We start from the raw sequence: 56,806 nt of genomic DNA on the forward strand, positions 1-56,806 counted from the left end.
GGCGAAGCGGTCGATGAAGCGCTGCGTCGGCGCCTTGGACGCCTGGGCGTCGCGGACGGTGGCGATGATGCGCGCCAGCACCGAGCCGGACGCCAGGGCCGTCGTCTCGATCTCGATCACGCCGCTGCCGTTGATGCTGCCGGCGAACACCGCGTCCTTGGGCCCCTTGTCCACCGGCAGGCTCTCGCCGGTGATGCTGGCCTCGTTGAAGCTGCTGTGGCCGTCGACGATGCCGCCGTCCAGCGGCACCCGCTCGCCGGGGCGCACCCGCACCCGGCTGCCCACCGCCACGTCGGCGGCTTGCGTCTCGCGCCAGCCGGCGCCGTCGGCCACCCAGGCGGTCTCCGGCGCCAGCGCCATCAGCGCGCGCACCGCCTCGCCGGCACGGGCCAGCGACATCGCCTCCAGCCGCTCGGCGATGGCGAACAGGAACAGCACCATCGCCGCCTCCGGCCACTGGCCGATCAGCATCGCGCCCATCACCGCCACCGACATCAGGAAATGAATGTTCAGCGTGCGGCTGGACAGCGCGATCCAGCCTTTTCTCAACGTGGGCACGCCGGCCAACAGAATCGAGCCCAGCGCCAGCGCCGCCACCGCGGGCTTGCCGTCGCCCAGGCTCCAGGCGGCCGCCTCGGCCGCCGCCGCGGTCAGTCCGGACGCGGCCAGCAACAGATTGGCGCGGCGGCTCGGCGCCTGCGGCGCGGCGGCGGACTCGCCGTCGTCCAGTTCCACCGCCCGCATGCCGACCTTGGCGATGGCGCTTTTGACGTCGTCCAGCTGCGGCAGGTCGTGGCGCAGCAGCAACACCCGCTCGATGAAGTTGAATTCCAGCGCCACGATGCCGTCGATGCCGGCCAGCGCCTTCTCGATCAGCCTGGCCTCGGTCGGACAGTCCATCGCCTGGATCTGCAGCCGCGACTGCCTGGCGCCCTCGCCGTCCCCCAGTTTCACCGCGGTCGGCGCGGCATGCTCGTGATCATGCGCGTGGCCGCAGGCCCCGCCATGCCGGTGGTCATGCTGATGATCATGATGCCCGTGGTCGTCGGCATGCCGATGCGTCCGCGGCTCGGTGCCGTCCAGGGCCAGCGCCGCCTCGGCCTTGGCCGAACAGCAGTCGCCGCCGTGGGCATGTTGCGGGCTCTGTTGCGGCAGTGCGGCCTTGCGATAACGCGTCGCGCTTGACATATGCGCCTCCATTGGTAGTCTGGGCACATTAGAAACCCTGTAGTGACTACAGGGTCAAGCGATATCGATCGGAGGCATAGCATGTTGATCGGAGAATTGGCGCGGCAAACCGGCTGCGACGTCGAAACCATACGCTATTACGAGCGCGAGGGCCTGCTGTCGGCGCCGCAGCGCTCGGCTTCCGGCTATCGCCGCTACACCGCAGAACAGCTGGGCGAGCTGAATTTCATCCTGCACTGCCGCTCGCTGGGCATGTCGCTGGCCGACATCCGCAATCTGGCGGCGTTCAAGGCCGACCACGAGCACGACTGCGAGGACATCAATCTGCTGATAGACCAGCAGATCGCCAAGGTGCACCAGCAGGTGGAGGCGCTGCGGCTGCTGGAACGCCAGTTACTGGCCTTGCGCGACAAATGCCACGAGCACCACGCGGCGGCCGACTGCGGCATCCTGCAGACGCTGGTCGAGGCGGCCGAGGGCGCGCCCTGCGTCTGCCACACGCCGTTCGGCCAGGACAATCACGGCCACAGCCACGACTACGACCACGCGGCCAAAAAAAATGGCCGATCCAACAAGGATCGGCCTTAAATCAACGCTCGTTTGGGAAGAGGAGAAACCCTCTGACCACCATCCCACCGGCGGTCAGGTCACAACAAAATCTTCAGATCCAGCTGCTGATCAGCGGCGCGGCGAACACCGTCGCCACACCGGCCAGCATCATCGTCAAACTGGCCACCACGCCTTCCTCGGCGCCGATCTCGGCGGCCTTGGCCGTGCCCGCCGCGTGGGCGGCGGCGCCGAACAAGGCGCCCCTGGCCAGCGCCGAGCGTATCGGCAGCAAGGCCAGCATCAATTGGCCCAGCATCATTCCGCAGACGCCGGTCACGACGACGAACAGCGCGGTCAGGTCGGCCGAGCCGCCCAGCGTGTGCGAGGCGGCCAGCGCGAACGGGGTGCTGATCGACCGCGGCGCCAGGCTCTTCTGCATCAGCTCCGGCAGATCCAGCCAGCGCGCCAGCGCCACCGAGCTGACCACCGCCGCCGGGATCGCCGCCAGCACGCCGCAGCTCAAGGCCAGCCAGTGCTTGCGGATCAGCGCGCGCTGCTCGTAGATCGGCACCGCGAACGCCACCGTCGCCGGCCCCAGTAACCAGGTCAGCCAACGCGTGTCGGCGAAGTAGGTCTGGTACGGCACCCGCGCCAGCACCACCAGGCCGATGATCAGCAGCGGCACCGCCAGTATCGGCGTGCTCCACCAGCTGCGCGTCTTCAGGTAATACTTCTTGACCGCCCAGTACAGCACCACGGTGAGTACGAAGGAGATCAAGGCGATTTCATGCTCCATGGACTTTCGCCCCCATCGCGGCCTTGCGCTTGCCGCCGCGGCGACGCATCCTGATTTCCAGGCGGTAGCACGCGTCGACGACCAGCGCGGTCACCGCCATCACCAGCGCGGTGGAAACGACGATCACCAGCAGCAGCCTGGCGCCGGCGGAAGCGATCACCTGCGGATACTGCACCACCGCCACCACCGCCGGGATGAAGAACAACAGCATCTCGGCCAGCAGCCAGCGCGCGCCGTGACGGAACCAGGCCACCGGCAGCAGGCCCGACCACAGGCCGGCCAGCACCAGCAGCATGCCCAGCACGCCTGCCGGCAAGGCCGGCAGCCAATGCTGGCTCAGCTGGCTGGCCGCCAGCCACACCAGGCTCAGCAGCACAACCTGTGAAACGGTTTGCAGCGGCTGCGACAGGCGGTGAAACAGGCGGGCCATGCTCGGCTTCCATCAACTTAGGAGTTGAAGCGAGTATAGCCAGCCGGAATTTATTCTAAAAATGAATTAAAATTATCAATACGATTCCAATCAGGAATGCATATGGACATACGCGCGCTGCGTTATTTCGTCGAGCTGGTCAAATGCCAGAGCTTCACCCGCGCCGCCGACGCGCTGTTCGTCACCCAGCCGACGATCAGCAAGATGGTGAAGCAGCTGGAGGAGGAGCTGGCCATGCCGCTGATTCTGCGCGAGGGCCGCAGTTTCCGGCTGACCGACGCCGGCCGCGTCACCTACGAGCGCGGACTGGATGTGCTGTCGGCGATGAACCAGTTGAAGCACGAGCTGGCCGACCTCGCCTCGCTGAGCCGCGGCGAACTGGTGGTCGGCCTGCCGCCTATGGTCGGCGTCGCCTTCTTCGCGCCGGTGGTCAGCCATTATCGCCGCCGCTACCCGCAGATCGAATTGAAGATGGTGGAGGACGGCGCGCTGGGCATAGAAAGCCGCATCCGCGGCGGCGAGCTGGAAATCGGCGTGGCGGTGCTGCCGGTGGACAGCCAGGAATTCGACCACTACTCGGTGGTGCGCGATCCCTTGTGCCTGGTGGCGCCGGCCGGCTCGCGCTGGCACGGCAAGTCGCTGGTGCAGCTGGCCGACATCGCCGATCAGCCGCTGGTGCTGTACCCGGACGATTTCACGCTGAGCCGCCGCATCGGCGACGCCTTCCGCGAGCTGGGCAAGACGCCCAATATCGTCGGCCGCAGCGCGCACTGGGACTTCATCGTCGAGCTGGTGGCGGCCAATCTGGGCATCACGATGCTGCCGCGCTGCATCGTCGCCCGGCTGAGTCCGGAGCAGTACGACGTGATTCCGCTGTACGACAACAAGCTGTACTGGCACCTGGCGCTGATCTGGCAGCGCGGCGCCTATCTGTCGCACGCGGCGCGCGCCTGGCTGGCGCTGACGCGGGAGACGCTGGGCGGCCAGGATTGAAAAAGGCCGCGTCGGCGGCCTGCGATTCGATGGAAAACGCGCTCAGCCCGGCGCCTTCAGCACCCGCTGGCGGCGGCTCTCCGACAGCACCATGCCGGACGACACCGACACGTTCAGGCTCTCGACGCTGCCGAACATCGGAATGGACACCAGCACGTCGCAATGCTCGCGCGTCAGCCGGCGCATGCCCTCGCCCTCGGCGCCCATCACCCAGGCCAGCGGGCCGGAGGCGTCGAAGTGGTAAAGGTCGGTGTCGGCCTCCATCGTCGTGCCGGCCAGCCACACGCCGGCGTCCTTCAGATCGCGCAGCGTGCGCGCCAGATTGGTGACGGTGATATAGGGCACCACCTCGGCGGCGCCGCAGGCCACCTTGGACACCGTCGCGTTCAGCGTGGCCGAGCGATCCTTCGGCGCGATCACCGCGTGCGCGCCCATCGCGTCGGCGACGCGCAGGCAGGCGCCCAGATTGTGCGGATCGGTGACGCCGTCCAGGATCAGCAGCAGCGGCGGCTCGGACAGGTTTTCCAGCACGTCGTCGAGGTCCACGTAGTTCATGCTGGCGTCTATCATCGCCACCACGCCCTGGTGGCGCGCGTTGCCGCTCATGCTGTCCAGCCGTTCCTTGTCGACGATGTGCAGCTTGACCTTCTCCTCGCCGGCCTTGTCCAGCACCGCCTTGGCGCGGGCGTCGTGGCGGCCGCCGGCCAGCCAGATCTCCAGCAGGCTCTTCGGGTTCTGCCACAGGCGGGCGTTGATGGCGTGGAAGCCGTGTATCAGGCGTTTGTTGCTCATGGCGGGGATGTCTCGAATGCTCAATTCCCGCCATTGTAGCCGCAAGCCGCCCGCCGGCCCAGCGCGGCGCCCGCCCGGAATCCGTTCAGGCAGGCTCCGCGGCCCGTCGCCAGTCCTCCGCCAGCGCGAAGAAGGCCGCCGCCGGCAGCGGCCGGCTGAAATGGTAGCCCTGCAGCGTGTGGCAGCCCTTGCTCTGCAGGAAGGCCGCCTGCGCCTCGTTCTCCACCCCCTCGGCCACCACGTGGAACTTCAGCTTCCTGGCCATCGCCAGGATGGCCTCGGCGATCGCCGCGTTGTCCTCGTCGTCCGGCAGACCGTCGACGAAGGACTGGTCTATCTTCAGCGTGTCCAGCGGGAAGCGCTTCAGGTGCGACAGCGACGAGTAGCCGGTGCCGAAGTCGTCGATGGACAGCCAGACGCCCAGCGCCTTCAATTCCGACAGCAGGCTCACCGCCTCGGTCGGGCTCTGCATGATCATGCTTTCGGTGATCTCCAGCTCCAGCCGCGCGGCGGCGAGGCCGGCCGCCTGCAGCGCGCCGGCCACCTTGGCCGGCAGCGACGGCTGGCCGAACTGGCGCGGCGACAGATTGACCGCCAGCCTCGGCACCGCCAACCCGGCGGCGTCCCAGGCGGCCAGCTGGCGGCAGGCTTCGCGCAGCACCCAGTCGCCTATCGGCTTGATCAGGCCGGTTTCCTCGGCCAGCGCGATGAAACGCACCGGCGGCACCAGGCCCAGCTGCGGATGGCGCCAGCGCAGCAGCGCCTCGGCCCCCTCCAGCGCCCGCGTGGTCGCGTTCAGCTGCGGCTGGTAATGCAGCTCGAACTCGCCGCGCTCCAGCGCCTGGCGCAGGCCGTTTTCCAGCAGCAGCCGTTCGAAGGTCTGGGTGTTCATGCCGACATCGAAGAACTGGTAGGTGTTCTTGCCGGCATCCTTGGCGCGGTACATCGCCACATCGGCGTTCTTCAGCAGCGTGCGCGCGTCGCGGCCGTCGTGCGGGAACACGCTGATGCCTATGCTGCCGGTGATGAAGACCTCGTGCGCCTCCAGCGTCAGCGGCCGGCCCAGCTCGGCCAGGATGTCGGACGCCATGCCGGCCAGTTGCGGGTGGCCGTCGAAACCGCTCATCAGCAGCGTGAACTCGTCGCCGCCGAGCCGCGCCAGCATGCCGCGCTCGCCGACCACCCTGTCCAGCCGGCGCGCGATCTCGCACAGCAGCTGGTCGCCGGCCTGGTGGCCGAAGGAGTCGTTGATCAGCTTGAAACGATCCAGATCGATGAACATCACCGCCAGCCGGCCGCCTTCGCCGGCCATGCGCCCCAATTCGCCATCCAGTTCGGCGGTCAGGCGGCTGCGGTTGGGCAGGCCGGTCAGCGGGTCGTGATTGGCCAGGAACTGCAGCCGCGCCTCGGCCTCCTTGCGCTGGGTGATGTCGGAGAACACCGCCACGTAGTTGCAGATCTGCTCGTCCTCGTCGCGCAGCGCCGAAATCGCCAGCTCGGCCGGATACCACTCGCCGTTCTTGCGCCGGTCGCGCATCTCGCCGTGCCAGTGCCCGCTGCCGGCCAGCGCCTGCTGCATCGCCTGCCGCTCGCTCTGGTCCGGGCTGAATATCCGCGACAGCTTGCCCAGCGTCTCCTCCTCGCCGTAGCCGGTGATGCGGGAGAACGCGTCGTTGACGGCGATGATGCGGGCGCCGGCGTCCAGGATCAGGATGCCCTCGGCCGAGTTCTCGAACACCTTGGCGGCCAGCCGCAGATTGGTGTCGGCCAGCAGCCGCTCGGAAATGTCCATCACCACGCCTATCACCGCCTTGCGCCCCTCCAGCTCGAACAGCCGGCTGTGCACCTCCATGTCCACCACCACGCCGTCCCTGCGCAGGCCCCGGGTGGAGTAGTGCATCACCGAGATATTGTCGCGGAAGCGGCGCAGCAGCTGCTGGCGCAGCCGGTTGGCCTCGCCCGGCACCAGCACCTGGCCCATCGTCATGCCGGCCATCTCCTCCGGCGGGTAGCCCATGATGTCGGCCAGCTTCGGATTGACGTAGACCAGCCGCTCGTCCTGCAGGATGTAGATGCCGACCAGCGACTGCTCGACCAGCGCCAGATAGCGCTCCTCGGCCTCGCGCTTGGCCTTCTGCTCGCGCCGGCTGGCGGTGATGTCGGTGTCGACGCTGCCGACGCCGGCCGGACGGCCTTCGGCGTCGAACAGCGGGAACTTGGACGCCAGCAGATAGGTTTCGACGCCGTTGAGGCTGAAATGCTCGTCGAACTGGCGCGGCGCCAGCATATTCAGCACTTGCTGGTCCTGCTCGCGGATCTGCGCGGCGTCGGCGGCGTCGAACACGTCCTCCGGCCGCTGCCCCGGCAGCGTGTGGACCGGCACGCCGACCCGCCGCGCGTAGGCGGCGTTGACCAGCAGGTAGCGGCCGTCCATGTCCTTCAGCGACATCATCGTCGGGCTGTTGTTGACCAGCGATTCGATGCGCGCCTGGAAGGTGCGCAGCGCCGCCTCGTCGACGCGGTGGCCGTCCATCAGTATCGCCACCAGCAGGCCGGACACGTTCAGCGCCAGCGCCAGCAGCAGATCGGTGGAGGCATTGCCGACGCCGGCATGCGGCGGCGCGGCCAACGACAAGGCCAGCGACACCATGCCGGCCGTCAGCGCGGCGCCGTCGAGCCCGGTGCGGCAGGCCGCCCACAGGATGAACGGAAACAGCAAGAGCTGGCTGGGAATGTTCAGCGGCGCGGCGCTGGACAGCAGCAAGGCCGCCGCGCCGGCCACCAGCGCCAGGATCAACGCCAGCTCCAGCCGCGTCGCCAGCGCCGGCTTCCGCGGCCAGGCCAGCGGCGCGCACAGGAACAACGCCGAGCTCGCCGCCGCCCAGCACTGCCACGCCCACGACCACGGCGTGATCGCGTGGTAGCCGGCCAGCCAGGCGTAACCACCCAGCAAGGCGCCGGCCGGCAGCGCCGGATAGGCGATCAGCGCCAGCAGCAGGCGGCGCAACTCCCCCGGCGTGGACGGGCGCAGCCGCGCGCCCAACAGGCCGCTCAAATGCAGGCCGGGCAACAGCAGGTACAGGGAGGCGCCCAGCAATAAGGCCCATAGCGGCGGCGCGACGGCGGCCGCCGCGGCGGTCGCCGCCAGCGGCCACCACCAGCCGCGCCGCGCGCCGTGCGCCAGCCATTGCCTGCACAGCAGGCCGTGCGACGCGAAACTGGCAAGCGACAATGCCGCCTGCGGCTGACGCGGCCACAGGGCCACGCCGGCGATAAACGCCAGGAAACCCAGCCACTCCTCCACCCTAGGTGTGGTTTTCACGCTCCATCCCTCTTGCTGCGTCCGGTGGTCCGGATCTTGGCCAAGCGGCTCGACCATATGCCATTGAAAACACCCAAAGCATCAGCCGAACGGTTTCACATTATTTTTTCTGATATCTTGATGGCATCAAGCGGCTTTTTACTTCATGCTGAAATAAGCCTAACTTGAGCCAAACGCATACGATAGCCGGGAATCCGGCCGGCGGCTAGAGCCGTCTGCCGGCACATGACCGGCGCGCTGTTATAATCGCGACAAGCACAACTCCGCACAGAAGCCCGATCAAGTTGGATACGCTCCCGCCCCTGCCGCCCGCCGGCCAGAAAACCCGCTGCGACCGCCTGCCAGATGGCCTGGACAGCCACGCCATCGCCGCGCTGGCCAAGCAGCGCCGTCCGCTGCTCATCCTCACCGCCGACGCCCAGGCCGCCCAGCGGCTGAAGGCCGAATTGCCGTTCTTCGCGCCCGACTTGTCGATCGCGCTGTTTCCCGACTGGGAAACGCTGCCGTACGACCACTTTTCGCCGCACGGCGACCTGGTCAGCGAACGGCTGGCCACCTTGTGGCAGATCCGCCAGCGCGAGTGCCAGGTGGTGATCGCCCCGGTGGCCACCGCGCTGAGCAGACTGGCGCCGGTGGGCTACCTGCTGGGCCGCACCTTCTTCCTGAAGGCCGGCCAGCAGCTGGATGTCGAGAAGCTGCGCGGCGACATGGTCACCGCCGGCTATCAGCACGTCACCCAGGTGATGGCGCCGGGCGAGTTCTCGGTGCGCGGCAGCCTGATCGACCTCTTCCCGATGGGCTCGCCGCTGCCGTACCGGATCGACCTGTTCGACGCCGAAATCGACAGCCTGAAGACCTTCGACCCAGACACTCAGCGCACGCTGTACCCGGTGCCGGAAGTGCGGCTGCTGCCGGCGCGCGAGTATCCGGCCGACGAGAGCGGCGTCACCGCCTTCCGCCAGCATTACCGGGAAAAGATCGAAGGCGACCCGAGCAGGAGCCGCGTCTACAAGGACGTGTCGCAAGGCCTGTGGCCGGCCGGCATCGAGTACTACCTGCCGCTGTTCTTCGACGAGACGGCGACGCTGTTCGACTATGTCGGCGACGACGCGCTGCTGGTGCAGCACCACGACGTGCAGGCGGCGGCGGAAACCTTCTGGCGCGACGCGCAAAGCCGCTACGACATGGCGCGCGGCGACACCGAGCGCCCGGTGCTGCCGCCGGCCGACATCTTCCTGCGCCCCGACGAATTGATGGCCAGGCTCAAGCCTTACGCCCGCATCGAATTCTCCGGCGACGGCGACGCCGGCGCCGCGCTGCCGGAACTGGCGGTGGACCGCCGCGCCGACGCGCCGCTGCACAAGCTGCAAGGCTTCATCGCCTCCGGCGGCAAACGCGTGCTGCTGGCCGCGGAAAGCCTGGGCCGGCGCGAAACCATGCTGGCCTTCCTGGCCGAGAACGGCATCAAGCCGACGCCGGTGGACAGCTGGGCCGATTTCTCCGACGGCAAGATCGCGCTGGCGCTGACCGTCGCCCCGCTCTACTCCGGTTTCGCGCTGGCCGAAGCGGCCATCGCCGTGGTGACCGAGAGCGAGCTGTACCAGCACGTCGCCCGCAGCCACACCCGCCGCAAGGCCAGCCGCGCCGGCTCCGACGCGATGCTGCGCGACCTGGCCGAGGTCAAGGCCGGCGATCCGGTGGTGCACGAGGCGCACGGCATAGGCCGCTACGTCGGCCTGGTGACGATGGACCTCGGCGAGGGCCAAACCGAGCTGATGCAGCTGGAGTACGCCGACGGCGCGACGCTGTACGTGCCGGTGTCGCAGCTGCAGCTGATCTCGCGCTACGCCGGCGGCGCCACCGACGATATCCAGCTGCACAAGCTGGGCAACCCTGCCTGGGAAAAAGCCAAGAAGCGGGCCGCCGAAAAGGCGCGCGACACCGCGGCCGAGCTGCTGAACCTGTACGCGCAGCGCGCCGCGCGCGAGGGCCACAGCTTCCAGCTGTCCCATGCCGACTACAGCGCCTTCGCCGCCGGCTTCGGCTTCGAGGAGACGCCGGATCAGGCCACCGCCATCGAGGCGGTGATCCAGGACATGTGCTCCGGCAAGCCTATGGACCGGCTGGTCTGCGGCGACGTCGGCTTCGGCAAGACCGAGGTCGCGCTCAGGGCCGCCTTCGTCGCGGTGATGGGCGGCAAGCAAGTGGCGGTGCTGGTGCCGACGACGCTGCTGGCCGAGCAGCATTTCCAGAACTTCTCCGACCGCCTCGCCGACTGGCCGGTGCGCATCGCCGAACTGTCCCGTTTCAGGAGCGGCAAGGAAACCAAGCAGGCGCTCGCCGGCCTCGCCGACGGCGGCGTCGACATCGTCATCGGCACCCACAAGCTGGTGCAGCCGGACATCGAATTCAAGAACCTCGGCCTGGTCATCATCGACGAGGAACACCGCTTCGGCGTGCGGCAGAAGGAGCAGCTGAAACGGCTGCGCGCCAATGTCGACGTGCTGACGCTGACCGCGACGCCGATTCCGCGCACGCTGTCGATGGCGCTGGAAGGCCTGCGCGACTTCTCCGCCATCGCCACCGCCCCCAGCCGCCGGCTGGCGGTCAAGACCTTCGTCAGCCCGCTGTCCAACGGCGTGATCCGCGAGGCGGTGCTGCGCGAGCTGAAGCGCGGCGGCCAGGTCTTCTTCCTGCACAACGAGGTCGACACGATAGAAAACATGCGGGAAAAGCTGACCGAGCTGATCCCGGAGGCGCGCATAGGCGTCGCCCACGGCCAGCTGCGCGAGCGCGAGCTGGAGCAGGTGATGCGCGACTTCCTGCAGCAGCGCTTCAATCTGCTGTTGTGCTCCACCATCATCGAAACCGGCATCGACATCCCCAACGCCAACACGATACTGATCAACCGCGCCGACAAGTTCGGCCTGGCCCAACTGCACCAGTTGCGCGGCCGCGTCGGCCGCTCGCACCACCAGGCCTACGCCTATCTGCTGACGCCGGACGGCATGACCCGCGACGCGCAGAAGCGGCTGGAAGCGATACAGCTGTCCGGCGAACTGGGCGCCGGCTTCTACCTGGCGATGCACGACCTGGAAATCCGCGGCGCCGGCGAAGTGCTCGGCGAAGGCCAGTCCGGCGAAATGCAGGAAGTGGGCTTTTCCCTGTTCACCGAGATGCTGAAGCAGGCGGTGCGCGACCTCAAAAAAGGCCGCGCGCCGGATCTGGACGCGCCCCTGGGCGTCACCACCGAGATCAATCTGCACAGTCCGGCGCTGCTGCCGGACGGCTACTGCCCGGATGTGCACGAGCGGCTGCTGATTTACAAGCGGCTGGCCAGCTGCGAGACCGAGGCCGAGATCGACGCCATACACGAAGAGCTGATCGACCGCTTCGGCCTGCCGCCGCAAAGCGTGAAGACGCTGATCGAAAGCCACCGCCTGCGCCTGGTCGCCAAGGAGCTGGGCGTGCAGAAGCTGGACGCCAGCGAGGTGGCGGTGCAGATCACCTTCATCAAGAATCCGCCGATAGACCCGGTGAAGATCATCATGCTGATCCAGAGCAAGAAGCATTACCGGCTGGCCGGGCAGGACAAGCTGCGCGTCGAGCAAGCGCTGCCGGAGGTGGCGCAGCGCATCGTCAAGGTGAAGGAGGTGTTGAAGGAGTTGAGCGCCTAAGCTCGATTTCCTTCTCAAAGACACTCAGTAAAAAGCCAACTCTTTGGGTTGGCTTTTTTCTTTGACTAAATCTTTCCATAGCCTATTGATGATGATTTTCATGGCGGGGCTGCCCGCCGGGCGGAACCGGCATGAAAACTATCATCCGCAAAGCGGATTCCTAAACGATTCGTCGACGTAAACAGGCAAGAGCGAAGCCAAGCCAATGCGAAAATCCGGCCAGAAGCCGGTTTGTCTTGCCGGATCGCTGGTCGATAATCAGGACATAGCGACCCGGGTCCGTCTTGATGAGCGATTTCCGTAAAATGGCCTGCGCCGCGCTGTTCGCCTGCAGCGCGGCGGCGCGCGGCATGACAGACGCGAGCGCGGATGGGCTCGCGCTGGTGACCGGCGAGTTTCCGCCCTATGTCGGCGAGAAACTGCCGCAGGGCGGCATCAGCGCCGTGATCGTCCGCGAAGCCTTCGCCGCCGCCGGGATGCCGGCCCCCAGAATCGTCTTCCTGCCCTGGAAACGGGCGTACTCGGAAACCGGGCAAGGCCGTTTCGCCGCCAGCTTCCCCTATGCCCGCGACGCCAGCCGCGAAAAGGATTTCCTGTATTCAGAGCCGCTGCATCTGGACCATTTCTCCTATTTCGTCCGCCAAGGCGACAAAGACGCCGAACAAGGCCGCTGGCAGGGCAAGCGGCTGTGCCTGCCCCTGGGCTGGACCACCGCCTACACCGAAGCCGACATCCGCAAATACCAGCTGCGGCTGGAGCGTCCGCCCACGCTGGACAGCTGTCTGAAAATGCTGGATCGCAACACCGTGGACATGGTGTCGTGCAACGACTTCGTCGCCTCCTTCGCCATCCGCCAACTGTACGGCGAACGCTCCCCCTTCGTCGTCGCCGGCATCGACGGGCAGCAGACCAGCGCGCTATACCTGATCGTCAGCCGCCGCCGGCCGGATGCCGAGCGGCTGATCCGCCAATTCAACCAGGGCCTGGCCTCGCTGCGCAAAAGCGGCCGCTACCAGCAGCTGGTCCAGCAATCGCGCGACGCCTCGCCCAGCCGATGAAAGCGCGTGTCCAAATCGCCGCCGCCCGCGGCTGGGCGGCCATCCTGCTCGGCGGCCTGCTGGCCTGTCTGTCGGCGCGGGCGTCGGGCCGCGAGCTGCTGGTGGTTTTTTCCTCCGGACGGCCGCCCTTTTCCTTTCACGACGACAAGTCGGGCGACACCGGCATAGAAGTGGACCTGATGCGCGCGGCGCTGCAACGGCTGGGCTATTCGATGAAGACCGCGATCGCCCCCAACTCGCGGCTGCTGCTGGCCGTTGCCGGCGGCCAGGCCGACATCGCCTCGGCGGTGCACGAACACGGCACCGACGGCAAGGGCGTGTATTACTCGGACGGCTTCATCGAATATCACAATATCGCGATCGGCAAACGGGAGCGGCGGCTGGACATCCGCTCGCAGCGGGATCTGGACGGGCACAGCTTCGCCATCTGGCAGCATGGCTGGCAAGACCTCGGCCCCGCCTTCCAGGCCGCCTACCAGCCCGACCCGTCCGGCCGCTTCCGCGGCAATTATCACGAGACGGCCAGCCAGGAAAACCAGTGCCGGATGTTCTGGGCCGACCGGGTGGAACTGTTGATCATAGACCGCACGGTATTCAGCTGGTTTCGCGACAAGCTGGCCGCCAGCCTGCCCACCGGCGCGGCCGTCAGCTACTACGACATCTTTCCGCAAAGCACCGTCTTTCCCGCGGCCTTCCGCGACAAGGCGCTGCGCGACCGCTTCAACCAGGCGCTGCGGCAGCTCCGCCGGAACGGCGACTATCAGCGCATTCTGGCGCGCTACCGGCTGGGAGGCTGAATCCGGCGCAATGCCGACGGCATTGATAGCCGCCGCACTTGTCAGTATGCTTGCCTCATCGTCCGAACAAAGCCGCTCGACAATGCCTTTACGCGATATCCGCATGCTGGCCCGCTACAGCGCCTGGGCCAACCACCGTCTGTTCGACACGCTGGCCGCGCTGCCGGAAGAGGAACTGCTGAAGCCCCGCGCCACCGTGTTCGGCAACATCCTGTCGACGCTGAACCACAATCTGGTGATCGACCGCATCTGGCAGGCCCACCTGCAGGCCCGGCCGCACGGCTACAGCGGCCGCAACACCGCGGACACGCCGGCCCTGGCCGAGCTGGTCCGGGCGCAATCGGAGCTGGACCGCTGGTATGTCGATTACGCCGACGGCCTGGACCCGGCCTCCCACGAAGAGCTCGTGGATTTCGCCTTCGTCGACGGCGGCGCCGGCAGCATGCGGCGCGGCGACATGCTGCTACATATCGTCAACCACAAGAACTATCACCGCGGCTTCGTCGCCGACATGCTGTACCAAGTGCCCGCCAAGCCCCCGGCGACCGATCTGCCGGTCTATCTGCGGGACGCCCACCGGGAAGAAAACGACGCGCCTTAATGCTGGGCCGCCATCTCCAGCTCGCGCTCTATTTCCACCCGGTTTCTCCCCTTGCGCTTGGCCTGGTACAGCAGCAGATCGGCCTCCAGGAACAGGCTGGCCAGACTGTCGTGCTCTAACCGTCTCAGGCAGGCCACGCCTATGCTGGCGCTGATCGACAACTGCAATTCGCCCACCTTCGGCTGCAGGTTGGCGATGGCTAGGCGCAGACGATCCGCCACGTTGCAGGCCTCCACCCGGTTGGCAAGGGGCAGCATCACCACGAACTCCTCGCCGCCATGGCGTCCCAGCAGATCGCCTTGACGCGACTCCGCGCGCAGGCAGTCGGCCAGCTGACGCAACACCGCGTCTCCCGCCTGGTGGCCGTAGCGGTCGTTGACCTCCTTGAAGTGATCCAGGTCGATCAGCAACAAAGCCAGCGCCTCTGCGCGCTGGTTCGCCCGCGCGAACAGGGCCGTGGCCTGCTCGTGGAAGGTGCGGTGGTTGTACAACTGGGTCAGACCATCCTGCTGCGCTTGCTGGCGGACCTGCTCCAGCAACTGCTCATAGCTGATCAGCAGCACGCAAAGGCTGAAGCTGTACCCGAGCCAGAACAGCATCTGGGATGCCAGCGCGTTGAAAAGGACGCCATCCTGATCGTAACGCCCGCCAACATGCCAGCCGTACCACAGCCTGGAGATCGACACCAGGCACTGCAGCAGCGCGAACGCCCCCGCCATCCAGTGCCCTATGCCCCGATAGGCATGCCTGAACCGCCAGAACTCCCTAATCGACAACATCCAGAACAGCATCGCGAAGCCGGCCACCACCTGCACCCGTGCCGGAAAATCGTCCGGCCCCGCCCAGTAACGGTAAGCCAGCAACTCCAGCAAGCAGAGCGCGAAGCAGCCCTGCCAGCCGCTGGGCAAGCCATGCAACTGACGCGTGCAGATCACGGCCAGCGGGCAGAACACCACCAGCAGGTAATTGGTCAGCTGCAACTGCTGCCAGCCCGACAGGCCCAGCGGCAGGGCATTGACCAGGAAGCCAAGATCGCCCAGCAGACCGGCGATGCCCAGCGTGAGCAACGCGCGTTCACGCCGGCCGCTGAACCAGGACAACAGCAGCACCGCGGTCAGCACCAGCGAATAACCGGTATTGCTGATCAGCGTGGCTTTAAAGTCGAGAATGCTGGGCGTATGCAAAGGTACACTGGACATGGCGGGCTGCTTGCGGTATCGATTGCGCGGACCGTTCAGCGGACATCGCCGACGCTTCGCGGGCAAAACGCCGACACCATACCAGAACTGCGCGCTGCCAGTACGATCGCGTCATGCCTTTCGCATCATCGTAGCCGCGCCCCGGGCCACCCGCAACGATCAATCAGTCCACATGATTGTCGATACAGACATGGTTAGATAGAATACTCTATCTTTCAGAAAAGGCACTTCGCCCGCTCTGTGTCCGCAGCCACGCGTTCCCGTCCGATCGCGCCAGCCACCGCTCCACGCAATATCGGGCCTCTCGGCCCCTTCCTCAGGTATCAAGATGCGCTTACGCTTTTTCCTGCTGCCATTGACGCTATCCCAGGCGCCGGCCGCAGCCCCGCTTCCCTCCTATGCTTTCGCCCTGCAGTCGGAAAGCGTAAAAGCCCGTCCGGACATGAGCTTGCCGCGCCGCCCCCTGCAAGCGGAGCCCAAGTTGCAGCTGCCGGATTTCGATGTCCCGCCGCCGCCCAGCTGGGCGCTGGAGGAAAAAAGACGAAAACGGCCAAGCCATTTTCAACCACCACAAGCGCGCGCGCCGGAATGGGACCCCAAGGCCATCGAGCTCATGCAGCAGCGCGGAAAATAGTAAGGACGCTCAAGCGCGGCCTCCCCGCTTGATCGCTACTACGCCATTTAGATAGAATACTCTATCCTTTCAGAGCGTCAGAGACGCGACGCTTCTGTCCAAGCCAGCCACGCGTCTCCGTCTCGGAACGCGCCAGCCACGCCATACCCGCCGCTTCGCGCGGCTCATCCACGCAGGAGTCAAGATGCGCCGATACGCCGTCCTGCTGCCATTGGCGCTATGCAGCGCGCCGCTGGCGGCCTCGCCCCTCCCCTCTTACGACTTCGCGCTGAAGCCGGCGATCGCGCCGACGCCGCGCATCACGCCGGCCCCGGGAGACGAGAAACCCAAGCCACTGGGCGTCCAGCCCAGGGTGCGGCTGGGCGATCTCGACAATCCGCCGCTGGAAGTCGCGCCGTCCACCGTCGTTTCCGGCGCGCGCGGCGCGCCGACTCAGCCGGACAGCTTCTCGATCGGCCATTCCTTCAACCCGTCCGGGCCGGTCCAATTGCAGCCCGCCTCTCCCGGGCAGCCATTTCGGCCCGGCACGACGATAGACCCGCAAACCGGGCAGCAACGCGCGATACCGATGCACATGCTGCCCCCGCTGCCGCCGTACCAGCAGCGCTGAGCGCTCAGCGGTTGACCATGGTCATCATGTCGGCGGCGTAGCGCAGGCCGCTGACCTGGCCGCCGGCGAACACCGCGTCCAGCGCGGCCAGATCGGCGGCGTTCAATTCGACGGCCAGGGCCCCCAGGTTGTCGCGCAGATTCGCCTGTTTGCGCGCGCCGGGTATCGCGACGATGTCGCCGCCCTGCGCCAGCAGCCAGGCCAGCGCCAGCTGGGCCGGACTGCTGCCCCTGGCCGCGGCCAGTTCCCTCACCCGGTCCACCAGTTGCAGATTGCGCTGGAAATTCTCGCCCTGGAAACGCGGATTGCCGCGGCGGAAATCGTCGGCGGCGAAATCGTCCGGACTCTTGATCGCGCCGGTCAGGAAACCGCGCCCCAGCGGACTGTAGGCGACGAAACCGACGCCCAACTCGCGGCAGGCGGCCAACGCGCCGTCTTCCGGATCGCGCGTCCACAACGAATACTCGCTCTGCAGGGCATGGATGGCGTGGACGGCCGCCGCGCGGCGCAGCGTCGCCGGCGAAGCCTCGGACAGGCCCAGGTAGCGCACCTTGCCGGCCTTGACCAGGTCCGCCATCGCGCCGACGGTTTCCTCTATCGGCACGGCCGGATCGATGCGGTGCTGGTAGTACAGATCGATGTGGTCGACGCCGAGCCGCTTCAGGCTGCCCTCGCAGCTGGCGCGCACATATTCCGGGCGGCCGTTGACGCCCCGCTTGGCCGGATCGGCCGGGTCCATCACGATGCCGAACTTCGTCGCCAGCACCACCTCGCCGCGGCGCCGGGCCAGCAGCTTGGCCAGCAAGCGCTCGTTGGTATGCGGGCCGTACATGTCGGCGGTGTCCAGGAAGTTGACGCCCAGATCGAGCGCGGCGTCCAGCGTCGCCAGCGATTCGGCGTCGTCGTGCGGGCCGTAGGCGACGCTCATGCCCATGCAGCCGAGGCCCAGCGCCGAAACCTGCGGGCCGTCCCGGCCCAGTGTGCGTTTTTGCATCGCATGACTCCTGTGGTGAATTGACCCAGCATAGGAGATGGCGGCAAGCCGATAAATGGCCCAAAATGACAAACATTATTTAGTCAGGCTTCACAATGTCGCGAATTCCGCATGACGCGCTGCAGGCCTTCTGCGCGATCGCCCGCCACCGCAGCTTCACCCGCGCCGGCGCCGAACTGGGCGTCAGTGCCTCGGCCTTGAGCCAGAGCCTGCGCCATCTGGAAGAGGCGCTGGGCGTGCCGCTGCTGACCCGCACCACGCGGCAGGTGACGCCGACCGAGGCCGGCGAGGCGCTGCTGGCGCGGCTCTCACCGGCGCTGGACGAGATAGGCGCCCTGCTGGAGGAAACCCGACAGAGCCGCGGCCAGCCGGCCGGCCTGCTGCGCGTCACCTTGCCCCATACCGCCGCCCAACTGTTGTTCTATCCGGCGCTGGCCGACTTCACCACCCGCCATCCGAAGCTGCGGCTGGAACTGGACGTCAACAACAGCCTGGTCGACATCGTCGCCCAGCGCTTCGACGCCGGCATCCGCTTCGGCGAGGCGCTGCAGGCCGGCATGCAGGCGCTGCCGGTCAGCCGGCCGCTGCGCTTCGTCGTCGTCGCCGCACCCGACTATCTACGCCGCCGCGGCGCGCCGCGGCAGCCACAGAACCTGCTCGAGCACGACTGCCTCGGCTACCGCCTCGGCGGCGGCGGACAATACCGCTGGCAGTTCGCCGCCGATGGCCAGCCGCTGCAACTGGCCGTCGACGGTCCGCTGATCGCCAACGACAATATGGCGCTGCTGCATGCCGCGCTGGACGGCGTCGGCCTGGCCTATCTGGCCGAGCCGCTGGTCGCGCCCTGGATAGCCGACGGGCGGCTGGCCGTGGTGCTGGACGATCACATGCTGCCGGCCGAGGCGCTGTATCTGTACTACCCGCACCGACCGCGGCAAGCGGCCAAGCTCAGGGCGTTGATCGCCTTCCTGCGCGAGCGCGCCGGCCTGTCGCAGGCGTGAAAAACCCGCCGGACGGCGGGTCGGACGACACCAGCGGCGCGGACTCAGCGCGACTGCTGCGCCAGGCGCCAGGCGGCGTCCTGCTTGTGGTAGCCCAGCAGGTAGTAGGCGATGATCAGAAACACCAGCCAGCCGGGGCCGACGATCAGCGCAACGCGGGTGTCCGGAAAATAGGCCATCAGGCCGATCACCAGCGCCAGAAAACCCAGCGTCAGATAGGAACCGTACGGCCACAGCGGCATCCGGTGGCTGATGCCGGCCAATTCCTCGGCCGACAGCGAGCGGCGGAAGCGCAGCTGCGCCAACAGGATGATCAGCCAGGTCCACACCGCGCCGAAGGTGGAGATCGCCGTCAGCCAGGTGAACACCTCCTTCGGCGCCAGATAATTCAGCAGCACGCCGAACAGCAGCGCGGCGATGGACAGCAGCAGCGCCGGAACCGGCACACCGCTTTTCGATACCTTGGCGAACAGCGGCAGCGCCTGCTTCTGCTCGGCCAGATTGAACAGCATGCGGCCGGTGCTGTAGATGCCGCTATTGCACGAGGACAGCGCCGCGGTCAGCACGACGAAATTGATGATGCCGGCGGCGGCCGGAATGCCCAGGCTGTCGAAAGTCATCACGAAGGGGCTGCCGCGGGTGCCCAGCTCGTTCCACGGATAGATGGCCAGAATCACGAACAGCGCGCCGACGTAGAAGATCAGGATGCGCCAGAACACCGAGTCCACCGCGCGCGCCAGCGCCTTCTTCGGATTCTTCGCCTCGCCGGCGGTCAGGCCCAGCATTTCCACACCCAGATAGGCGAACATCACCATCTGCAGCGACATCAGGACGCCGGAGAAGCCGTTGGGCATGAAGCCGCCGTGCGCCCACAGATTGGAGATGCCGGTGGCGACGCCGTGATTGCCGAAGCCGAAGACTATCATCGCCAGGCCGCCGGCTATCATCAGCACGATGGTGACGATCTTGATCAGCGCGAACCAGAACTCGAACTCGCCGTAGGCCTTGACCGCGATCAGATTGACTCCGCCCATCGCCAGCATCGCCGCCAGCACCCAGTACCAGGACGGCACGTCGGGAAACCAGATGCCCATGTAGACGCCGACGGCGGTGATTTCCGCCATGCAGGTCACCAGCCACAGAAACCAGTAGTTCCAGCCGGTCAGATAGCCGGCCAGCGGCCCGAGGTAGTCTTGCGCGTAGCGGCTGAACGAGCCGGCCACCGGATTGTGTATCGCCATCTCGCCCAGCGCGCGCATGATCATGAAAATGGCGAGGCCGCCAAGGCCGTAGGCCAGCATGATGGCCGGACCGGCCATCTTGATCGCGGTGGCCGAGCCGAGGAACAGGCCGACGCCTATGGTCGCGCCCAGCGCCATCAGATTGATGTGCCTCTCCTCCAGCCCGCGGTGCAGCGTTTGCGGTTCTGCCTGCATGCCTTGCTCCTTTGTCTATTCGTTGGATGTCCGACTATTGCTTGTGCTTATGCGCCGGAACGACAAAGCATTTTACATAGGACGATAACGATATGACTATGGGAGCAATTTAATACCAATTAATTGTCAAATCCCAAGCAGGAAACTGCCAGGCGCGCGCGGGCAGACACGCCGCGAGATTCAGAACAGCTCGATATCGCCGCTGGGCATCTCGGCGTCCACCCGTCCGGCCACCGCCAGCCGCTGGTAGCCGCCGACCTGATTGCGGCCGTGGGACTTGACGAAGTACAGCGCACGATCGGCCCGGTCCAGCAGCTGCACCGGCAGCAACAGCGGATCGATCATCGTGTAGCCTATGCTGACCGTCACCGGCTCGCCATGGCTGAAGCCATGCTCGCACACCCTCAGCCGCAGCGCCTGCAGCCAGGCCTGCGCCGCCACCTCGGCGGTGCCCGGCAGCAATAGCGCGAACTCCTCGCCGCCGAAACGGTACAGCCCGTCCTGGGGCCTCAGACTCTGCCGCATCAATTGCGCCAGCTGACGCAGCACCGCGTCGCCGATCGCATGGCCGTGGCGATCGTTGATGGTCTTGAAGAAGTCGATGTCGAGCAAGGCCAGCACGCTGGGAACCGGATCGAGGCGCGACCGCTCCAGCAGCTGATAGATGCCCAGATCGAATTTGCGACGGTTATGGAGACCGGTCAGCCGGTCGCAGTCGGCCTCGGCCAGCAGGCCCAGATAGTTTTCATGGATGCGCGCCAGCGCGCGAAACTCGTCCAGCAACGGCGGCGTCGGCTCGGCTGCGGCGACGAACAGCAAGCCGGCGAGCTGCCCGCCGCAACACAGCGTCCGATACAGGCCGCCATCGGTATGCAGCACGCCGACGGCGCCCTGCCGCAGCCAGCCGGCCATCGCGCCTTCGGCCGGCCGCCAGCAAGCGTCCGTCGCTTCGACCACGCCGCCGTCGTCGTCGCGCCAGTGCAGCAGCAGCTCGAAGCCGTCGGCGCCGTGCCGGCAGTCATGCAGCTCGGCGCGGCCGAAAGCCGGGTTTTCCATCAATAGCTCGATCAGCCCGCGCGCCAGCTCGCGCTGCTCGCGCTGCGAGGTCAGCTCCACCACCCCCGACAGCCAGCGCAGCCGCTCCGGTTCCGCGCCGGCATCGACCGAGGCCGGCGCGCCGGACCGGTTGCCGGACGGCATCGCGGACACTGCTGGGCTGGGCATGCGGCGTCTCCGTGGCGTATGCGGATGTGCTGAGTATAGACAGCCGCCGGCCGCCGGGCCTCCGGCAAAACCCTGCCCGGCCCAAAGCGGCCGGCGCCGGGTTCGACGGTTCCTCAAGCCTGTTTGAGCTTCCTCACCTTGGCCGGCTTGGCCGCTTCCGCCTCCGGCTCGCGCTCCCAGGCCTCCCGGTACGGCCGGCCGTAGTAGCTGTCGAGCAGCAGCTGCTTCAATTCGCTGATCAGCGGGTAGCGCGGATTGGCGCCGGTGCACTGATCATCGAAGGCCGCCTCGGCCACTTCGTCCAGCTTGGCCAGGAAATCGGCCTCGACGACGCCGGCCGCCTGGATCGACGCCGGAATGCCCAGCGTCTTCTTCAGCTCGTCCACCCACTCGATCAGCTTCTCGACGCGTTGATGGTCGCGGCTGGCCTCCAGGCCCAGATGGCGGGCGATCTCGGCGTAGCGCGCCACGCTCTTCGGCCTGTCGTACTGGCTGAACGCGGTCTGCTTGGTCGGCACGTCGGCGGCGTTGTAGCGGATCACATTGCTGATCAGCAAGGCGTTGGCCAGGCCATGCGCCAGATCGAACTCGGCGCCTATCTTGTGCGCCATCGAGTGGCAGACGCCGAGGAAGGCGTTGGCGAAAGCGACGCCGGCGATGGTGGCCGCGTTATGCACCTGCTCGCGCGCCTTCGGGTCCTTGGCGCCGTTCAGATACGAGGACGGCAGGTATTCCTTCAGCAGCTTCAAGGCCTGCAGCGCCTGCGGATCGGAGTACTCGTTGGCCATCACCGACACATAGGCCTCCAGCGCGTGGGTGACGGCGTCGATGCCGCCGAAGGCGGTCAGCGACTTCGGCATGTCCATCACCAGATTGGCGTCGACGATGGCCATGTCCGGCGTCAGCTCGTAATCGGCGATCGGGTATTTGACGCCGGTCGCCTCGTCGGTCACCACGGCGAACGGCGTCACTTCGGAGCCGGTGCCGGAGGTGGTCGGCACCGCCACCATCATCGCCTTCTGCCCCAGCTTGGGGAAACGGTAGATGCGCTTGCGTATGTCCATGAAGCGCAGCGCCAGGTCGGCGAAATGCACTTCCGGATGTTCGTACATCACCCACATGATCTTGGCCGCGTCCATCGGCGAGCCGCCGCCTATCGCCATGATCACGTCCGGCTTGAAGGCGTGGGCCAGATCGGTGCCCTTGCGCACCACCGCCAGCGTCGGATCGGCCGGCACCTCGAAGAAGGTTTCCACCTCCAGGCCCATCTTCTTCAGCAGACGGATCGGCTCGTCGACGAAACCGTTGTCGAACAGATACTGGCCGGTGACGATCAGGCAGCGCTTCTTGCCGGCCAGGTCCTCCAGCGCCACCGGCAGGCAGCCGCGGCGGAAGTAAATGGACTTCGGCAGCTTGTGCCACAGCATGTTCTCTGCCCTCTTGGCGACGGTTTTCTTGTTGATCAGATGTTTGGGGCCGACGTTCTCGGAAATGGAGTTGCCGCCCCAGGAACCGCAGCCCAGCGTCAGCGACGGCGCCAGGCTGAAGTTGTACAGATCGCCGATGCCGCCCTGCGACGACGGCGTGTTGATCAGGATGCGGGCGGTCTTCATCTTGTCGCCGAAATAGCGGATGCGTTCCGCCTGCAGGTCCTGGTCGGTGTACAGCGCCGAGGTGTGGCCGATGCCGCCCATCGCTACCAGCGCGGCGGCCTTGTCACAGGCGTCGACGAAGTCCCTGGCGCGGTACATCGCCAGCGTCGGCGACAGCTTTTCGTGGGAGAAGGCCTCCTTGTCCGACACCTCGCTGACCTCGCCGATCAGCACCTTGGTGGTCGGCGGCACGTCTATGCCGGCCATCGCGGCGATCCTGGCGGCGCTCTGGCCGACGATGGCGGCGTTCAGGCTGCCGTCCCGCAGGATCACCTTGCGCACCGCCTCGACCTCGCCCCCCTGCAGGATGTAGCCGCCGTGCCTGGAGAAGCGGTCGCGCACCGCCTCGTAGATGGCGTCGACCACGATGACCGACTGCTCGGACGCGCAGACCACGCCGTTGTCGAAGGTCTTGGACATCAGGATGGACGCGACGGCGCGCTTGATGTCGGCGGTTTCGTCCACCACCGCCGGCGTGTTGCCGGCGCCGACGCCGATGGCGGGCTTGCCGGACGAATAGGCGGCCCTGACCATGCCGGGACCGCCGGTGGCCAGGATCAGATTGATGTCGGGATGGCGCATCAGCCGGTCGGACAGCGCCACCGAAGGCTCGTCTATCCAGCCTATGATGTCCTGCGGCGCGCCGGCGGCGACGGCCGCCTCCAACACCAGCCGCGCTGCCTCGCAGGTGGAACGGCGCGCGCGCGGGTGCGGCGAGAAGATGATGCCGTTGCGGGTCTTCAGCGAGATCAGCGCCTTGAAGATGGCGGTGGAGGTCGGATTGGTGGTCGGCACGATGCCGCACAGCACGCCTATCGGCTCGGCGATGGTGATGGTGCCGAAGGTGTCGTCCTCGGACAGCACGCCGCAGGTCTTTTCATCCTTGTACTTGTTGTAGATGTACTCCGACGCGAAGTGGTTCTTGATCACCTTGTCTTCCATCACGCCCATGCCGGTTTCGCCGACGGCCATGCGCGCCAGCGGAATGCGGGCGTCGGCGGCGGCCAGCGCCGCGCTGCGGAAGATGTGGTCCACCTGTTCCTGGGTGAATTGCGCGAACGCCGCCTGGGCCTTCTTCACGCGCGCCACCAGGGCGTCGAGTTCGAGTTCGTTGCTGACAGCCATATCATCTCTCCGGTATCGAAAGTTGTCGGGCGCGGACGGCGCCGTTGGATTCGCTGTAAGAGCCTGTTCAGGCGCTAAGAGCCTGTTCAGTTTCTAGTCGCGCCACTACATCCCGGTACCGGCGGCCGTGCCGCAAACATCAATCTCGATACAAAGAGGTCATGACTCGATTGATTCGAAGACATCATATTTCGCTTTGGCGAATCTGTTCTTGCGCGTCGCCAAACAATGCGCGGATCGCCAGCAAAAAGAGCGCCGGAAACGGCGCTCTGCGGGGGAAGGCGAACAACTGGGCCGTAGTCGCGGCGCTACTGCCCCATGAAGGCGTAGTGGAAATAACGGCCGCTGCGACTCAGTTCGCGGATGCGGACCGGATCGGTCTCGCCGTTGATATTGGTGATGACCAGCCGGCCGCGTCCCTGTTTCAGATCGTTGTTGAAGTCGTAGTAGCCGCCCAGCACCGCCAGCCGCCCGGCCTCCACCTCGCCGGAGAACTTGAGGATGGCGCCCTCGACCTGGTTGTTGATATTGATCAGCGCCCCATTGGTCGCGTCTATGCCCTTGGGTATCTCGATACTGTCCAACTCCCGCTGGATGGACGGCTCCATGCCGCTGTAGTCGCCTGCCGCGGCCCGGATCGCGCCGCAGCCGGTATGGCTGACGAACATCAGCAGCGGCGTGTGCAGGTGGCGGACGCCGTATTCGATCGAGCCTTCGGACGTGGCCAGCTGATTGCCCAGATTGCTGATGACGAACAGATCGGCGTCGGCGTCGGCGCCCTGCATGCCGACCCGGCCGCCCGGACTGGAGCAGGTCACCACCGTCGCCTTCGGCGCGGCGCGCTCGCCCAGCCGCAGCAGATAGCCCGGCGAATGCTTGGAAATGTAGGCGCTGTTGGCCTTGATGATGCTGCCGACCACATCCTTGACCTGGCCGGCCTCGCCGACGGCCTTGCCGGCCCGCGCCTTGGCGGTCTTGACCTTGGCCGCCTTGGGCCGGATGCGCTGCGCCGCCCGCGGACGGCCGCCCGGCGCGTGCACTTCGGGACTGGGCTGGCTCAGATCGCGCGCCGGCGGCTTGGACATCGGCACCGACGGCGCCAGCTTTTCCGGTTCCATTTTCGCCGGCTCGGCCTTCTTGCCCGCCTCGGCGGCCGGCTTGGCCGTTTCCGCGGCCTTGCCTTCCGGCTTGCCCTCGGCCGGCTTGCCTTCCGACTTTCCTTCCGGCTTGGCCACCGATTTGCCTTCTGGCTTGGCCGCCGGCGCCTCGCCGTGTTCGGCCGCCGGCGGCTTGTTGACCTTCAGCGGCAGCTTGATCACTTGCTGCACCTGGGCGTCGCCCGGCGCCTCGTCCGCCCAGACCGGCTGCAGGGCCAGCAGCAGCGGCACCATCATGCACGATCCGATTCGCCTAGCGTTCATGCGCGATTCCTCGATGTCATCAACAGTCATATCCGTTCTATTCTGCATCATCGACCATGACGGGGAAAGCCGCCAGCCGTCATCGCGTCCGCCGCTGGCTCAGCCACACCCCGGCGAACACCAGCACGCCGGCCAGGCCCTGCCAGGCCTCGAAGCGCTCGTTCAGCAGCAGCCAGGCCAGCAAGACGGTGAAGACCGGGATCAGATTATTGAAGGCGCCTGCCCGCGCCACCGGAATCCGCGACACCGCCCAGGTGTACAGGCCGTAGGCGCCCAGCGTGATCACCGCGCCCAAGTACAGCACCCACAGGCTGGGCGCCAGCAACAGGCTTTGCGGCCAATGTCCCCACGGCGTCAGCATCGCCAGCCCGAACCAGACGCTGCCGGCCAGCGCCTGGATGCCGGTGATCGCCAGCGGCGAATAGCGCGCCGACAGCCGCTTGGCGATCAGCACATAGCCGCAGGCGCACACCATGGCGCAGAACTCCAGCGCGTTGCCGAGCAGCGGATCGGGCGCGCCGGGACCGGCGCGGCTGTCCAGACTCAGCCAGATCACGCCGGCGAACGACAGCGTGATGCCCAGCCACACCTGGCGCGGATGGCGCTCGCCGAGAAAGAGGCTGGCGCCGACGGCCATCAGCATAGGCAGCGTGGCGGTGACCACGCCGGCCTGGGAGGCGCTGGTATGGGTCAGCGCATTGGCCTCGAACAGGAAATACAGACAGGGCTCGGCCAGTCCCATCGCCAGCAGCCAGCGCCAGTCGCCGCGCCGGTAGCGCCAGCGGATGCGGCCGCTCATCGCCAGCGGCAACAGGCACAGGCTGGCGATCAGCATGCGGGCGAACAGCACCGCCAGCGGATGGTAGAACTGGAATACGTATTTGAGCACGATGAAGGCGCTGGACCACAGGAACATGGCCAGCGTCAGGGCGAGGTAAGGCAAGATGTCTCCCGATGCGGTTGGCGGACCGTCTTTGCGGTCCTATGCGGCAGACATTGTTTCAGAAGAAGGCGGCGGCTGTCGAACTCCGCCTTGCGCAGACTATCCCAGTTGCCGCTCCAGTCCCATCCGGTCGGCCTGTATCCAGTATTCGACGATCTTGCCGTCCGCCACCCGGTAACAGGCGCTGTCTATCAGCGCCAGCGGCGCGCCGCTGGCCGGCACCCCGTCGATCTCGGCCAGATGGCGGCCGAACTGGGTCCAGCGCGCGTAAGCGCGGTCGCCGTCGACCAGCAACTCGTCCACCCGCAGCGTGAAATCGCCGAACAGGCGCCGGAACTCGCGCACATGCTCGGCATAGTTGGCCGGGCTGCGCGCCAGCGTTCGCGGATTCTCCGATTCCAGCTGGTGCGCGGCCACGCTGGCAGCCAGATAGCGCGCCGCCGCGTCCGGGTCCAGACCGGAGCGCACCTCGCGCAGAAAGCCCGACACCACCTTCCGGGTTTCGTCGCCGCTCATTTCCGCCCCTCCATCCGATTGCGGATGCGCGCCAGGATTTCCGTCTCGTCGCGGCACACATGGCGGGCATGCAGCGACATGCCCTGCCACCACCCGTCCCGCCAGGCGCGGGCCGCCTTCAGCAAATAGGCCATCTCGTCTCCATTGTTCAATCATTTATAATGTCATGATCATATATGGCCGCTTAACATTGAAAAAGCCCATGCGCCATGACACACTGTTCATGAAATGAGAACAAATCACCTACCCGATGCCCAGGCGCTGCTGGCCTTCGACGCGCTGGTCCGCTGCGGCAGCTTCACCGCCGCCGCCGCCAAGCTGGAATGCACCAAAAGCCGGGTCAGCCAGTTGGTCAAGGCGCTGGAAAAAGAGCTCGGCACCGTGCTGGTGCTGCGCAATACCCGCCGCGTGGCGCTGACCGAGACCGGCCAGCGGCTGGCGGCGCACGCGCGCGAGCTGCGCAGCCTGCTGGAACGCGCCCGCCTCGACATCAACGAGGCCGACGGCGAGGTCAGCGGACCGCTGGTGATCAGCTCCATCACCTCCTTCGCCCAGTATCTGCTGGCGCCGGTCCTGGCCGAACTGGCGGTGCTGCATCCCGGCCTGCAATTGAAGCTGCAGGTGGAGAACCGACTGCAGGATCCGATTGCCGAGGGCCTGGATTTCTGCATCCGCACCCGCAACGTCCACGACGACGCGCTGGTGGCCAAGCCGCTGGGCCTGGTCCGCGAATGGGCGTTCGCCTCGCCGGACTATCTGGCCAAGTCGCCGCCGCTGGAGGTGCCGGAGGATCTGTCGCGCCACCGCATCCTGCTGGACGTCAGCCGCGCCAAGTTGCGCGACACGCCGGAATGGCTGCTGGAAAAGGACGGCCAGCAAAAACAGATCCGCGTGCAGCCGGTGCTGTCCAGCCACCAGTACGCGCCGCTGCTGTCGGCGGCCATCGCCGGCAGCGGCATCGCGCTGCTGCCGGCCTACGTCGCCAGCGAGCACCTGAAAAGCGGCCGGCTGCTGCCGGTGCTGCCCGGCTGGAGCCACGACTGCTGGCCGGTCTACCTGGTCTATCCGTACCGGCACCCGCTGCCGCGCAAATACGAGGCCTTCATCCAGCACGTGGTGCCGCGGATGCGCGCGCTGCTGCAGGCCGGGATTGATCCAGGCCAAGGCGGCGGCGCGCCGGCCTTGCCAGAATGACGGCCATTTGAATCGGAATCGGCGGAGAGAAACCGGATGGAACATCGCGACATCGTCATCGTCGGCGGCGGCATGGTCGGCAGCGCGCTGGGCGCCGCGCTGGCCGGCAGCGGCCTGTCGGTCTGCGTGCTGGAAAGGGAGGCGCCCGCGCCGTTCGCGCCCGAGCAGGCGCCCGATCTGCGCGTCTCGGCGATCAGCCCGGCCTCGGCCGCCTTTCTGCAAACCATAGGCGCCTGGGACAAGGTATTGGCGATGCGCGCCGCGCCCTATCGCCGGATGCAGGTATGGGAAGGCGACGAGGCCACAGGCACCTTGTTCGACGCCGCCGAGGCCGGCGTGCCGGAACTGGGCCACATCGTGGAAAACCGCGTGGTGCAACTGGCCGCCACCGCGGCGCTGCGCGGCCACAGCGATATCGACTACCGCTGCCCGGCCGCGGTGGAAAGCCTGATCTACCGGCCCCAGGCCTCGCAGCTGACGCTGTCGGACGGCAGCCGGATCCAGGCCAGGCTGCTGATCGCCGCCGACGGCGCCCGCTCGCAGGTGCGCGACGCCGCCGGCATCGGCGTCACCGGCTGGGACTATCCGATGCACGCGCTGGCGCTGAGCTGCAAGATGGAGGGCGGCCAGCAGGACATCACCTGGCAACGCTTCACCCCTGACGGCCCGCAGGCCTTTCTGCCCTTGTGCGGCGACGCCGCCTCGCTGGTGTGGTACCACCGGCCGGAAGAGGTGAAGCGCTTGCTGACGCTGAGCGACGACGAGCTGATCGCCGCCGTCAGCCAGGCTTTTCCGCGCAAGCTGCCCGGCATCCGGGAACTGACGGCGCGCGGCAGCTTCGGCCTGACCCGCCGCCACGCCCAATACTATGTCAGGGACGGCGTGGCGCTGGCCGGCGACGCCGCCCACACCATCCATCCGTTGGCCGGCCAGGGCGTCAACCTCGGCTTCCAGGACGTCGCGCTGCTGGTCCGGACCATTCGCGACGCCGTCGCCGCCGGCGAAGACTGGGCGGGCATGAAAACGCTGTCCCGCTACCAGCGCGCGCGCAAGCCGGCCAATCTGGCGATGCAGACCGGCATGGACGCGTTCTGCTACGGCTTCTCCAACGACATCGCGCCGCTGCGCCTGCTCCGCGGCCTGGGCCTGAGGCTCGCCGACAAGGCCGGCCCGCTGAAGCGCGAGGCGATACGCTACGCACTGGGGCTGCGCGCCTGAACGCCTCCCCTTCATGCTAGGATCGGGGGACTTTCCCCCTTCCCGGCCTATTCATGAACACATTCCGCATTCGCGCCGCCATCGGCCTGCTGCAAGGGATCGCGCTTTACGCGCTGTACCGCGCCTCGGACCACGACGGCTGGCTGTCGCTCCATCCGCTGCTGTTCTCGCCGCTGCTGCTGGCCGCCGCGTTCCTGCCCTTGCTGTGCCAGACCGGACTGGGCGTGTTGCGCCCCGCCCGGCTGACGGCATGGCTGGCCGGGCTGGCCGTCGTCGTCGCCGCCATCGGCGCGCATGATCGCTGGCGCGTCGGACTGGAGCACGCCGCGCGCGCGGACCTGATGCCGGACGCGCTGACGGCCCTGGGCGTCGCCGCGCTGCTGTTCATCGCCTGGCCGCTGATCCTGGCCGGCGAAAGCGAACGGCGCTGGCGGGCGTCCTACCCCGCCTATTTCGACGTGGCCTGGAAGCTTGGCCTGCAACTGATGCTCTCCGGCCTGTTCGTCGGCGTGTTCTGGCTGATCCTTCAATTGGGCGCCGGGCTGTTCTCGCTGGTCGGCATAGACGGCCTGCGCCGGCTGATAGGCGAGGCCGAGTTCGCGATACCGGCCAGCACGCTCGCGCTGTCGGCCGGCCTGCATCTGAGCGATGTCCGCCCGGGCATCATCCAGGGACTGCGCTCGCTGTTGCTGACCCTGCTGTCCTGGCTGCTGCCGCTGCTGGTCCTGTTGATCGCCGCCTTTCTGTCGCTGCTGCCCTTCACCGGGCTGGACGGCCTGTGGAAGACCGGCCACGCCACCATGCTCTTGCTCGGCGCCAGCGGGCTGCTGATCTTTCTGCTGAACACCGCCTACCAGGATGGCGGCGAGGCGCACGGCCGCGTCATCTCGCTCAGCCTGCGCGTCGCCTGCCTGCTGCTCGCGCCGCTGCAAGCGCTGGCCGCCTACGCGCTGGCATTGCGCGTGGGCCAGTACGGCTGGTCGCCGGACCGGGTGTTCGCCGCCTGCTTCGTCATGCTCGGCGCCTGCTACGCCGCCGGCTACGGCTGGACGGTATTGCGGCGGCAGGCCGGGCTCTCCGGCGTCGCCTGCGCCAATATCGGCACCGCCTGGCTGTCGCTCGCCCTGCTGGCCGCCGTGCTGACGCCATTGGCCGACCCGGTGCGGATCTCGGTCTCCAGCCAATTGTCCCGGCTGCAGGCCGGCCGCGTGGCCCCCGCGCGCTTCGACTTCGATTTCCTGCGCTATCACGGGCTGCGCTATGGCCATGCCGCCCTGCTGCGGCTGAAGAACGATGCCGGCGCCGACGGCGCCATCCGCCGCAAGGCCGGCGACGCGCTCGGCGAGAACCGGCCCCAGCCCAAGCCTCCGGTCCAGGCGGTCCACCCGCGCGGCCTGACCGCGCTGCCGTCCGGTTTCCTGGCCCAGGACTGGAAGCAGATGTCCAAGCGCATGGCCGATCTGCCATCCTGCCTGCAGGACGGCCGCGAGGAATGCGACGCCTATGTCGGCGCTTACAGCGGCGCCGGCAAACAGGAAGTGCTGCTGGCGGAAAAGGGCGCTTCCCGTCTGTCGCTGTTCCAGCGGGACGCCCAGGGCCTGTGGACGCTCGCCGGCACCTACGACCTGCCCGCCGCATGCCCGGCGCCGCTTGACGCGTTGGCGGCCGGACACGCGCGTACCGCTCCGCCGCTGCTGCCCGACCTGGAAGCCGGCGGACTGCGGCTGCGGCCGCGCTACCCCTACGTTGCCCAGCCCTGCCCCGGCGCGGGCAAATGACGTCAATCCGGTGCCCGCCGGCGCAAGCCGCGCGGCGCCGGCGGGCACGCGAAAATGAGCGAAATCTGATCGTCAGAACGATTCGCTCCCATATAACATGGAGGGACAGGCGGCCGCCCAGCGGAGCCGGCCGCGCCACCCCCACCGCAATGGAGCCGCGCCATGTCCTTTACCGACGACCACGACCACGCCGCCTGCCAACACCCGCTTGATCGCGTCCGCCCGTTCGACGCCGCCGCCTTCGAACAGGCTGTCGCCGACATGCTGCGCGCCAGCGGCATCGCCATCGATCCGATCCACACCGGCAAGACCGCCCAACGCGTGCGCGAGCTGTGGCAGAAGCGGCTGCTGGACGGCTACGACACCTCGCCGGCCGACGCGCTGGGCTGCGGCTTCGCCGACCAGCGCCGCGACATGGTGGTGATACGCAGCCTGGCGGTGCACGGCATGTGTCCGCACCATCTGCTGCCGTTCCGCGGCGTCGCCCACGTCGCCTACCTGCCCGGCGGCCGCTTGCACGGCTTCGGCCGCATCGCGCGGATGGTGGACGCGATCAGCCACCGCTACACCTATCAGGAATGGATCACCGGCGAGATCGCCCGCACCCTGGTCGAACACGGCGAGGCGCGCGGCGCCGCCTGCCTGATCGAGGCGGAGCAGCTATGCCTGCTGATGGGGGAAAACCGCCGCGGCGACGAGCGCGTGATCACCCAGTGCTACGCCGGCGCCTTCGAAGCCGACGCCCAGGCCCGCAACGAGTTCCTGCGCGCGATAGAGCGCTAGTCCGCTATCGGCGTGCTATGTTGCTTGCAGGCGCGCCGCCGCCGCGGTGCGCATCGCCCGCGGAGCGCCGCCGATGTCGCCAGCCACCCTGTCGCTGCTTCTCCTGCTGTTCGCCCTGCCGCCCGCCGCCGGCGCCGAAACGATGTCGCGCGACCTCGGCGAGGAGGTGGTCCGCCTGCCGGTGACGCTGCCGGACGGCAGCCGCCACGCGCTGACCGTCACCGTGTTCCACCCCGATGAGGCCGGCCCGCACCCGCTGGCGCTGCTCAGCCACGGCCGCGCCACCAGCGCCGCCGCCCGCGCCGATCCGCCGCGCCAGCGGATGGAGACGGCGGCGCGCTATCTGGTGCGCAAGGGCTTCATCGTGCTGGTGCCGACCCGCGCCGGCTATGGCGCCGACGCCGGCGGCGCCGATCCCGAAGACTCCGGCCCGTGCCGGCGCAAGGACTACCCGGCCTCGCTGCGGGCCGCCGTCGCGCAGATTCTGGCGGCGCTGGACTACGGCCGGCGGCTGCCGGACGTCGACGGCCGGGCGCTGCTGATCGGCCAGTCGGTCGGCGGCATCGCCACCGTGGCCGCCGCCGCCGAGAACCCGCCCGGCGTGGTGACCGCGATCAATTTCGCCGGCGGCGCCGGCGGCGACCCCGACAGCCATCCGGGCGTGCCGTGCTCGCCGGCGCAATTACAGCAGCTGTACGCCGAGTTCGGCAGCCGCGGCCGGGTGCCGATGCTGTGGGTCTACACGCGGAACGACCGCTTTTTCGGCCAGGAATACTCGCAGGCCTGGGCCCGGGTCTACCGCGCCGCCGGCGCGCCGCTGGACTATCGGCTGCTGCCGGCCTTCGGCGACAACGGCCATCTGTTGTTCTCCCAGGGCGCCGACATCTGGATGCCGCTGCTGGAGGACTATCTGCGCGGCCTGGGCTTCGCCCGGCCCGGACTCGCCGGCCGGCCATCGCCCAGCGGCTACGCCGCGCTGGACGACGGCGAGCGCGTCCCCTATCTCAGCCGCGCCGACCGCCTAGGCGGCTACGGCCGCTTCCTCTCCAGCCCGCTGCCGCGCGCCTTCGCGATCAGCCCGAGCGGCCGCTGGGGCTACGCCTACGGCGGCGACGCGATAGATCGCGCGCTGGACTTCTGCCACAACGGCAATTCCAGCCCGTGCTCGCTGTACGCGGTGGACCGGGACGTGGTGTGGCCGGACGGCGCCGACGGGCGCTGAGGCGCCGGAAACGCAAAATGCCGCCCTGGGGCGGCATGTCGATGGGAACGGCGTCCGTCAGTCCAGCAGGCCGCCGGACTCGGACTTCGGCGAGCGGCTGAGCAGCTCGGCCACCACCCGCTGCGGATCGTGGCCCTGGTACAGCAGGCCGCATACCGCGGCGGTGATCGGCATGTCCACCTGCAGGCGCTCGGCCATCGTCAGCACTTCTCGCGCGGTGGCGACGCCCTCGGCCACATGGCCCAGCTCGTCCAGCACCTGCGGCAGCGGCTTGCCCTCGGCCAGCTTCAGGCCCACTTGGCGGTTGCGCGACAGCGCGCCGGTGCAGGTCAGGATCAGATCGCCCATGCCGGACAGGCCCATCATGGTCTGCGGGCTGGCGCCCAGCGCCATGCCCAGCCGGGAAATCTCGGCCAGGCCGCGGGTGATCAGCGCCGCCCGGGCGTTCAGGCCGAAGTCCAGGCCGTCGGCGACGCCGGTGGCGATCGCCATCACATTCTTCACCGCGCCGCCGACCTCGACGCCGACCAGATCGTCGTTGGCGTACAGCCGCAGCAGCGGGCTGTGCAACTCGCGGGCGACGTCGGCGGCGAACTCCGCGTCGGCGGAGGCGATCGCCACCGCCGCCGGCAAGCCCCGCGCCACCTCGCGGGCGAAGCTGGGGCCGGACAGGACGCCGCACGGATGGCCGGCCGGCAATTCCTCCTCCGCCACCTGGTGCGGCAGCAGGCTGGAGCCGGCCTCGAAACCCTTGCACGCCCACAGCAGCGGCGGCGGCGTCTCCAGGCTCGCCAGCGCCCTGAGCGTCGGTCTCAGGCCCGCCATCGGCGTGACGATCAACGCCAGTTCGGCGTCGGCGAGCGTCTCGTCGAGATCGGAAGACAGTTCCAGCCCGTCGGGAAACGGGCAATCGGGCAGATAGCGCGCATTGACGCGCGCCCCGTCCATCCGGCCGATCTGGGCCGCGTCGCGCGCCCACAGCGTCACCTGGTGGTGACGGGCAAAAGCTATCGCCAGCGCGGTGCCCCAGGCGCCGGCTCCCAGTATCGCCAGTTTCATGCGCGGTCCTTACAAGCCCCAGAGGTCGGTAATACGAGCATAGCCGACGCTGCCGTCGCGGTGGCGGACCTTGACCCAACCGTCCTGCGGCGGGGTCTGCATTTCCAGCACGCCGTCCTTCGGCACCGTGAACAGCAGCTTGCCGTCCTCGGCCGCCTTGTCTCGCACGCCGGCCTGCGGCGTCACCACCAGCAGCCAGCGCTGCCGCGACAGCGCCGCCGACGGAATCCAGGCGATGCCGCCGGTGGCGTCGCGCACGCGCGCCCATTCCTTCTGGCTTTGCAGCACTTCCACCGGGTAATAGCGGCTGACCACGAACAGCTTCTTCGCGGACAGCGCGGGCGCCTCGTACAGCGCGACGCCGGTTTCCTTCACCGAACGGAATTCCAGGGCCTGGGCGCATTGCGCGGCGCCCAGGGCCATGAGCAGCGTGATGACGAGGCGCTTCATGGTCATGCTCAAGCGTTGCCGGCTTCGGCCTGCTGCGCGCGCTGCTGCATGTACAGGGCTTCGAAGTTGATCGGCGCCAGCAGCACCGGCGGGAAGCCCGCGCGGTTCACCACGCTGGACACCGCTTCGCGGGCGTACGGGAACAGGATGTTCGGGCAGGCCACGCCGAGGATAGGGTCGAGGTCTTCGGCCGGCACGTTGCGGATCTGGAAGATGCCGGCTTGGGCCACTTCGCACAGGAACATGGTTTTTTCCGGCAGCTTGGCGGTCACGGTAACGGTCAGCGACACTTCGTAGAAGCCGTCGTCCAGCTGCTTGCCTTCGCTGGCCAGCTGCATGTCGATTTCCGGCTGGGCCTGCTCCAGGAACACCTGCGGCGCGTTCGGCACCTCCAGCGACATGTCCTTGACGTAGATTTTCTCGATGGAAAACGCCGGTTGCAGCTCTTGTTGTTCGCTCATGTTCTTTCTCGCATAAACACCGTCGTCATGACGGTCGAATTTTGTGGGTACGACGGCGGGCATCATCGCACGAAAGCCGGCGACGGCCAACCGGCTCAGTCCGCCAGCAGCGGGTCCAGCTTGCCGGCGTGGTTCAGCGCCGCCAGATCGTCGTAACCGCCGACGTGGGTCTCGCCGATGAAAATCTGCGGCACGGTGCGGCGGCCCGTCTGGGCCATCATCGTCTCGCGCGCGGCCGGGTCGAGATCGACGCGGACCTCCTCGATGCCGTCGACGCCCTTGCTGGCCAGCAGCTGCTTGGCGCGGATGCAGTACGGGCAGACCGCGGTGGTGTACATGGTGACCGGTTTCATGGTTCTCGCCTGAAAAATCGATTGCCGTCGATTATAGCGGGTTCGGCCGCCGAGGGCTTGCGCTGGATCGCATCGTCGCGGTGTTGAAGTCGCGCGCCAGATCGGCCACCACCGCGTCCAGCGCCGGGCCCATCTGCGCCGCCCGCGGGCTGTTGACGATGGCGACGATGGCGAGGCGCCGGCCGTCGGCCGCCAGCCAGTAGCCGGCCAGCGCCTTGACGTCGTTCAACGTGCCGGTCTTCAGCCTCAAGCGCGGTCCGAGATCGGCGAAGCGCTTTTTCAGCGTGCCGTCGACGCCGGCGATCGGCAGGCTGGACTCGAATTCGCCGGCGTACGGCCCGCGCGCCGCGTCCAGCAGCACCTGGCCCAGCAGCCTGGCCGTCACGCGCTCCCGCCGCGACAGGCCGGCGCCGTTCTCCAGCCGCAACGCGTCGACGTCGTCCATCCCCCGGTGCCGCAACTCCTCGCGCAGCGCGCGCTCGGCGGCGGCGGCGGTGTCCTCGCCGCCGGCCTCCCGGCCCAGCGTCAGGAACAGCGTGCGCGCCATGGTGTTGTTGCTGTACTTGTTGATGTCGGCCAGCGCCACCGCCAGCGGCTGAGACTCCCAGGCGGCCAGCTCGCGCGCGTCGTCCGGCGCGCGGCCGCGCTCGACGCGCGACGGGCCGCTGCCGCCGAGCGCCGCCCACATCGCGGCGAAGTCCTGTCCGGCGAATTCGTCGTGGTCCAGCACGTTGACGTAGGCGCGCCGGCCGTCGCAGGCCGGCGGCAGCTTGCCGTCGACGACGACATGGCGGCCGTCGTTGCGTATCGAGACGAAGGCGCGCACATCCGGGCACGGCACGTCCGGCCCCGGCGTCAGCGAGACGTTCAGCGTCACGCCGGCCAGCGGCGGGTCCAACGCGACGCGCGCGCCCCGGCCGTCGTTGAAAAAGCTCAGCCAGGCCACTTTCAGATTGGTCAGGTGGGTGTCCGGCCCGACAACGAAGGCGCGGCCGGCGTCGCCGTCGAAATCGTCGGCGCCGCCGATATTGCCGAAGGCCCGCTTGTCCAGCAGCAAGCGGCCGTCCAGCTTGCGGATGCCGCGCAGCCTGAGGCTGTACAGCAGGCTCAGCAGATTGCCGTCGTCGAAACGCGGATCGCCGCCGCCCAGCCAGTACAGATCGCCCTTCAGCGCGTCGCCGTCCAGCGGCGCGGCCGACAGCAGCGCCGTCTTCCAGCGATAGTCCGGCCCCAGCCGGTTCAGCGCCGCCCAGCCGGTCAACAGCTTCATCGTCGACGCGGGATTCACCGGCGCGTCGGCGCGGTGGCCGACCACCGGCCCGCCGCCGTCGACCGGCGCCGCCCACACGGCGATCTCGTCCGGCTTCAGGCCGTGCAGGTCCAGCGCCGACGCCGCGGCGGACAACAGCGCCAGGCCGCAGGCCGCGGCGATGGTGATGGTTTTTCTCATCTCACAATTCCTGGGGATCGACATCCAGCGACCAGCGCAGGCTGCGGCCGTGCGCGCGCGCCAGCGGATCGAGCAGCGCCGGCAGCGCGTCCAGCAGCCGGTGCAGCGCGGCGCGCTGCGAGGCCTCCAATACCAGCTGCGCGCGCTCGCGCTGGGCCAGCCTGGCCATCAAGGCCGGCGCCGGCCCGGAAATCAGCACGCCCTCGGCCAGCGGCTCCAGCGCCTCGCGCGCCTGACGCAGAAAGGCGGTGGCCTGGGCCAGTTCGGGGCTGTCGGCGCGCAGCAGCGCCTGGAAGGTGGTGGGCGGGAAACCAGCCTGGCCTCGCTCGGTCAGCAGCGCGGCCGCGTAGCCGTCGAAATCGTGGGCGACCAGCGCCTGGTACAGCGGATGATCCGGCCATTGCGTCTGCACCAGCACCTCGCCCGGCGCGTCGGCCCGGCCGGCGCGGCCGGCCACCTGCATCAGCTGGGCGAACAAGCGTTCCGACGCGCGAAAGTCGGCCGAGTACAGGCCGCCATCGGCGCCCAGCGCCGCCACCAGCGACAGCGTGCCGAAATCGTGGCCCTTGGCCAGCATCTGGGTGCCGACCAGGATGTCCACCTCGCCGGCGTGCACCTTGCGATAAACCTCGTCCCAGGCGTCCTTGCGGCTGGTGGTGTCGCGGTCTATCCGCAGCACCCTGGCCTCCGGCAACATCCGTTGCAGCGCCGACTCCAGCCGCTGCGTGCCCTCGCCCAAGGGCTTGATGTCCGGGTCGCCGCAATCCGGGCAGGCGCGCGGCACCGGCTCCTCCCAGCCGCAGTGGTGGCAGCGCAGCTTGCGCTCCATCAGGTGCACCACCAGCTTGGCCGAGCAATGCGGGCAGCCGCTCATCCAGCCGCAGGCGGTGCAGGCGACCACCGGCGCGAAGCCGCGGCGGTTGATGAAGACCAGACTCATTTCCTGGCGCGCCAGCCTCTGCTTCAGCGCCTCCAGCACCGGCTCGGCCAGGCCTTCGGCCAGTTTCTGCCGGCGGGTGTCGACCAGCCTGACGTCGGGCAGCCTGGCCGCGCCATGGGCGCGCCGGGTCAATGCCAGCTTCTTGTAGCGGCCGGCCTCGACATTGGCCACCGTCTCCAGGCTGGGCGTCGCCGAACCGAGCACGATGGCGACGCCGGCGCGACGCGCGCGCCATACCGCCAGGTCGCGCGCGTGGTAGCGCAGACCGTCCTGCTGCTTGAACGAGCCGTCGTGCTCCTCGTCGACGACGATCAGCCCCAGCCGCGGCAGCGGCGTGAACACCGATAGCCGGGTGCCTATCACCACGTCGGCGTCGCCATGCCAGGCGTCCAGCCAGCCGTGCATCCGTTCGCCGTCGGCCAGATGGCTGTGCTGCACGACGATGCGGCTGCTGGGAAAGCGCTTGGCGAAGCGGTCTATCAGCTGCGGCGTCAGATTGATTTCCGGCACCAGCACCAGCGTCTGGCGGCGCGCCGTCAGTTGCTCGGCGATCAGGCGCAGATAGACCTCGGTCTTGCCGCTGCCGGTGACCCCGTGCAGCAGCCAGGGCTGGAAGCCCGAGCCGGCCCGCAGCGCGTCCAGCGCCGCCTGCTGCTCGTCGTTCAGCGCCGGCCCCTCGCCCAGTTGTAGCGGCGCCGGCTCCGGCGTCGCGCGCTCGGCCTTGCCCTCGGCCAGCCAGTCGGCCAGCAGCTTGCCGGCCTGCGGCGTCACCGCCCGGGCCTGCTCCGACGTCAGCGGGCCGTCCTGCATCGCCTGCCACAGCGCCAGCCGCGCGCGCTGCCGCGGCGGCGGCGGATCGCCAAGACCGGCGGCGGTCAACGCGAATGGCCGGCGGTCGGGCCGGCGCACGTCGCGCGGCTCGCGCAGCGCGGTCGGCAAGGCGGTGAACAAGGTCTGGCCCAGCGGATGGTGGTAGTAGGCGGCGGCGAAGCGCGCGAGTTCGAGGAATTCGCCCGGCAACGGCGGCAGGCCGTCGAGCACGCTTTCTATGCACCTCAGGCGGGAGGCGTCCGGCGCGCCCACACCCTCCCCCGGTATCGGCGTGACAACTACGCCACACAGGCGGCGATTGCCGAAAGGCACGCAGACGCGCGCGCCTATCATGACAGACGATTCAGTCAGGTAACTGAACGTTCCGGCCAGCGGCACATCGACCGCCACCTGGACCGGCCCGGACCCATCGATACTCATGCTTCCCCCAGGCAAACCCTGTTGCGACAAGGCTTTGCATCTGCTGTGCACAGATCTTGTGGATAACTTTGTGAACAACCACGGTGATAGCGAGCAAAAAGCCGTGAAATCAGTGTTTCCGTTGGATTGCACAAAAATTAATCAAACGTAAAAGTCTTTTATTTTCAAAGACTTAAAAAAGTATTGTTTTTTTAGCCACCGCGCTTGACAACTAAAAGCGCAAGGACTAGGCAGTGTGCATAACTTGCCGGACCACCAGCCCGCCCAACTGTCAACCGTCATTTTCCTAGCGCGGAATATCTGTTGCAGCCAATGACACAGCGCCCGGCTGGCGGGCGGCAATACCCCGCCGCCCCCAACGTGGCCAATGTCGTGAAAGTTTAATAAATCCTTAAAAACCCAGCCGTTTTTTTGATAGCGTCCGCGCAAATGGAGGCAGGCGTCGTTTCGGCCGGCGCCGGAAACAGACCGGCGCCGCGGCCCAGGCACCACGATGGTGCGGCCGCCCAGGCGCCCGCACCATCGCCATTCGCCGGGCCGTTAAATGCGGATGTCAATGATAGCCGCGCGACAGCCTGTGCACCGCTTCCACCAGCGCGCCGGCATGGGCCGGATCGGCGAATTGCGAGATGCCGTGGCCCAGATTGAACACATGGCCGCTGCCCTGGCCGTAGCTTTGCAGGATTCGGGCGACCTCGCGCTCGATCGCGGCCGGTTCGGCGAACAGCGCGTTCGGATCGAAATTGCCCTGCAACGCCACCTGCTCGCCGACGCGGGCGCGCGCCCGGCCGATGTCGGTGGTCCAATCGAGGCCGACGCAGTCGGCGCCGATCGCGGCGATGTCCTCCAGCCACTGGCCGCCGCCCTTGGTGAACACGATCACCGGCACCCTGCGGCCGTCGGCCTCGCGCTTCAGGCCGGCGACGATGCGCTGCATGTAGGCGAGCGAGAATTCCCGGTAGGCCGCGTGGCTGAGCGCGCCGCCCCAGGTGTCGAAAATCTGCACCGCCTGCGCGCCGGCGTCTATCTGCGCGTTCAGATAGGCGATCACCGAGCGGGTATTGGCCTCCAGAATGTGGTGCAGCAGCTCGGGCCGGCTGTACAGCATCGCCTTGACGTGGCGGAAGTCGTCGGAGCCGCCGCCCTCCACCATATAGCAGGCCAGCGTGAACGGGCTGCCGGAGAAGCCGATCAGCGGCACCCGGCCGTCCAGCGCCTTGCGGATGCTGGCTACCGCGTCGAACACGTATCGCAGCTTGTCCATGTCGGCGGGCTCGAGCGCGCGGATCGCCGCCTCGTCGCGCAGCGGGCGCTGGAATTTCGGCCCCTCGCCCTCGGCGAAGTACAGGCCCAGGCCCATCGCGTCCGGCACCGTCAGGATGTCGGAAAACAGGATGGCCGCGTCCAGCGGAAAGCGCTCCAGCGGCTGCAGCGTCACCTCGGTGGCGTAATCCGGGCTGGTGCACAGGCCCATGAAGCTGCCGGCGCGCGCGCGGGTGGCGCGGTATTCCGGCAGATAGCGGCCGGCCTGGCGCATCATCCAGATCGGGGTGTATTCGACCGGCTCCTTCAACAGAGCCCGCAGGAAGGTATCGTTTTTCAGCTGGGTCATGACGTCACGCGGCTATGGAAATCGGCGGCCATTATATCGCAGCCAACCCTGTCGCCGGCGCGGATAAGCGAAAACGGCCGGAAAACCCGGCCGTCGCCTCTATGCCGCGAAGAAAAACCCCGAGCCAAGGCGCGCCGACGCAGACAGTACGAATGGTACGGCAAGAAGGCGCAACGCCGGATCAGGGTTTTGGATCACGGCTCAGCCGAGTATCTGCCTCAGCACATAGGGCAGGATGCCGCCGTGGCGGTAGTAGTCTATCTCCACCGGCGTGTCTATCCGCAGCGTCAGCGTCAGGCGCCGCTCGGCGCCGTCCGGCCGGCGCACGACCAGCGTCGCCTGCTGCCGCGGCTTCAACTCGCCGTCCAGCCCCTCCAGGTCGAAAGTCTCGTCGCCGGCCAGGCCGGCGGCGCCGTCTCCGTCGCCGAACTGCAGCGGCAACACGCCCATGCCGACCAGGTTGGAGCGGTGTATCCGCTCGAAACTGTTGGCGATCACCGCGCGCACGCCCAACAACCGCGTGCCCTTGGCTGCCCAGTCGCGGCTGGAGCCGGTGCCGTATTCGGCGCCGGCGAAGATCACCGTCGGCGTGCCCTCGGCCTGATAGGCCATCGCCGCGTCGTAGATGGACAGCTGTTCGCCGTCCGGCTGGCGCAGCGTCAGCCCGCCCTCCACCGGCCGGCCGTCGGCGTCCGGCGGCAGCATCAGGTTGCGGATGCGGACATTGGCGAAAGTGCCGCGCATCATCACCTCGTGATGGCCGCGACGCGAGCCGTAGCTGTTGAAATCGACCGGCTTGATGCCCTGCTCCTGCAGATAGCGTCCCGCCGGCGACGACGGCTTGATGGCGCCGGCCGGGCTGATGTGGTCGGTGGTGACCGAATCGCCGAAGATGGCCAGCGCGCGCGCGCCCCTGACCGGCCGGGTCGCGGCCGGCTGCAGCGCGAAGTCGGCGAAGAACGGCGGCTCGGCGATATAGCTGGACGGCTCCCAGCCGTACACCTCGCCGCCGGCCGCCCGGATGCCGGCCCACAGCGGATTGGCGTCGGCCAGGTCCCGGTACAGCTTGCGGTAGGTTTCCGGATCGGCGGTCTGCGCCAGCGCCGCGCCGATCTCGTCCAGGCTGGGCCAGACGTCGCGCAGGAACACCGGCTTGCCGTCCGCGCCCAGGCCCAGCGGCTCATGCCCCAGATCGATGTCGACGCGGCCGGCGATGGCGAAAGCCACCACCAGCGGCGGGCTCATCAGGAAGTTGGCCTTGATCGCCGGATGGATGCGCGCCTCGAAATTGCGGTTGCCGGACAGCACCGCCGCGCACACCAGGTCGCCGGCGGCGATTTCCGACTCTATCGCCGGCGCCAGCGGGCCGGCGTTGCCGATACAGGTGGTGCAGCCGTAGGCCACCACGCCGAAGCCCAGCTGTTCCAGCGCCGGCAGCAGGCCGGCCTTGCCGAGGTAGTCGGTGACCACCCGCGAGCCCGGCGCCAGCGAGGTCTTGATGTGCGGCGCCACCGCCAGTCCGCGCGCGGCGGCCTTCTTCGCCAGCAGGCCGGCGGCCAGCATCACGCCCGGATTCGAGGTATTGGTGCAGGAGGTGATCGCGGCGATCAGCACCGAGCCGTGCCGCAATCCGTCGCCGGCCGCGCCGCCCTGCGCCTTGCCGTAGCCGCCGTCGGCGGCCGGCTTGGCCAGCAGCTCGCCGAAACGCGGCTTCAGCTCGGTCAGCGCGATGCGGTCCTGCGGCCGGCGCGGGCCGGCGACGCTGGGGACGATGGACGCCAAATCGAGCACCAGGGTCTCGCTGTAATCAATGTCGCCGGCGTCCGGCATGCCGAACAGCCGCTGCGCCTGGAAGTAGCGGCGGAAGGCGTCCACCTCCTCGGCGCTGCGGCCGGTGGCCGCCAGGTAATCGGCGGCGCGTTCGTCCGGCGGAAAAAAACCCATCGTCGCGCCGTACTCCGGGGCCATATTGGCCAGCGTCGCCCGGTCCGGCAGCGTCAGCGACGCCGCGCCCTCGCCGAAGAACTCGACGAATTTGCCGACGACCTTGGCCTTGCGCAGCAGCTCGGTCACCGCCAGCACCAGATCGGTGGCGGTGACGCCGGCGGCGAGCCGGCCCTTCAGATGCACGCCGACGACGTCCGGCGTCAGGAAATACACCGGCTGGCCCAGCATGCCGGCCTCGGCCTCGATGCCGCCGACGCCCCAGCCGACGACGCCCAGCGCGTTGATCATCGTGGTGTGCGAATCGGTGCCCACCAGCGAGTCCGGATAATAGACGTCGCCGTCATGCAGCACGCCGCGCGCCAGGTATTCCAGATTCACCTGGTGGACGATGCCTATGCCCGGCGGCACCACCTTGAAGGTGTCGAACGCCTGCATGCCCCATTTGATGAAGCGGTAGCGTTCGGCGTTGCGCTGGAATTCCAGCTTCATGTTCAGATCCAGCGCGCCCGCTTCGCGGAAGTGGTCGACCTGCACCGAATGGTCGACGACCAGGTCCACCGGCACCAGCGGCTCGACGGCGGCCGGCGGCTTGCCGAAGCGGGCGGCGACGCCGCGCATCGCCGCCAGATCACACAATAGCGGCACGCCGGTGAAGTCCTGCAGCACGATGCGGGCGACGACGAAGGGAATTTCCTCGCTGCGTTCGGCTCCGGGCTTCCAGCTTGCCAGTTGCCTGACATGCGCGTCGGTAATACGCTGTCCGTCCAGCTTGCGCAACAGCGACTCCAGCACGATGCGCAGCGACACCGGCAGCCGGCCGACATCGCCGACGCCGAGTTCGGCCAAGGCCGGCAGCGAATGGAAACGGACGCTGCGGCCGGAGGCCAGTTGGAAATCTCGCAGACTATCTTGGGCACGCAGGGACATGGTTAGCTCCGGTGAGCGCCGGCCGCTCGGCCGGCGGGGCCGCGAAAGACGGATGAAGGCTCGTCCGCCGCCAGGGTCCGACATCGTGTATCAGGATAGGCTAGGACCGGCCCCGCCGGCGCAAGTTCGACCCGACAAGGATGATGGCATGACAACAACCGTACGCAGCGAAACCGACAGTTTCGGCCCGATCGACGTTCCCGCCGCCGCGCTGTGGGGCGCGCAGACCCAGCGCTCGCTGGCGCATTTCCATATCTCCAGCGAAAAGATGCCGCCGGAGCTGATCCGGGCCTTGGCGCGGGTCAAGCGCGCCTGCGCCGAAGCCAATCGCGAGCTCGGCAAGCTGGATGGCGCCAAGGCCGACGCCATCGCCGCGGCCGCCGACGAGGTGCTGGCCGGCCGCCACGACGGCGAATTCCCGCTGTCGGTATGGCAGACCGGCTCCGGCACCCAGAGCAATATGAATATGAACGAGGTGCTGGCCAACCGCGGCTCGGAACTGTTGGGCGGCGAGCGCGGCCAAGCGCGGCGCATCCACCCCAACGACGACGTCAACCGCGGCCAGTCGTCCAACGACATCTTCCCTACCGCGATGCACGTCGCCGCCGCGACCCAGCTCGCCGAGCGGCTGCTGCCGTCGCTGGGCCTGCTGCGGCGCGCGCTGGACGCCAAGGCCCAGGCCTTCGCCGACATCGTCAAGATAGGCCGCACCCATCTGCAGGACGCCACCCCGCTGACGCTGGGCCAGGAGATATCCGGCTGGGCGGCGCAGCTGGAACTGTCCGAGCAGGCGGTGCGCGCGGCGCAGCCGATGCTGTGCCAGCTGGCCGTCGGCGGCACCGCCGTCGGCACCGGACTCAACACCGATCCGCGCTTCGGCGCCGCTGTGGCGGCCAGGCTGGCGGCAGACGGCGGCCTGCCGTTCCAGAGCGCGGCCAACAAGTTCGCCGCGCTGGCCGGCCACGAGCCGCTGCTGTTCGCCCACGGCGCGCTGAAGACGCTGGCCGCCGCGCTGATGAAGATCGCCAACGACATCCGCTGGCTGGCCTCCGGTCCGCGCAGCGGTCTCGGCGAATTGTCGCTGCCGGAAAACGAGCCGGGCAGCTCCATCATGCCGGGCAAGGTCAACCCGACCCAGTGCGAGGCGATGACGATGCTGTGCTGCCAGGTACTGGGCAACGACGCGGCGCTGGCCATAGGCGCCGCGTCCGGCAACTTCGAGCTGAATGTGTTCAAGCCGATGATCGCGCACAACTTCCTGCAAAGCGTCAGGCTGCTGGCCGACGGCATGGACAGCCTGCGCGAACACTGCGTCGACGGCATGGAGGCCAATCGCCAGCGGATAGACGAGCTGATGGCGCGCTCGCTGATGCTGGTCACCGCGCTGAATCCCCACATCGGCTACGACAAGGCGGCCGCCATCGCCAAGCACGCCCACCATCACGGCACCACGCTGCGCGAGGCGGCGCTGGCGCTGGGCCATCTGAGCGCCGAGCAGTTCGACGCCTGGGTCAGGCCCGAAGACATGGTGTGACGCCGGCTAGGGATGGAACCACAGCTCGCGCCGCGCAAGCGGCGTGGCTTCGGGCAGCAGCGGGTTGGCCAGCTCGATGATGGTGCGGCCCGATAGTTTCAACTCGCGCAGATGCTCGCCGTTGAACGCCTGGAACAGCTGCTCGAAGCCGCCGTCGGCCACGCCCTTTTCCAATCCCTGCCGGAGCATGCTCGCCAGCTCCGGCCGCTTCGGCGACACGAAGAAATAGAAGGCGGTCGGATAGTGCAGCAGCAGATAGGGGTCCAGCGCCAGGCCCTTGCCGAACGGCGACGCCAGCTCCTGCCTGACCTCGATCACGCTGCGCGGAAAATAGTCGTAGCGGCGCTGGCGCAGCATGGAGAACAGGTTCGGATAATCGGCGCTGGTGAGCACCGGCAAGCCGGCCTGCTGCAGGATCTGGGTGTCGGGCCAGTCCTGGCCTTGGCCGGCGCGCAGCCGCGCCAGTTGCGCCGGCGTCTTCACGTCCTTCAGCAACTGCGGCCGGTCGGCGGCCACCAGCATCACCCGCCAGCCTATCAGGCCCTTGTCCAGCGGCACCCGCACCGGCAGCAGCTTGCGCTCGCGCTCGCGGCTGGTCATGCCCCAGAACAAGTCGACCCGGCCATCCGGGCGCAGCATCTGTTCCATCGCCCGCCCCTGGTTCATGTCGCGCGCCGCCAGCAGCTCGCAGCGCTGCCCCTCCTCCGCGCAGGCCAATAGCAGCAGCGCCTGGATATACGGCCAGTGCGGATCGTTGTCGCCGGACACCAGCGCGTAGTGAATCTGGATGCCGGCCGCCTGCGCCAGCGCCGAGGCGCCGCACAGCAGCCAGAGAGCGAGGATTCTTGCCATCTGCCGAACCGTCCCGTGGTGGTAACGACATTTTAGTTCGTGCCGGCTGCGGCCGTTTTGCTGGATTACAGCCAGCCCAGGCCCCCGACCAAGGCGCCCAGCAGCAGCAACCACAACGGGTTCCAGTTGAGGCGCCAGGCGATCAGCGCCACCGCGGCGCTCAGCGCCCAGCCGGCGGCGTCGCGGTTGGCCGCCTGCAACAGCAGGCAGGCGCTGGCGCCGACCAGCCCCACCGTCAGCGGCAGCAGCGCGCGCGCCAGCAACCGGGTCAGTTCGCTGCCGTGATGTTCGGCCCACCAGCGCGACACGTAGAAGCTGAGCACCGACGACGGCAGACACATGCCCAGCATGCTGACCAGCGCGCCGACCACGCCGGCCACATGCCAGCCTATCAGGCTGACCACCAGCACATTCGGTCCGGGAGCCGCCTGCGCCAGCGCGAACAGCTCGGCGAACTGCGACGCGCCCATCCAGCCCTGCTCCACCACCAGCCGCTGCAACTCCGGCAGCAGCACATTGGCGCCGCCCACCGCCATCAGCGACAGCAGGCCGAAGCGCCACAGCAAGGTCAGCGCGATCATCGCTCCGCCCCCTTGCGCGTCAGCCAGGCCAGCAGCAGCGCCAGCGGCACCGAGGCCAGCAGCACCCACAGCAGCGGCAGTTGCCAGACGGCGATGGCGGCGAAGGTGGCGGCCACCACCACCGCGCTCCAGGCGCGCCGCTCCATCCGCGACAGCAGGCGCAACGCCATCGCCAACAGCAGGCCGGCGGCGGCGGCGGCCAGGCCGTGCATCACGTGCTCGACCAGCGGCAGCTGGCGGTAACGGCCGTACAGCGAGGCCAGCAGCAACACGATGGCCATCGGCGCCAGCAGCAGGCCGGCCACCGCGATCAGCGCGCCGGACGGCCCATGGAAGCGCGCGCCGACCGATACCGCCATATTGACGATGTTCGGCCCCGGCAAGACCTGGCACAGGCCGAGCTGCTCGGCGAAATCGGCCTCCGACAGCCAGCGCCGGCGCTGCACCAGCATGCTGTGCGCCTGCGGCAGCACACCGCCGAAGCCGCTGACGCCTATCGAGAAGAAGCCGGCGAACAAGTCGCGCCGGCTCGGTTGATTCAGTTCCGTATCCATGTCTTGACAGTACTCGGCAGCGGCAGACTGCACAAACGAGAATTTCTGACAGGGTCGGTCACCTGGCCTCACAACGCACCCAGCCGCCCGGCAATGAAATCGACGAAAACCCGCAGTTTCGGCAATGGCTGACGGTCGGCCGGATAGATCAGGTGCATGGGCTTGGCCTCGGGCAGATAGGCGTCCAGCAGCGACACCAGCCGTCCCGCCGCCACATCCTCCGCCAGCAACGCCTCCGCCTGCAGCGCGATGCCGGCGCCCGCCAGCGCCAGCTGGCGCAAAGCCTGGCCCTGATTGCACTGGAAGCGGCTGGCCCCTATCTGCACCCCATGCAGCTGCGCCAGCGCGTCCCAGCCGTCGTCGCGCCGCCAGCGGCTGAAGCCCAGGCAGTCATGGCCCGCCAGCTCGGCCGGCGTCGCCGGCACGCCGCGCGCGGCCAGGTAGGCCGGCGAGGCGGCGATCATCATCCGGTACGGCCGCAAGCGTCGCGCCACCATGCCGGAGTCGGACAGGCGGCCGATGCGGAACACCGCGTCGTAGCCGTCGGCCACCAGGTCCACCAATTGATCGCCAAGCTCGAGCTCCACGCCGATGTCCGGCCAGCGCGCCATGAATTCGGCCAGCAGCGGCGCCAGCCTGATCGTGCCGAAAGTCACCGAGGCGTTGATCCTCAGCACGCCGCGCGGCCGCGCGCTCAACAGCGCGGCCGCGTCCTCGGCGGCGGCCAGCTCGGCCAGGATGGCGCGGCAGCGCTGGTAGTAATGCTGGCCCAGCTCGGTCAGCTGCTGACGGCGGGTGGTGCGCACCAAGAGCCGGCCGCCGAGGCGCGCCTCCAGCGCCGCGACATGCTTGCCGACCATAGGCTGGGACAGCCGGTGAGCGTCGGCCGCGGCGGTGAAGCTGCCCTTCTCCACCACCGCGACGAATAATTCCATGCTGAGCAGGCGATCCACGAGATTAAAAACTCCTGATTATTAATCTTATGCATCTTAGCGGATTAATCACTGAAGGCAATTCACGCAGACTAGAGGAATCGCAAACCACAACGGAGAACGCCATGAAAATCCTGCTCGTAGGCGCCAGCGGCATCCTGGGCCGCGCCGTGCATCAGGCCCTGTCCCACCACCAGATCATCACCGCCGGCCGCGGCAGCGGCGACTTGCGCGTCGACATCACCGACAGCGCCAGCGTGCAGCAGATGTTCGAACAGGCCGGCCGCCTGGACGCCATCGTCAGCGCCACAGGCAGCGTGCACTTCGCGCCGCTGGCCGAGATGCGCGCCGCCGACTTCCGCGTCGGCCTGAACGACAAGCTGCTGGGCCAGATAGACCTGGCGCTGACCGGCCAGCACTATCTGAACGACGGCGGTTCGATCACGCTGACCAGCGGCATCATCAGCGCCCAGCCGATACGCCAGGGCGCCAACGCCACCGCGGTCAACCGCGCGCTGGAGGGCTTCGCCGCCGCCGCGGCGCTGGAACTGGGCCGCGACCGCCGCATCAACGTGGTCAGCCCCAATGCGCTGCAGGAATCTTGGGACGGCTACGCGCCCTACTTCCCCGGCTACGAGCCGGTGCCGGCCGCGCGCGCGGCGCTGGCCTTCGTGCGCAGCGTCGAAGGCATCGCCAACGGCCAGACGCTGACCGTGTGGTAGGCCCCGTCACCCCTTGGGAGAAACCGTAAATGAAAATACTGCTAGTGGGCGCGAACGGAACGATAGGACGCGCGGTGCGACAAGCGCTGTCCCACCATCAAATCCTGGCCGCCGGTCGCGACAGCGGAGAGCTGCGCATCGACATCAGCCAGCCTGACAGCATACACGCGCTATTCGAACGCACAGGCAATGTCGACGCCATCGTCTGCGCCGCCGGCTTGCTGCACTTGGGTCCGCTCGTCGAGATGACGCCCGAGCAATTCCGCGTCGGCCTGGACAGCAAATTGATGGGCCAGGTCAACCTGGCGCTGATCGGCCAGCATTTCCTCAACGCCGGGGGCTCCATCACGCTGACCAGCGGAATGGGCAACGAAATCCCGCTGCGCCACGGCAGCAACGCCTGCGCCGTCAACGCCGCGATAGAAGGCTTTGCGCGCGGCGCGTCCGTGGAGCTGGCGGCGGGGCTGCGCATCAACGCGGTTTGCCCAAACGTGCTGCAAGAGTCCTGGGAGCCCTTGCAAAGTTACTTCCCGGGTTTCGAGCCGGTGCCGGCCGCCCGAGTCGCCCTCGCCTACCAACGCAGCATAGAGGGCGTGGAGACCGGTCAGGTTTTCAAAGTCTGGTAAATCGCCAAGCGCAAAGGAGAAAACGCATGTATCTGCTCAACATCAGCTATATCCGCAAACCCGCCGAAGTGGAAGCGCATATCCCAAGCCACGGAGAATGGGTAAAACGCCACCTGGCTTCGGGCAATATCCTGTTCGCCGGCCCCAAGCAAAGCGGCCTGGGTGGCGTCATCCTGGCTAGGTCCATGCCCAAGGCGGCCCTACTGGCGATACTGGCGGAAGATTCATACCTGCAACACGACGTCGCCGAGTATCAGATCGTCGACTTCGACATCAAGGCGGCGCAAGACGATCTGAAAACGCTACTCGCCTGAGAACCTGTTCACGATCTTTTTCAAGCAGTGCAGCCCAGCAGGCGGCCAGATGCAAGGCGGAGAGGGCAGGCCTTGGTGATGCCAAGGCCCAGCCCGACAACGCCGCAGATGGCCGCCTGCTGGGCGGCCCTTCGGGGCCGATCTATACTGCAGCAGCCGCCACAGCACGGAAAGCCGCGATGAAACTTGTCCTGCCCGCCGCGCTGGCGTTGCTGCTGTGCCAGGGAACAGCCCAAGCCCAGCCGATACCCGCCTCCAGCCAGGCGATAGAACCGTGGGGCGATCCGGCCAGCGGGGACGGCCTGACGCCGCGCTTCCTGCGCTGGCTGGCCGGGCAAAGCGGCCTGACGCTGGCGCAGGATACCCGGCCGCTGTCCCGGGTGCTGGAAGACCTGAAGACCGGCCGCGACGCGCTGGCGCTGCTGACCGCCTCAGCCGAGCGCGACGCCTTTGCGCTGGAACTGTGCCGCCCCGCCGCGATCCAGCTGTCGGTGGTCCACCGCCAGGCCCCGCGTCCGCTGCGGACCGCTGATTTCAACAACAGACCTGTCGGCATCCTGCGCGGCACGCATACGCTGGACGGCTTCGTCGCCGCCTCCGGCGCCCATCCGGTGCTGGTCAACGACATGCGCCAGGGCTTCGCGATGCTGCGCATCGGCCGGCTGGACGCGATGATGTGCGTGCGGCCCGGCTGCGGCCGTGTGCTGCGCGAGCTCTCCTCGCCGGCCGACCAATGGGCCGAGCTGGCCGTCAGCAGCGAGCCGATGGCGGTCTATGTGTCGCGCGCCCATCCGCTGGCCCGCGACGCGGCGGCGCTGGAGCGGCTGCGCGCCGCCTGCGTGTCCGCCGCCGGCCGGCGCGAGATGGCCGAGCTGCTGTTCCGGTACGACTAAAAAACCCGCCGGCCTTCTCAGGCGGGCGGGTTGGCGTCGATCCGGACCGGCGGTGTCAGATGTCGGCCTCGACCTCGTTGCCCTTGGCCTCCATCCAGCCTCGACGGCTGGACGCCTCGCCCTTGCCCATCAGCATCACGAACATGTCCAGCGTCTGCTGCAGCATGCCGGGGCGCACCTGCACCTTGACCAGGCGGCGGGTGTCCGGATTCATCGTCGTGTCCTTCAACTGCTCCGGGTTCATCTCGCCCAGGCCCTTGAAGCGGGAGATGCTCCAGGCGTTCTCGCGCACGCCCTCGCTGCGCAGCCGATCCAGAATGGCGGTCATCTCGCCCTCGTCCAGCGCGTACAGCTTGCGCGGCGGCCGGCTCTTGCCCTGGCCGGGCACGTCGACGCGGAACAGCGGCGGCTGGGCGATATGGATGTTGCCGTTTTCGACCAGACGCGGGAAATGGCGGAAGAACAACGTCAGCAGCAGCACCTGAATGTGGGAGCCGTCGACGTCGGCGTCCGACAGGATGGCGATCTTGCCGTAGCGCTGGCCGGACAGGTCCGGCTCGTCGTTCGGTCCGTGCGGATCGACGCCTATCGCCACCGAGATGTCGTGGATCTCGGCATTGGAGAACAACTGGTCGCGATCGGTCTCCCAGCTGTTCAGCACCTTGCCGCGCAGCGGCAGTATCGCCTGGTATTCCTTGTCGCGCGCCAGCTTGGCCGAGCCGCCGGCCGAATCGCCCTCGACCAGGAACAGCTCGTTGCGCTCGATGTCCTCGCTCTCGCAATCGGTCAGCTTGCCGGGCAGCACCGCGACGCCGGAGCCCTTCTTCTTCTCCACCTTCTTGACCGATTTCAGCCGGCTCTGCGCCTGGCGGATGGCCAGCTCGGCGATCTTCTTGCCCGCCTCGACATGCTGGTTCAACCACAGCTCGACCGGATCGCGCGCGAGGCTCGAGATCAGCTTCAACGCGTCGCGGCTCGTCAGCTTGTCCTTGGTCTGGCCCTGGAACTGCGGGTCCAGCACCCGGGCCGACAGCACGAAGCGCACGCGGCTCCACACATCCTCGGCCATCAGCTTGACGCCGCGCGGCAGCAGGTTGTGGTGATCGATGAAGCTCTTCACCGCGTCGTAGACGCCGGCGCGCAAGCCGGCCTCGTGCGTGCCGCCCACCGGCGTCGGAATCAGGTTGACGTAGCTCTCGCCGCTGGCGCCGTCCTCGAACCAGGCCATCGCCCACTGCGCGCCCTCGCCCTTGGCGAACTGCTCGTGGTCGGCGCCGATATAGGCTTCGCCGGCGAACAGCGGCGCCACCGGCTCGTCGTCGCCGCACAGCTCGGACAGATAGCTCTTCAGGCCGTCCGGATACTGCCACATCTTGACCTCGTCGCCGCTGGCCTTCTCCAGCGTCAGCGTCACCGCCACGCCGGGCAGCAACACCGCCTTGGCGCGCAGCAAGCGCTCCAACTCCTGCATCGAGTAGCGCGGGCTTTCGAAATACTTGCCGTCCGGCCACACGCGAACCCGCGTGCCGCTGGTGCGCGGGCCGCAGTCGCCGACGCGGGCCAGCGGCTCGATCACGTCGCCGCCGGAGAACACCAGCCGGTGCACGCCGCCGTCGCGCTTGACCTCCACCTCCAGACGCGTGGACAGCGCGTTGGTCACCGACACGCCGACGCCGTGCAGGCCGCCGGAGAAGGCGTAGGCGCCGCCGTCCTTCTTGTCGAATTTGCCGCCGGCGTGCAAGCGGGTGTACACCAGCTCCACCACCGGCACGCCCTCCTGCGGATGCAGGCCCACCGGGATGCCGCGACCGTCGTCCTCGACGCTCAGCGAGCCGTCCTGGTGCACGGTGACGGCGATCTTGCGCGCATAGCCCCCCAGCGCCTCGTCGGCGGCGTTGTCTATCACTTCCTGGCAGATATGGGTCGGGTCGGTGGTGCGGGTATACATGCCCGGCCGCTCTTTGACCGGCTCCAGCCCCTTCAGCACCCGTACCGAGGATTCGTCGTATTGTTGAGTCATGTTCTGGTCTTGCCCTGTCGGCGCATCACGTCGACGCCGCCCGCGATGGGCGGCACAAATGAAGACAGCGGGCATCGCCCGCCGTCGCTGTATCGCAAAAGTCCCTGCCGCCGCTCACTGCTCGCTCTGCGTCGAGATTCGCGTCAGATACGCGTGGTGGCTCTCCACCCCGCGCAAAAAGCGCGACAACTCCGACAGCGCGCGCTCATAGACGTCGCGCTTGAATTCGATCACCGCGTCCACCGGCGCCCAGTAATCGTTCCAGCGCCAGCCGTCGAACTCCGGATGGCTGGTCGCGCGCAGGCAGACGTCGCTGTCCCGCCCCACCAGTCTGAGCAGGAACCAGATCTGCTTCTGGCCTTTGTAACTGCCGCGCCATTCGCGGCGTACCCAATTCGTCGGCACCTCGTAACGCATCCAGTCGCGGGTGCGTCCCAATATCTTCACGTGCTGAGGCAGCAAACCCACCTCTTCCAGCAGTTCGCGGTACATCGCGGCCTCCGGGCTTTCGCCCGGCTTGATGCCGCCTTGCGGGAACTGCCAGGAATGTTCGCGTACACGCTTGCCCCAGAACACTTCGTTCCTGGCATTGGTGAGGATGATTCCGACGTTTGGGCGGTATCCGTCCCGGTCCAGCATGGAAAAAACCTGCAATTCGTCTCGTTACCGGAATTTTTGCACATTTCAGGCCGGCTTGCCATGCGCTCGCCAGCCGCCGCCGCTCCCCCAAAGCGGTCAAACGGTGCTACGATGCGTCGATTGAACGTCATTCTACTGCGCATTCATGGCAATCCTGCTCAATCGACCCACGCTATCCCGCCTGCCCTGGCTGCCTCTGCAGCCGGAGGACTTCACCACGCTGCTGCAAACGCGCGAATTCCGCCTGCGGCTGCTGGAGGCGATAGCGTCGGCGACCCGCCGCGTCTATCTGTGCGCGCTGTACCTGGAAAACGAGGAAGCCGGCCGGGAAATTCTGGATGCGCTGTACCAGGCCAAGCAACGCCAGCCGCAGCTGGACGTGCGGGTGATGGTGGACTGGCACCGCGCGCAACGCGGCCGCATCGGCGAGGACCAGGCGAATTGCAACGCGCGCTGGTACCGCGAGGAGGCCGAGCGCCGCGAATTGGACATCCCGGTCTACGGCGTGCCGGTGCAAACCCGCGAGCTGTTCGGCGTGCTGCACCTGAAGGGCTTCATCGTCGACGACACCGTGTTCTACAGCGGCGCCAGCCTGAACAACGTCTACCTGCACAAGCTGGACAAATACCGCTTCGACCGCTATCACCTGGTCCGCAGCCCGGCCCTGGCCGACGCGATGGCCGGCTTCATGGCCGAACAGTTCTTCAACGACCCGGCCGTGTTCCGCCTGGACAAGCCGACGCCGCCGACCCGCAGCATCCGCAAGGAGATTCGCCAGTTCCGCGACAAGCTGGCGCACAGCCAGTACCGGCCGCACGGCGCGCAGACGCTGCCCGACGAGCAGCTGGCCGTCAGCCCCGTCGTCGGCATAGGCAAGGGCAACCGGCTCAACCGGGTCATTCTGGACGTCATCGCCAGCGCCCAGCAGCAGCTGTTCATCTGCACGCCCTATTTCAACTTCCCGCGCGCGGTGGTCCTGGAGATCAACCGCGCGCTGCGCCGCGGCGTCGAGATCGACATCGTCGTCGGCGACAAGACCGCCAACGACTTCTACATTCCGCCGGAGCAGCCGTTCCGCGTCATCGGCGCGCTGCCCTATCTGTACGAAATGAATCTGCGCCGCTTCGCCAAACGGCAGCGCCAGTATCTGACGCGCGGCCAGTTGCGCATACGGCTGTGGAAGGATGGCGACAACAGCTTCCACCTGAAGGGCGTCTGGAGCGATGCCCGCTACATCCTACTGACCGGCAACAACCTCAATCCGCGCGCCTTCCGCCTGGATCTGGAAAACGCGCTGCTGCTGCACGATCCGCATAGTCAGCTGCGCGAGCAAAGCCTGGCCGAACAGCAAAGCATCATGCGCCACACCACCCTGCTCGCCCACTACCGCGAGCTCGAGGACGTGCGCCATTACCCGGAGCGGATCAAGAAGCTGCTGACCCGCCTGAGCCGGGTACGGATAGACCGCATGTTGAACCTGATGCTGTAGCAGTCGGCCGCAAGCTCCGCGCCGGCCTTCCGGCGCCATATGCTAAAAAGACTAGATAGCTTGGCCAGCGGAGCGGGCCGATGGACGCGATCAAGGTGGAGACCGGCAAGCTGGCGGTCGGCCACGACTACTCGGAAAAATGGCAGCAGGTGCTGGACCTGCTGGCCGGAATCGTCAGCATTCCGGCGGCCCTGATCATGCGGGTGCAGCCGCCGCGGATTCGGGTATTCCTGTCCAGCCGCAACGACGGCAATCCCTACGAGGAAGACGAGCAGGCCGACCTGGGCACCGGCCTCTATTGCGAAACCGTGATGGCCCGCCGCGGCGAGCTCATCGTCCCCAATGCCTTGACCGATCCCGACTGGGATCACAATCCCGACATCAAGCTCGGCATGATCTCCTATATGGGCATGCCGCTGATCTGGCCCAACCAGGACGTGTTCGGCACCATCTGCGTCCTGGACCGCGCCGAAAACGCCTACACCTCGGAGTACGGTCAGTTGCTGGCCCAGTTCCGCGGCATGGTGGAGCGCGACCTTCGCCAGATCTACAACGAACATGCCCGCGCCCAGGAGGATGCCGCGCTGCGCGCCGAAGAGGCCGAGCGGGTGCGCCGCGAGTTCGAGCAGCTGCGCGCCGGCGAGCAAAAAGCGCTGCAGGCGCTGTGCGACAGCGAGGAGCGCTGGCACTTCGCGCTGGAGGGCGCCGGCGATGGCGTCTGGGACTGGCGCATCGCCGACGGCGGCATTTTCCTGTCCACGCGCTGCCGCCAATTGCTGGGTCTGTCCGATTCGGCCAGCGTCGCCGGCTTCCAGCTGTGGCAGAGCGGCATTCATCCGGATGACTCGCCGGCCGTTCGCGACGCCCTGGCCGACTATTTGCGCCAGGCCCAGGGCTCTTTCGCCGTTGAACACCGCTTCAACAAGAACGGCCAATGGATCTGGCTGCTGGGCCGCGGCATGGTGGTCGGCCATGACGGGCAAGGCCAGCCGCTGCGGATGATAGGCACCTATTCCGACATCACCGCCCGCAAGGAAGCCGAGGCGGAGCTGCAATTGCTGAACAGCCATCTGGAAGAGCGGGTGGCGGCCCGCACCGCCGAATTGAAAACGGCGATGCGGCAGATCGGCATCGCCGAAAAACAGGCCGCGCTGGCGCGCATGGTGGCAGGCATGGCGCACGAACTGAACACGCCTATCGGCAACATCCTGCTTGGCTCTTCGCAAATGCAGGCCGACGCGGCCGACATCGCCCGCGCCGACGCCGACAAGCAACTGTCGCGCAAGCGCCTGCAGGACTTCCTGCAGAAAGCCGGCGAAACCTGCGCGCTGCTTCAGCGCAACAGCGAGCTGGCCGGCGACCTGATAGGCCGCTTCAAGGAAATCGCCGTCGATCAGCTGGACCAGCCGCGGCGCAGCTTCCACCCCGGCCGGACCATCGCCAGTCTATTGCAGGCGCTGCTGCCCCCGGAACATCATCCCGGCATATCGGTCACGCTGCAGGCTCCCGAGGAACTGGTCATAGACCATTACCCAGGCGCGCTGGAGCAGCTGGTTTCGCACCTGGTGGCCAATTCGCTGGCCCATGGCTTCGACGGACGAGACAAGGGCGCGATCCGCATCGACATCGCCTGCCGCGGCGACGAAGTCACGCTGCGCTACGCCGACGACGGCAAAGGCATTCCGCCGGAACATCACGACAAGATATTCGATCCCTTCTTCACCACCCGCATGGGACAGGGCGGCGTAGGCCTGGGACTGGCCCTGGTGCACAATCTGGTGCAGCTGATCCTGCAAGGCCAGATCCGGCTGGAAAGCGAACCCGGCCGCGGAGCCGTCTTCACCGTCACCTTCCCGGCGAAACCGGGCTAGCCCCCGCATCCTAGGGCCGCCTCCAGTCTCGCTTTAGGCCCAAGAGCTCAGGCTGGGAACAGTCTCTAATCCCGGCGGGGCGGCAGCGGCCTGACTTCGTGCAGCCTCTGATAGTCGACATGGTCGTTCTCGTCGTCATCGGTGTAGATCAGATCGGCGAAAGCGTGATTCCAGCG

General features: G+C 67.6%; 50 protein-coding genes (2 of these 50 cut by a window edge). 21 read left to right on the forward strand and 29 right to left on the reverse strand.

From position 1 onward, the window contains the following. A protein-coding gene (locus tag CXB49_RS16390; protein ID WP_101709394.1) for a heavy metal translocating P-type ATPase crosses the window boundary here: on the reverse strand, positions 1–1,188 show its 5' portion. 1,167 nt of this gene lie to the left of the window's left edge; 1,188 of the gene's 2,355 nt are visible here — the first part of the coding sequence; the start codon lies at positions 1,186–1,188; the stop codon falls past the left edge of the window. 81 nt (positions 1,189–1,269) lie between these two features. Between CXB49_RS16390 and CXB49_RS16395 the strand changes: the two genes are divergently transcribed. Next, positions 1,270–1,776 carry a Cd(II)/Pb(II)-responsive transcriptional regulator gene (locus tag CXB49_RS16395; protein ID WP_101709395.1) on the forward strand — a complete coding sequence of 169 codons (507 nt, stop codon included), beginning with the start codon at positions 1,270–1,272 and terminating at the stop codon, positions 1,774–1,776. A gap of 73 nt (positions 1,777–1,849) precedes the next feature. On the opposite strand, the gene CXB49_RS16400 is transcribed toward CXB49_RS16395, so the two are convergent. Together CXB49_RS16400 and CXB49_RS16405 are read right to left on the reverse strand one after the other, a co-directional pair. After that, complete coding sequence (locus CXB49_RS16400) at positions 1,850–2,533, reverse strand: LrgB family protein (RefSeq protein ID WP_101709396.1); 684 nt, start codon at positions 2,531–2,533, stop codon at positions 1,850–1,852. Further along, complete coding sequence (locus CXB49_RS16405; RefSeq protein WP_101709397.1) at positions 2,523–2,963, reverse strand: CidA/LrgA family protein; 441 nt, start codon at positions 2,961–2,963, stop codon at positions 2,523–2,525. The genes CXB49_RS16400 and CXB49_RS16405 overlap by 11 nt, the downstream gene beginning before the upstream one ends. A gap of 102 nt (positions 2,964–3,065) precedes the next feature. Here CXB49_RS16405 and CXB49_RS16410 point away from each other — a divergent pair, with 102 nt between their 5' ends. Continuing rightward, on the forward strand, positions 3,066–3,956 hold the full coding sequence (locus tag CXB49_RS16410; protein WP_101709398.1) for a LysR family transcriptional regulator: 891 nt from the start codon (positions 3,066–3,068) through the stop codon (positions 3,954–3,956). Positions 3,957–3,998: 42 nt separating this feature from the next. On the opposite strand, the gene rlmB is transcribed toward CXB49_RS16410, so the two are convergent. Together rlmB and CXB49_RS16420 are read right to left on the reverse strand one after the other, a co-directional pair. Further along, the gene (gene rlmB / locus CXB49_RS16415) at positions 3,999–4,748 is read right to left on the reverse strand and encodes a 23S rRNA (guanosine(2251)-2'-O)-methyltransferase RlmB (RefSeq protein ID WP_101709399.1); all 750 of its coding nucleotides are present in this window, start codon (positions 4,746–4,748) and stop codon (positions 3,999–4,001) included. Between the two features lie 85 nt (positions 4,749–4,833). Then, on the reverse strand, positions 4,834–8,070 hold the full coding sequence (locus CXB49_RS16420; RefSeq protein ID WP_233492833.1) for a GGDEF and EAL domain-containing protein: 3,237 nt from the start codon (positions 8,068–8,070) through the stop codon (positions 4,834–4,836). 284 nt (positions 8,071–8,354) lie between these two features. Here CXB49_RS16420 and mfd point away from each other — a divergent pair, with 284 nt between their 5' ends. The 4 genes from mfd (at position 8,355) to CXB49_RS16440 (ending at position 14,203) form a co-directional block, all read left to right on the forward strand. Then, positions 8,355–11,747, forward strand: a complete 3,393-nt coding sequence (gene mfd, locus CXB49_RS16425) for a transcription-repair coupling factor (RefSeq protein ID WP_101709400.1) — start codon at positions 8,355–8,357, stop codon at positions 11,745–11,747. 287 nt (positions 11,748–12,034) lie between these two features. Next, complete coding sequence (locus CXB49_RS16430; RefSeq protein WP_101709401.1) at positions 12,035–12,805, forward strand: ABC transporter substrate-binding protein; 771 nt, start codon at positions 12,035–12,037, stop codon at positions 12,803–12,805. After that, complete coding sequence (locus tag CXB49_RS16435; RefSeq protein WP_101709402.1) at positions 12,802–13,602, forward strand: ABC transporter substrate-binding protein; 801 nt, start codon at positions 12,802–12,804, stop codon at positions 13,600–13,602. Before CXB49_RS16430 ends, CXB49_RS16435 begins: the two co-directional genes overlap by 4 nt. An 82-nt stretch (positions 13,603–13,684) precedes the next feature. Further along, positions 13,685–14,203, forward strand: a complete 519-nt coding sequence (locus tag CXB49_RS16440) for a DinB family protein (protein WP_101709403.1) — start codon at positions 13,685–13,687, stop codon at positions 14,201–14,203. On the opposite strand, the gene CXB49_RS16445 is transcribed toward CXB49_RS16440, so the two are convergent. Continuing rightward, positions 14,200–15,402, reverse strand: coding sequence for a GGDEF domain-containing protein (locus CXB49_RS16445; RefSeq protein WP_101709404.1), 1,203 nt, complete (start codon positions 15,400–15,402; stop codon positions 14,200–14,202). The two genes, CXB49_RS16440 and CXB49_RS16445, sit on opposite strands and share 4 nt — an antisense overlap. A gap of 328 nt (positions 15,403–15,730) precedes the next feature. Here CXB49_RS16445 and CXB49_RS23665 point away from each other — a divergent pair, with 328 nt between their 5' ends. Further along, positions 15,731–16,036: a hypothetical protein gene (locus CXB49_RS23665; RefSeq protein ID WP_158300916.1), complete on the forward strand. Its 306-nt coding sequence runs from the start codon at positions 15,731–15,733 to the stop codon at positions 16,034–16,036. Between the two features lie 184 nt (positions 16,037–16,220). Continuing rightward, complete coding sequence (locus CXB49_RS16450) at positions 16,221–16,646, forward strand: hypothetical protein (protein WP_101709405.1); 426 nt, start codon at positions 16,221–16,223, stop codon at positions 16,644–16,646. Positions 16,647–16,650: 4 nt separating this feature from the next. Here the strand turns inward: CXB49_RS16450 and CXB49_RS16455 are convergent, their stop codons facing one another. After that, positions 16,651–17,640 (reverse strand): aldo/keto reductase, encoded by a 990-nt coding sequence (locus CXB49_RS16455; RefSeq protein WP_101709406.1) that lies wholly within the window; start codon positions 17,638–17,640, stop codon positions 16,651–16,653. A gap of 95 nt (positions 17,641–17,735) precedes the next feature. Between CXB49_RS16455 and CXB49_RS16460 the strand changes: the two genes are divergently transcribed. After that, positions 17,736–18,641, forward strand: a complete 906-nt coding sequence (locus CXB49_RS16460; RefSeq protein ID WP_101709407.1) for a LysR family transcriptional regulator — start codon at positions 17,736–17,738, stop codon at positions 18,639–18,641. Positions 18,642–18,685: 44 nt separating this feature from the next. On the opposite strand, the gene CXB49_RS16465 is transcribed toward CXB49_RS16460, so the two are convergent. The 7 genes from CXB49_RS16465 to CXB49_RS23670 all read right to left on the reverse strand — a co-directional run bounded on the left by CXB49_RS16465 (position 18,686) and on the right by CXB49_RS23670 (position 27,092). Then, complete coding sequence (locus tag CXB49_RS16465) at positions 18,686–20,077, reverse strand: amino acid permease (RefSeq protein WP_101709408.1); 1,392 nt, start codon at positions 20,075–20,077, stop codon at positions 18,686–18,688. A 180-nt stretch (positions 20,078–20,257) separates the two neighbouring features. Next, positions 20,258–21,301: a GGDEF domain-containing protein gene (locus CXB49_RS16470; RefSeq protein ID WP_101709409.1), complete on the reverse strand. Its 1,044-nt coding sequence runs from the start codon at positions 21,299–21,301 to the stop codon at positions 20,258–20,260. A gap of 113 nt (positions 21,302–21,414) precedes the next feature. Then, a complete protein-coding gene (gene adhE / locus CXB49_RS16475) occupies positions 21,415–24,078 on the reverse strand; it encodes a bifunctional acetaldehyde-CoA/alcohol dehydrogenase (protein ID WP_101709410.1) in 2,664 nt (887 codons plus the stop codon). 308 nt (positions 24,079–24,386) lie between these two features. Continuing rightward, on the reverse strand, positions 24,387–25,499 hold the full coding sequence (locus CXB49_RS16480) for a carbonic anhydrase (RefSeq protein ID WP_233492834.1): 1,113 nt from the start codon (positions 25,497–25,499) through the stop codon (positions 24,387–24,389). Positions 25,500–25,578: 79 nt separating this feature from the next. Next, complete coding sequence (locus CXB49_RS16485; RefSeq protein ID WP_233492835.1) at positions 25,579–26,442, reverse strand: DMT family transporter; 864 nt, start codon at positions 26,440–26,442, stop codon at positions 25,579–25,581. Between the two features lie 99 nt (positions 26,443–26,541). Next, positions 26,542–26,958, reverse strand: a complete 417-nt coding sequence (locus CXB49_RS16490) for an ester cyclase (RefSeq protein ID WP_101709412.1) — start codon at positions 26,956–26,958, stop codon at positions 26,542–26,544. Further along, positions 26,955–27,092, reverse strand: a complete 138-nt coding sequence (locus CXB49_RS23670; protein ID WP_158300917.1) for a hypothetical protein — start codon at positions 27,090–27,092, stop codon at positions 26,955–26,957. Before CXB49_RS23670 ends, CXB49_RS16490 begins: the two co-directional genes overlap by 4 nt. A gap of 94 nt (positions 27,093–27,186) precedes the next feature. Here CXB49_RS23670 and CXB49_RS16495 point away from each other — a divergent pair, with 94 nt between their 5' ends. The 5 genes from CXB49_RS16495 (at position 27,187) to CXB49_RS16515 (ending at position 33,153) form a co-directional block, all read left to right on the forward strand. Then, positions 27,187–28,152, forward strand: coding sequence for a LysR family transcriptional regulator (locus tag CXB49_RS16495; RefSeq protein ID WP_101709413.1), 966 nt, complete (start codon positions 27,187–27,189; stop codon positions 28,150–28,152). A gap of 36 nt (positions 28,153–28,188) precedes the next feature. Further along, positions 28,189–29,370, forward strand: coding sequence for an FAD-dependent monooxygenase (locus tag CXB49_RS16500; protein ID WP_101709414.1), 1,182 nt, complete (start codon positions 28,189–28,191; stop codon positions 29,368–29,370). A 53-nt stretch (positions 29,371–29,423) separates the two neighbouring features. Further along, on the forward strand, positions 29,424–31,148 hold the full coding sequence (locus tag CXB49_RS16505) for a DUF4153 domain-containing protein (protein WP_101709415.1): 1,725 nt from the start codon (positions 29,424–29,426) through the stop codon (positions 31,146–31,148). Positions 31,149–31,310: 162 nt separating this feature from the next. Further along, positions 31,311–31,931: a GTP cyclohydrolase I FolE gene (gene folE, locus CXB49_RS16510; RefSeq protein WP_101709416.1), complete on the forward strand. Its 621-nt coding sequence runs from the start codon at positions 31,311–31,313 to the stop codon at positions 31,929–31,931. Positions 31,932–32,004: 73 nt separating this feature from the next. Further along, the gene (locus tag CXB49_RS16515; RefSeq protein ID WP_199406705.1) at positions 32,005–33,153 is read left to right on the forward strand and encodes a dienelactone hydrolase family protein; all 1,149 of its coding nucleotides are present in this window, start codon (positions 32,005–32,007) and stop codon (positions 33,151–33,153) included. Between the two features lie 57 nt (positions 33,154–33,210). Here the strand turns inward: CXB49_RS16515 and CXB49_RS16520 are convergent, their stop codons facing one another. From CXB49_RS16520 to acnA, 8 genes are all read right to left on the reverse strand, one after another. Beyond that, entirely contained in the window at positions 33,211–34,212 is a 1,002-nt protein-coding gene (locus CXB49_RS16520) for an NAD(P)H-dependent glycerol-3-phosphate dehydrogenase (protein WP_101709417.1), read from the reverse strand. A gap of 9 nt (positions 34,213–34,221) precedes the next feature. Then, complete coding sequence (locus tag CXB49_RS16525; protein WP_101710741.1) at positions 34,222–34,662, reverse strand: SH3 domain-containing protein; 441 nt, start codon at positions 34,660–34,662, stop codon at positions 34,222–34,224. A gap of 8 nt (positions 34,663–34,670) precedes the next feature. Next, a complete protein-coding gene (gene secB, locus CXB49_RS16530; protein WP_101709418.1) occupies positions 34,671–35,123 on the reverse strand; it encodes a protein-export chaperone SecB in 453 nt (150 codons plus the stop codon). A gap of 95 nt (positions 35,124–35,218) precedes the next feature. Beyond that, positions 35,219–35,476, reverse strand: a complete 258-nt coding sequence (gene grxC / locus CXB49_RS16535; protein ID WP_101709419.1) for a glutaredoxin 3 — start codon at positions 35,474–35,476, stop codon at positions 35,219–35,221. A gap of 31 nt (positions 35,477–35,507) precedes the next feature. Beyond that, the gene (gene dacB / locus CXB49_RS16540; protein WP_101709420.1) at positions 35,508–36,926 is read right to left on the reverse strand and encodes a D-alanyl-D-alanine carboxypeptidase/D-alanyl-D-alanine-endopeptidase; all 1,419 of its coding nucleotides are present in this window, start codon (positions 36,924–36,926) and stop codon (positions 35,508–35,510) included. A gap of 1 nt (position 36,927) precedes the next feature. Continuing rightward, on the reverse strand, positions 36,928–39,117 hold the full coding sequence (locus CXB49_RS16545; protein ID WP_101709421.1) for a primosomal protein N': 2,190 nt from the start codon (positions 39,115–39,117) through the stop codon (positions 36,928–36,930). 553 nt (positions 39,118–39,670) lie between these two features. Continuing rightward, a complete protein-coding gene (hemE, locus tag CXB49_RS16550) occupies positions 39,671–40,729 on the reverse strand; it encodes a uroporphyrinogen decarboxylase (RefSeq protein WP_101709422.1) in 1,059 nt (352 codons plus the stop codon). Between the two features lie 201 nt (positions 40,730–40,930). Next, positions 40,931–43,603: an aconitate hydratase AcnA gene (gene acnA, locus CXB49_RS16555; RefSeq protein WP_101709423.1), complete on the reverse strand. Its 2,673-nt coding sequence runs from the start codon at positions 43,601–43,603 to the stop codon at positions 40,931–40,933. A 148-nt stretch (positions 43,604–43,751) separates the two neighbouring features. Between acnA and fumC the strand changes: the two genes are divergently transcribed. After that, the gene (fumC, locus tag CXB49_RS16560) at positions 43,752–45,137 is read left to right on the forward strand and encodes a class II fumarate hydratase (RefSeq protein ID WP_101709424.1); all 1,386 of its coding nucleotides are present in this window, start codon (positions 43,752–43,754) and stop codon (positions 45,135–45,137) included. Positions 45,138–45,143: 6 nt separating this feature from the next. Here the strand turns inward: fumC and CXB49_RS16565 are convergent, their stop codons facing one another. From CXB49_RS16565 to CXB49_RS16580, 4 genes are all read right to left on the reverse strand, one after another. Further along, positions 45,144–45,989 carry an ABC transporter substrate-binding protein gene (locus tag CXB49_RS16565; RefSeq protein ID WP_101709425.1) on the reverse strand — a complete coding sequence of 282 codons (846 nt, stop codon included), beginning with the start codon at positions 45,987–45,989 and terminating at the stop codon, positions 45,144–45,146. A 65-nt stretch (positions 45,990–46,054) separates the two neighbouring features. Beyond that, positions 46,055–46,570, reverse strand: a complete 516-nt coding sequence (locus CXB49_RS16570) for a chromate transporter (protein WP_101709426.1) — start codon at positions 46,568–46,570, stop codon at positions 46,055–46,057. Further along, entirely contained in the window at positions 46,567–47,124 is a 558-nt protein-coding gene (locus CXB49_RS16575) for a chromate transporter (protein WP_101709427.1), read from the reverse strand. The genes CXB49_RS16570 and CXB49_RS16575 overlap by 4 nt, the downstream gene beginning before the upstream one ends. A 68-nt stretch (positions 47,125–47,192) precedes the next feature. Further along, on the reverse strand, positions 47,193–48,059 hold the full coding sequence (locus tag CXB49_RS16580; protein WP_233492836.1) for a LysR family transcriptional regulator: 867 nt from the start codon (positions 48,057–48,059) through the stop codon (positions 47,193–47,195). Between the two features lie 122 nt (positions 48,060–48,181). On the opposite strand from CXB49_RS16580, the gene CXB49_RS16585 reads away from it, so the two are divergent. The 4 genes from CXB49_RS16585 (at position 48,182) to CXB49_RS16600 (ending at position 50,611) form a co-directional block, all read left to right on the forward strand. Continuing rightward, positions 48,182–48,778, forward strand: a complete 597-nt coding sequence (locus CXB49_RS16585; protein WP_101709429.1) for a short chain dehydrogenase — start codon at positions 48,182–48,184, stop codon at positions 48,776–48,778. Between the two features lie 29 nt (positions 48,779–48,807). Continuing rightward, positions 48,808–49,404: a short chain dehydrogenase gene (locus CXB49_RS16590; RefSeq protein WP_101709430.1), complete on the forward strand. Its 597-nt coding sequence runs from the start codon at positions 48,808–48,810 to the stop codon at positions 49,402–49,404. Between the two features lie 26 nt (positions 49,405–49,430). After that, positions 49,431–49,718, forward strand: coding sequence for a YciI family protein (locus CXB49_RS16595; RefSeq protein WP_101709431.1), 288 nt, complete (start codon positions 49,431–49,433; stop codon positions 49,716–49,718). Between the two features lie 179 nt (positions 49,719–49,897). Further along, positions 49,898–50,611, forward strand: a complete 714-nt coding sequence (locus CXB49_RS16600; RefSeq protein WP_101709432.1) for a hypothetical protein — start codon at positions 49,898–49,900, stop codon at positions 50,609–50,611. A 55-nt stretch (positions 50,612–50,666) separates the two neighbouring features. Here CXB49_RS16600 and parE read toward each other — a convergent pair whose 3' ends face one another. Both parE and CXB49_RS16610 read right to left on the reverse strand, forming a co-directional pair. Then, positions 50,667–52,631, reverse strand: a complete 1,965-nt coding sequence (gene parE / locus CXB49_RS16605; RefSeq protein WP_101709433.1) for a DNA topoisomerase IV subunit B — start codon at positions 52,629–52,631, stop codon at positions 50,667–50,669. 114 nt (positions 52,632–52,745) lie between these two features. Beyond that, positions 52,746–53,270 carry an RNA pyrophosphohydrolase gene (locus CXB49_RS16610; protein WP_101710742.1) on the reverse strand — a complete coding sequence of 175 codons (525 nt, stop codon included), beginning with the start codon at positions 53,268–53,270 and terminating at the stop codon, positions 52,746–52,748. Positions 53,271–53,415: 145 nt separating this feature from the next. Between CXB49_RS16610 and pssA the strand changes: the two genes are divergently transcribed. Continuing rightward, on the forward strand, positions 53,416–54,759 hold the full coding sequence (gene pssA, locus CXB49_RS16615; protein ID WP_101709434.1) for a CDP-diacylglycerol--serine O-phosphatidyltransferase: 1,344 nt from the start codon (positions 53,416–53,418) through the stop codon (positions 54,757–54,759). An 80-nt stretch (positions 54,760–54,839) separates the two neighbouring features. After that, positions 54,840–56,630 (forward strand): ATP-binding protein, encoded by a 1,791-nt coding sequence (locus CXB49_RS16620; RefSeq protein ID WP_101709435.1) that lies wholly within the window; start codon positions 54,840–54,842, stop codon positions 56,628–56,630. A gap of 65 nt (positions 56,631–56,695) precedes the next feature. Here CXB49_RS16620 and CXB49_RS16625 read toward each other — a convergent pair whose 3' ends face one another. Then, positions 56,696–56,806 carry the 3' end of an ion channel gene (locus CXB49_RS16625; RefSeq protein WP_101709436.1) on the reverse strand. Its footprint extends 780 nt past the window's final position, so 111 of the gene's 891 nt are visible here — the last part of the coding sequence; the start codon falls outside the window, past its right edge — the gene reads right to left on this strand; its stop codon occupies positions 56,696–56,698.

Source organism: Chromobacterium sp. ATCC 53434 (assembly GCF_002848345.1).
Lineage (GTDB): Bacteria > Pseudomonadota > Gammaproteobacteria > Burkholderiales > Chromobacteriaceae > Chromobacterium.

Bases quoted from the DNA above. Each gene is read 5' to 3' on its own strand.
- CXB49_RS16395 (WP_101709395.1), top strand. From the start codon at position 1,270: ATGTTGATCGGAGAATTGGCGCGGCAAACCGGCTGCGACGTCGAAACC.
- CXB49_RS16400 (WP_101709396.1), bottom strand. From the start codon at position 2,533: ATGGAGCATGAAATCGCCTTGATCTCCTTCGTACTCACCGTGGTGCTG.
- CXB49_RS16405 (WP_101709397.1), bottom strand. From the start codon at position 2,963: ATGGCCCGCCTGTTTCACCGCCTGTCGCAGCCGCTGCAAACCGTTTCA.
- CXB49_RS16410 (WP_101709398.1), top strand. From the start codon at position 3,066: ATGGACATACGCGCGCTGCGTTATTTCGTCGAGCTGGTCAAATGCCAG.
- rlmB (WP_101709399.1), bottom strand. From the start codon at position 4,748: ATGAGCAACAAACGCCTGATACACGGCTTCCACGCCATCAACGCCCGC.
- CXB49_RS16430 (WP_101709401.1), top strand. From the start codon at position 12,035: ATGAGCGATTTCCGTAAAATGGCCTGCGCCGCGCTGTTCGCCTGCAGC.
- CXB49_RS16435 (WP_101709402.1), top strand. From the start codon at position 12,802: ATGAAAGCGCGTGTCCAAATCGCCGCCGCCCGCGGCTGGGCGGCCATC.
- CXB49_RS16440 (WP_101709403.1), top strand. From the start codon at position 13,685: ATGCCTTTACGCGATATCCGCATGCTGGCCCGCTACAGCGCCTGGGCC.
- CXB49_RS16445 (WP_101709404.1), bottom strand. From the start codon at position 15,402: ATGTCCAGTGTACCTTTGCATACGCCCAGCATTCTCGACTTTAAAGCC.
- CXB49_RS23665 (WP_158300916.1), top strand. From the start codon at position 15,731: ATGCGCTTACGCTTTTTCCTGCTGCCATTGACGCTATCCCAGGCGCCG.
- CXB49_RS16450 (WP_101709405.1), top strand. From the start codon at position 16,221: ATGCGCCGATACGCCGTCCTGCTGCCATTGGCGCTATGCAGCGCGCCG.
- CXB49_RS16455 (WP_101709406.1), bottom strand. From the start codon at position 17,640: ATGCAAAAACGCACACTGGGCCGGGACGGCCCGCAGGTTTCGGCGCTG.
- CXB49_RS16460 (WP_101709407.1), top strand. From the start codon at position 17,736: ATGTCGCGAATTCCGCATGACGCGCTGCAGGCCTTCTGCGCGATCGCC.
- CXB49_RS16465 (WP_101709408.1), bottom strand. From the start codon at position 20,077: ATGCAGGCAGAACCGCAAACGCTGCACCGCGGGCTGGAGGAGAGGCAC.
- CXB49_RS16470 (WP_101709409.1), bottom strand. From the start codon at position 21,301: ATGCCCAGCCCAGCAGTGTCCGCGATGCCGTCCGGCAACCGGTCCGGC.
- adhE (WP_101709410.1), bottom strand. From the start codon at position 24,078: ATGGCTGTCAGCAACGAACTCGAACTCGACGCCCTGGTGGCGCGCGTG.
- CXB49_RS16480 (WP_233492834.1), bottom strand. From the start codon at position 25,499: ATGAACGCTAGGCGAATCGGATCGTGCATGATGGTGCCGCTGCTGCTG.
- CXB49_RS16490 (WP_101709412.1), bottom strand. From the start codon at position 26,958: ATGAGCGGCGACGAAACCCGGAAGGTGGTGTCGGGCTTTCTGCGCGAG.
- CXB49_RS23670 (WP_158300917.1), bottom strand. From the start codon at position 27,092: ATGGCCTATTTGCTGAAGGCGGCCCGCGCCTGGCGGGACGGGTGGTGG.
- CXB49_RS16495 (WP_101709413.1), top strand. From the start codon at position 27,187: ATGAGAACAAATCACCTACCCGATGCCCAGGCGCTGCTGGCCTTCGAC.
- CXB49_RS16500 (WP_101709414.1), top strand. From the start codon at position 28,189: ATGGAACATCGCGACATCGTCATCGTCGGCGGCGGCATGGTCGGCAGC.
- CXB49_RS16505 (WP_101709415.1), top strand. From the start codon at position 29,424: ATGAACACATTCCGCATTCGCGCCGCCATCGGCCTGCTGCAAGGGATC.
- folE (WP_101709416.1), top strand. From the start codon at position 31,311: ATGTCCTTTACCGACGACCACGACCACGCCGCCTGCCAACACCCGCTT.
- CXB49_RS16515 (WP_199406705.1), top strand. From the start codon at position 32,005: ATGTCGCCAGCCACCCTGTCGCTGCTTCTCCTGCTGTTCGCCCTGCCG.
- CXB49_RS16520 (WP_101709417.1), bottom strand. From the start codon at position 34,212: ATGAAACTGGCGATACTGGGAGCCGGCGCCTGGGGCACCGCGCTGGCG.
- CXB49_RS16525 (WP_101710741.1), bottom strand. From the start codon at position 34,662: ATGAAGCGCCTCGTCATCACGCTGCTCATGGCCCTGGGCGCCGCGCAA.
- secB (WP_101709418.1), bottom strand. From the start codon at position 35,123: ATGAGCGAACAACAAGAGCTGCAACCGGCGTTTTCCATCGAGAAAATC.
- grxC (WP_101709419.1), bottom strand. From the start codon at position 35,476: ATGAAACCGGTCACCATGTACACCACCGCGGTCTGCCCGTACTGCATC.
- dacB (WP_101709420.1), bottom strand. From the start codon at position 36,926: ATGAGAAAAACCATCACCATCGCCGCGGCCTGCGGCCTGGCGCTGTTG.
- CXB49_RS16545 (WP_101709421.1), bottom strand. From the start codon at position 39,117: ATGAGTATCGATGGGTCCGGGCCGGTCCAGGTGGCGGTCGATGTGCCG.
- hemE (WP_101709422.1), bottom strand. From the start codon at position 40,729: ATGACCCAGCTGAAAAACGATACCTTCCTGCGGGCTCTGTTGAAGGAG.
- acnA (WP_101709423.1), bottom strand. From the start codon at position 43,603: ATGTCCCTGCGTGCCCAAGATAGTCTGCGAGATTTCCAACTGGCCTCC.
- fumC (WP_101709424.1), top strand. From the start codon at position 43,752: ATGACAACAACCGTACGCAGCGAAACCGACAGTTTCGGCCCGATCGAC.
- CXB49_RS16565 (WP_101709425.1), bottom strand. From the start codon at position 45,989: ATGGCAAGAATCCTCGCTCTCTGGCTGCTGTGCGGCGCCTCGGCGCTG.
- CXB49_RS16570 (WP_101709426.1), bottom strand. From the start codon at position 46,570: ATGATCGCGCTGACCTTGCTGTGGCGCTTCGGCCTGCTGTCGCTGATG.
- CXB49_RS16575 (WP_101709427.1), bottom strand. From the start codon at position 47,124: ATGGATACGGAACTGAATCAACCGAGCCGGCGCGACTTGTTCGCCGGC.
- CXB49_RS16580 (WP_233492836.1), bottom strand. From the start codon at position 48,059: ATGGAATTATTCGTCGCGGTGGTGGAGAAGGGCAGCTTCACCGCCGCG.
- CXB49_RS16585 (WP_101709429.1), top strand. From the start codon at position 48,182: ATGAAAATCCTGCTCGTAGGCGCCAGCGGCATCCTGGGCCGCGCCGTG.
- CXB49_RS16590 (WP_101709430.1), top strand. From the start codon at position 48,808: ATGAAAATACTGCTAGTGGGCGCGAACGGAACGATAGGACGCGCGGTG.
- CXB49_RS16595 (WP_101709431.1), top strand. From the start codon at position 49,431: ATGTATCTGCTCAACATCAGCTATATCCGCAAACCCGCCGAAGTGGAA.
- CXB49_RS16600 (WP_101709432.1), top strand. From the start codon at position 49,898: ATGAAACTTGTCCTGCCCGCCGCGCTGGCGTTGCTGCTGTGCCAGGGA.
- parE (WP_101709433.1), bottom strand. From the start codon at position 52,631: ATGACTCAACAATACGACGAATCCTCGGTACGGGTGCTGAAGGGGCTG.
- CXB49_RS16610 (WP_101710742.1), bottom strand. From the start codon at position 53,270: ATGCTGGACCGGGACGGATACCGCCCAAACGTCGGAATCATCCTCACC.
- pssA (WP_101709434.1), top strand. From the start codon at position 53,416: ATGGCAATCCTGCTCAATCGACCCACGCTATCCCGCCTGCCCTGGCTG.
- CXB49_RS16620 (WP_101709435.1), top strand. From the start codon at position 54,840: ATGGACGCGATCAAGGTGGAGACCGGCAAGCTGGCGGTCGGCCACGAC.